Source organism: Achromobacter xylosoxidans, from assembly GCF_002192695.1.
Lineage (GTDB): Bacteria > Pseudomonadota > Gammaproteobacteria > Burkholderiales > Burkholderiaceae_B > Achromobacter > Achromobacter xylosoxidans_C.
Window position 1 is genome coordinate 57672 of the sequence record NZ_MTLG01000081.1, and the last position, 54055, is coordinate 111726.

The 54055-nt window shown below is 65.7% G+C and carries 57 protein-coding genes and 1 pseudogene (2 of these 58 only partly in view); 24 read left to right on the plus strand and 34 right to left on the minus strand.

Translation table 11 applies throughout. The annotated features are described in order from the left end of the window. On the plus strand, positions 1 to 438 hold the 3' portion of the coding sequence (locus BRO63_RS17530) for a hypothetical protein (RefSeq protein WP_088141004.1). The gene continues 129 nt to the left of window position 1, outside the view; the window shows 438 of its 567 coding nt (coding positions 130–567); its start codon lies off the left edge, out of view; its stop codon occupies positions 436 to 438. 1 nt (position 439) lies between these two features. Here the strand turns inward: BRO63_RS17530 and BRO63_RS17535 are convergent, their stop codons facing one another. Further along, the gene (locus BRO63_RS17535; protein ID WP_088141005.1) at positions 440 to 1714 is read right to left on the minus strand and encodes a hypothetical protein; all 1275 of its coding nucleotides are present in this window, start codon (positions 1712 to 1714) and stop codon (positions 440 to 442) included. A gap of 107 nt (positions 1715 to 1821) precedes the next feature. Here BRO63_RS17535 and BRO63_RS17540 point away from each other — a divergent pair, with 107 nt between their 5' ends. Beyond that, complete coding sequence (locus BRO63_RS17540; protein ID WP_088141006.1) at positions 1822 to 2277, plus strand: GNAT family N-acetyltransferase; 456 nt, start codon at positions 1822 to 1824, stop codon at positions 2275 to 2277. Here BRO63_RS17540 and BRO63_RS17545 read toward each other — a convergent pair. Both BRO63_RS17545 and BRO63_RS17550 read right to left on the minus strand, forming a co-directional pair. Then, a complete protein-coding gene (locus BRO63_RS17545; RefSeq protein WP_088141007.1) occupies positions 2270 to 3883 on the minus strand; it encodes an ABC-F family ATP-binding cassette domain-containing protein in 1614 nt (537 codons plus the stop codon). The genes BRO63_RS17540 and BRO63_RS17545 overlap by 8 nt on opposite strands. Before the next feature lie 137 nt (positions 3884 to 4020). Continuing rightward, positions 4021 to 4911 carry a LysR family transcriptional regulator gene (locus BRO63_RS17550; protein ID WP_088141008.1) on the minus strand — a complete coding sequence of 297 codons (891 nt, stop codon included), beginning with the start codon at positions 4909 to 4911 and terminating at the stop codon, positions 4021 to 4023. 184 nt (positions 4912 to 5095) lie between these two features. On the opposite strand from BRO63_RS17550, the gene BRO63_RS17555 reads away from it, so the two are divergent. From BRO63_RS17555 to BRO63_RS17585, 7 genes are read left to right on the plus strand one after another with little or no spacing between them, the layout of a single operon-like run. Next, positions 5096 to 6040, plus strand: coding sequence for an ABC transporter permease (locus tag BRO63_RS17555; protein ID WP_088141009.1), 945 nt, complete (start codon positions 5096 to 5098; stop codon positions 6038 to 6040). Positions 6041 to 6046: 6 nt separating this feature from the next. Continuing rightward, positions 6047 to 6904, plus strand: coding sequence for an ABC transporter permease (locus BRO63_RS17560; RefSeq protein ID WP_088141010.1), 858 nt, complete (start codon positions 6047 to 6049; stop codon positions 6902 to 6904). 1 nt (position 6905) lies between these two features. Next, entirely contained in the window at positions 6906 to 8561 is a 1656-nt protein-coding gene (locus tag BRO63_RS17565) for an ABC transporter ATP-binding protein (RefSeq protein WP_088141011.1), read from the plus strand. Positions 8562 to 8592: 31 nt separating this feature from the next. Then, positions 8593 to 9723, plus strand: a complete 1131-nt coding sequence (locus BRO63_RS17570) for a C45 family autoproteolytic acyltransferase/hydolase (protein WP_088141012.1) — start codon at positions 8593 to 8595, stop codon at positions 9721 to 9723. A 40-nt stretch (positions 9724 to 9763) separates the two neighbouring features. Continuing rightward, positions 9764 to 11317: an ABC transporter substrate-binding protein gene (locus tag BRO63_RS17575; protein WP_088141013.1), complete on the plus strand. Its 1554-nt coding sequence runs from the start codon at positions 9764 to 9766 to the stop codon at positions 11315 to 11317. A gap of 10 nt (positions 11318 to 11327) precedes the next feature. Next, complete coding sequence (locus BRO63_RS17580) at positions 11328 to 12368, plus strand: CapA family protein (protein ID WP_088141014.1); 1041 nt, start codon at positions 11328 to 11330, stop codon at positions 12366 to 12368. A 20-nt stretch (positions 12369 to 12388) separates the two neighbouring features. Further along, positions 12389 to 13513: a C45 family autoproteolytic acyltransferase/hydolase gene (locus tag BRO63_RS17585; RefSeq protein WP_088141015.1), complete on the plus strand. Its 1125-nt coding sequence runs from the start codon at positions 12389 to 12391 to the stop codon at positions 13511 to 13513. On the opposite strand, the gene BRO63_RS17590 is transcribed toward BRO63_RS17585, so the two are convergent. Beyond that, positions 13498 to 14655, minus strand: coding sequence for an alpha-hydroxy acid oxidase (locus BRO63_RS17590; protein ID WP_088141016.1), 1158 nt, complete (start codon positions 14653 to 14655; stop codon positions 13498 to 13500). The genes BRO63_RS17585 and BRO63_RS17590 overlap by 16 nt on opposite strands. 7 nt (positions 14656 to 14662) lie before the next feature. Then, positions 14663 to 15634, minus strand: a complete 972-nt coding sequence (locus BRO63_RS17595) for a Bug family tripartite tricarboxylate transporter substrate binding protein (protein WP_088141017.1) — start codon at positions 15632 to 15634, stop codon at positions 14663 to 14665. 141 nt (positions 15635 to 15775) lie between these two features. On the opposite strand from BRO63_RS17595, the gene BRO63_RS17600 reads away from it, so the two are divergent. Then, positions 15776 to 16690, plus strand: coding sequence for a LysR family transcriptional regulator (locus BRO63_RS17600; RefSeq protein WP_179215136.1), 915 nt, complete (start codon positions 15776 to 15778; stop codon positions 16688 to 16690). Between the two features lie 9 nt (positions 16691 to 16699). Here BRO63_RS17600 and BRO63_RS17605 read toward each other — a convergent pair whose 3' ends face one another. The 6 genes from BRO63_RS17605 to BRO63_RS17630 all read right to left on the minus strand — a co-directional run bounded on the left by BRO63_RS17605 (position 16700) and on the right by BRO63_RS17630 (position 21429). Next, complete coding sequence (locus BRO63_RS17605) at positions 16700 to 17224, minus strand: helix-turn-helix transcriptional regulator (protein ID WP_088141019.1); 525 nt, start codon at positions 17222 to 17224, stop codon at positions 16700 to 16702. Positions 17225 to 17228: 4 nt separating this feature from the next. Next, complete coding sequence (locus tag BRO63_RS17610) at positions 17229 to 17504, minus strand: hypothetical protein (protein ID WP_088141111.1); 276 nt, start codon at positions 17502 to 17504, stop codon at positions 17229 to 17231. Positions 17505 to 17765: 261 nt separating this feature from the next. Further along, positions 17766 to 18179 (minus strand): PaaI family thioesterase, encoded by a 414-nt coding sequence (locus BRO63_RS17615; RefSeq protein WP_088141020.1) that lies wholly within the window; start codon positions 18177 to 18179, stop codon positions 17766 to 17768. A 42-nt stretch (positions 18180 to 18221) separates the two neighbouring features. After that, the gene (locus tag BRO63_RS17620; protein ID WP_088141021.1) at positions 18222 to 19439 is read right to left on the minus strand and encodes a multidrug effflux MFS transporter; all 1218 of its coding nucleotides are present in this window, start codon (positions 19437 to 19439) and stop codon (positions 18222 to 18224) included. A gap of 31 nt (positions 19440 to 19470) precedes the next feature. Continuing rightward, positions 19471 to 20604, minus strand: coding sequence for a thiolase family protein (locus BRO63_RS17625; RefSeq protein WP_088141022.1), 1134 nt, complete (start codon positions 20602 to 20604; stop codon positions 19471 to 19473). 24 nt (positions 20605 to 20628) lie between these two features. Then, positions 20629 to 21429, minus strand: a complete 801-nt coding sequence (locus BRO63_RS17630) for an SDR family NAD(P)-dependent oxidoreductase (protein ID WP_088141023.1) — start codon at positions 21427 to 21429, stop codon at positions 20629 to 20631. Between the two features lie 137 nt (positions 21430 to 21566). Here BRO63_RS17630 and BRO63_RS17635 point away from each other — a divergent pair, with 137 nt between their 5' ends. The 3 genes from BRO63_RS17635 to BRO63_RS17645 all read left to right on the plus strand — a co-directional run bounded on the left by BRO63_RS17635 (position 21567) and on the right by BRO63_RS17645 (position 25305). Then, positions 21567 to 22520 (plus strand): GlxA family transcriptional regulator, encoded by a 954-nt coding sequence (locus BRO63_RS17635; RefSeq protein WP_088141024.1) that lies wholly within the window; start codon positions 21567 to 21569, stop codon positions 22518 to 22520. Between the two features lie 90 nt (positions 22521 to 22610). Continuing rightward, positions 22611 to 24224 (plus strand): NAD(P)/FAD-dependent oxidoreductase, encoded by a 1614-nt coding sequence (locus BRO63_RS17640; RefSeq protein ID WP_088141025.1) that lies wholly within the window; start codon positions 22611 to 22613, stop codon positions 24222 to 24224. Positions 24225 to 24378: 154 nt separating this feature from the next. Beyond that, positions 24379 to 25305 carry a hypothetical protein gene (locus BRO63_RS17645; protein ID WP_088141026.1) on the plus strand — a complete coding sequence of 309 codons (927 nt, stop codon included), beginning with the start codon at positions 24379 to 24381 and terminating at the stop codon, positions 25303 to 25305. 65 nt (positions 25306 to 25370) lie between these two features. Here the strand turns inward: BRO63_RS17645 and BRO63_RS17650 are convergent, their stop codons facing one another. From BRO63_RS17650 to BRO63_RS17675, 6 genes are all read right to left on the minus strand, one after another. After that, the gene (locus BRO63_RS17650) at positions 25371 to 25607 is read right to left on the minus strand and encodes a tautomerase family protein (RefSeq protein WP_088141027.1); all 237 of its coding nucleotides are present in this window, start codon (positions 25605 to 25607) and stop codon (positions 25371 to 25373) included. A gap of 52 nt (positions 25608 to 25659) precedes the next feature. Beyond that, complete coding sequence (locus BRO63_RS17655) at positions 25660 to 26007, minus strand: hypothetical protein (protein ID WP_088141028.1); 348 nt, start codon at positions 26005 to 26007, stop codon at positions 25660 to 25662. A gap of 84 nt (positions 26008 to 26091) precedes the next feature. Continuing rightward, complete coding sequence (locus tag BRO63_RS17660; RefSeq protein ID WP_088141029.1) at positions 26092 to 26508, minus strand: VOC family protein; 417 nt, start codon at positions 26506 to 26508, stop codon at positions 26092 to 26094. A 91-nt stretch (positions 26509 to 26599) separates the two neighbouring features. Further along, positions 26600 to 27808, minus strand: coding sequence for a hypothetical protein (locus BRO63_RS17665; RefSeq protein ID WP_088141030.1), 1209 nt, complete (start codon positions 27806 to 27808; stop codon positions 26600 to 26602). Between the two features lie 49 nt (positions 27809 to 27857). Continuing rightward, complete coding sequence (locus BRO63_RS17670) at positions 27858 to 28874, minus strand: hypothetical protein (protein WP_088141031.1); 1017 nt, start codon at positions 28872 to 28874, stop codon at positions 27858 to 27860. A 23-nt stretch (positions 28875 to 28897) separates the two neighbouring features. Further along, a complete protein-coding gene (locus BRO63_RS17675) occupies positions 28898 to 29497 on the minus strand; it encodes a hypothetical protein (protein WP_088141032.1) in 600 nt (199 codons plus the stop codon). A 136-nt stretch (positions 29498 to 29633) separates the two neighbouring features. On the opposite strand from BRO63_RS17675, the gene BRO63_RS17680 reads away from it, so the two are divergent. Next, positions 29634 to 30431: an aminoglycoside adenylyltransferase family protein gene (locus BRO63_RS17680; protein ID WP_088141033.1), complete on the plus strand. Its 798-nt coding sequence runs from the start codon at positions 29634 to 29636 to the stop codon at positions 30429 to 30431. 61 nt (positions 30432 to 30492) lie between these two features. Here BRO63_RS17680 and BRO63_RS17685 read toward each other — a convergent pair whose 3' ends face one another. From BRO63_RS17685 to BRO63_RS17705, 5 genes are read right to left on the minus strand one after another with little or no spacing between them, the layout of a single operon-like run. After that, positions 30493 to 31212 carry a GntR family transcriptional regulator gene (locus tag BRO63_RS17685; protein ID WP_088141034.1) on the minus strand — a complete coding sequence of 240 codons (720 nt, stop codon included), beginning with the start codon at positions 31210 to 31212 and terminating at the stop codon, positions 30493 to 30495. Further along, complete coding sequence (locus tag BRO63_RS17690; RefSeq protein ID WP_088141035.1) at positions 31209 to 32876, minus strand: GMC family oxidoreductase; 1668 nt, start codon at positions 32874 to 32876, stop codon at positions 31209 to 31211. The genes BRO63_RS17685 and BRO63_RS17690 overlap by 4 nt, the downstream gene beginning before the upstream one ends. After that, positions 32873 to 33871: an ABC transporter substrate-binding protein gene (locus tag BRO63_RS17695; RefSeq protein ID WP_088141036.1), complete on the minus strand. Its 999-nt coding sequence runs from the start codon at positions 33869 to 33871 to the stop codon at positions 32873 to 32875. The genes BRO63_RS17690 and BRO63_RS17695 overlap by 4 nt, the downstream gene beginning before the upstream one ends. A gap of 34 nt (positions 33872 to 33905) precedes the next feature. Beyond that, entirely contained in the window at positions 33906 to 34763 is an 858-nt protein-coding gene (locus BRO63_RS17700; RefSeq protein WP_088141112.1) for an ABC transporter ATP-binding protein, read from the minus strand. 29 nt (positions 34764 to 34792) lie between these two features. Next, positions 34793 to 35560 carry an ABC transporter permease gene (locus tag BRO63_RS17705; RefSeq protein ID WP_088141037.1) on the minus strand — a complete coding sequence of 256 codons (768 nt, stop codon included), beginning with the start codon at positions 35558 to 35560 and terminating at the stop codon, positions 34793 to 34795. Positions 35561 to 35641: 81 nt separating this feature from the next. Between BRO63_RS17705 and BRO63_RS17710 the strand changes: the two genes are divergently transcribed. Next, positions 35642 to 36808 (plus strand): mandelate racemase/muconate lactonizing enzyme family protein, encoded by a 1167-nt coding sequence (locus BRO63_RS17710; RefSeq protein ID WP_088141038.1) that lies wholly within the window; start codon positions 35642 to 35644, stop codon positions 36806 to 36808. A gap of 51 nt (positions 36809 to 36859) precedes the next feature. Here the strand turns inward: BRO63_RS17710 and BRO63_RS17715 are convergent, their stop codons facing one another. Continuing rightward, positions 36860 to 38008: a serine hydrolase domain-containing protein gene (locus tag BRO63_RS17715; protein WP_088141039.1), complete on the minus strand. Its 1149-nt coding sequence runs from the start codon at positions 38006 to 38008 to the stop codon at positions 36860 to 36862. On the opposite strand from BRO63_RS17715, the gene BRO63_RS17720 reads away from it, so the two are divergent. The 3 genes from BRO63_RS17720 (at position 38007) to BRO63_RS17730 (ending at position 40708) form a co-directional block, all read left to right on the plus strand. Beyond that, positions 38007 to 38789, plus strand: coding sequence for a TetR/AcrR family transcriptional regulator (locus tag BRO63_RS17720; RefSeq protein ID WP_256943338.1), 783 nt, complete (start codon positions 38007 to 38009; stop codon positions 38787 to 38789). The genes BRO63_RS17715 and BRO63_RS17720 overlap by 2 nt on opposite strands. Continuing rightward, complete coding sequence (locus tag BRO63_RS17725; RefSeq protein ID WP_256943339.1) at positions 38786 to 39391, plus strand: Rid family hydrolase; 606 nt, start codon at positions 38786 to 38788, stop codon at positions 39389 to 39391. Before BRO63_RS17720 ends, BRO63_RS17725 begins: the two co-directional genes overlap by 4 nt. A 144-nt stretch (positions 39392 to 39535) precedes the next feature. After that, the gene (locus BRO63_RS17730) at positions 39536 to 40708 is read left to right on the plus strand and encodes an MFS transporter (RefSeq protein WP_088141042.1); all 1173 of its coding nucleotides are present in this window, start codon (positions 39536 to 39538) and stop codon (positions 40706 to 40708) included. 76 nt (positions 40709 to 40784) lie between these two features. Here the strand turns inward: BRO63_RS17730 and BRO63_RS17735 are convergent, their stop codons facing one another. The 5 genes and pseudogenes from BRO63_RS17735 to guaB all read right to left on the minus strand — a co-directional run bounded on the left by BRO63_RS17735 (position 40785) and on the right by guaB (position 46112). Next, positions 40785 to 41012, minus strand: a complete 228-nt coding sequence (locus BRO63_RS17735) for a hypothetical protein (RefSeq protein WP_256943340.1) — start codon at positions 41010 to 41012, stop codon at positions 40785 to 40787. Positions 41013 to 41168: 156 nt separating this feature from the next. Continuing rightward, a complete protein-coding gene (locus BRO63_RS17740; protein WP_143219483.1) occupies positions 41169 to 42464 on the minus strand; it encodes an ATP-binding protein in 1296 nt (431 codons plus the stop codon). A 77-nt stretch (positions 42465 to 42541) separates the two neighbouring features. Beyond that, a pseudogene (locus BRO63_RS17745) lies at positions 42542 to 42788 on the minus strand (DUF2274 domain-containing protein). Between the two features lie 152 nt (positions 42789 to 42940). Then, a complete protein-coding gene (gene guaA / locus BRO63_RS17750; RefSeq protein ID WP_088141045.1) occupies positions 42941 to 44533 on the minus strand; it encodes a glutamine-hydrolyzing GMP synthase in 1593 nt (530 codons plus the stop codon). Between the two features lie 118 nt (positions 44534 to 44651). Continuing rightward, positions 44652 to 46112 (minus strand): IMP dehydrogenase, encoded by a 1461-nt coding sequence (gene guaB / locus BRO63_RS17755; protein WP_013394369.1) that lies wholly within the window; start codon positions 46110 to 46112, stop codon positions 44652 to 44654. Positions 46113 to 46304: 192 nt separating this feature from the next. Here guaB and BRO63_RS17760 point away from each other — a divergent pair, with 192 nt between their 5' ends. Beyond that, positions 46305 to 46943 (plus strand): DUF2239 family protein, encoded by a 639-nt coding sequence (locus BRO63_RS17760; protein ID WP_088141046.1) that lies wholly within the window; start codon positions 46305 to 46307, stop codon positions 46941 to 46943. Positions 46944 to 46948: 5 nt separating this feature from the next. Here BRO63_RS17760 and BRO63_RS17765 read toward each other — a convergent pair whose 3' ends face one another. Continuing rightward, positions 46949 to 47542 (minus strand): LysE family translocator, encoded by a 594-nt coding sequence (locus BRO63_RS17765; protein WP_088141047.1) that lies wholly within the window; start codon positions 47540 to 47542, stop codon positions 46949 to 46951. A 118-nt stretch (positions 47543 to 47660) separates the two neighbouring features. Here BRO63_RS17765 and BRO63_RS17770 point away from each other — a divergent pair, with 118 nt between their 5' ends. Beyond that, positions 47661 to 48611 carry a GlxA family transcriptional regulator gene (locus BRO63_RS17770; protein WP_088141048.1) on the plus strand — a complete coding sequence of 317 codons (951 nt, stop codon included), beginning with the start codon at positions 47661 to 47663 and terminating at the stop codon, positions 48609 to 48611. Positions 48612 to 48731: 120 nt separating this feature from the next. Further along, complete coding sequence (locus tag BRO63_RS17775) at positions 48732 to 49112, plus strand: DCC1-like thiol-disulfide oxidoreductase family protein (protein ID WP_013394373.1); 381 nt, start codon at positions 48732 to 48734, stop codon at positions 49110 to 49112. 45 nt (positions 49113 to 49157) lie between these two features. On the opposite strand, the gene BRO63_RS17780 is transcribed toward BRO63_RS17775, so the two are convergent. Further along, complete coding sequence (locus BRO63_RS17780; RefSeq protein ID WP_088141049.1) at positions 49158 to 49421, minus strand: hypothetical protein; 264 nt, start codon at positions 49419 to 49421, stop codon at positions 49158 to 49160. Between the two features lie 122 nt (positions 49422 to 49543). Further along, positions 49544 to 50263 carry a carbonic anhydrase gene (locus BRO63_RS17785; protein ID WP_088141113.1) on the minus strand — a complete coding sequence of 240 codons (720 nt, stop codon included), beginning with the start codon at positions 50261 to 50263 and terminating at the stop codon, positions 49544 to 49546. A gap of 194 nt (positions 50264 to 50457) precedes the next feature. On the opposite strand from BRO63_RS17785, the gene BRO63_RS17790 reads away from it, so the two are divergent. The 3 genes from BRO63_RS17790 (at position 50458) to BRO63_RS17800 (ending at position 51901) form a co-directional block, all read left to right on the plus strand. Further along, on the plus strand, positions 50458 to 50643 hold the full coding sequence (locus tag BRO63_RS17790) for a hypothetical protein (RefSeq protein WP_088141050.1): 186 nt from the start codon (positions 50458 to 50460) through the stop codon (positions 50641 to 50643). Between the two features lie 155 nt (positions 50644 to 50798). Next, positions 50799 to 51299, plus strand: coding sequence for a hypothetical protein (locus BRO63_RS17795; protein ID WP_256943341.1), 501 nt, complete (start codon positions 50799 to 50801; stop codon positions 51297 to 51299). A gap of 2 nt (positions 51300 to 51301) precedes the next feature. Continuing rightward, positions 51302 to 51901 carry an OmpA family protein gene (locus BRO63_RS17800; RefSeq protein ID WP_088141051.1) on the plus strand — a complete coding sequence of 200 codons (600 nt, stop codon included), beginning with the start codon at positions 51302 to 51304 and terminating at the stop codon, positions 51899 to 51901. A 29-nt stretch (positions 51902 to 51930) separates the two neighbouring features. On the opposite strand, the gene BRO63_RS17805 is transcribed toward BRO63_RS17800, so the two are convergent. The 3 genes in view from BRO63_RS17805 to BRO63_RS17815 are tightly spaced (at most 25 nt apart) and all read right to left on the minus strand, a layout consistent with a single transcriptional unit that may run on beyond the window. Continuing rightward, a complete protein-coding gene (locus BRO63_RS17805; RefSeq protein ID WP_088141052.1) occupies positions 51931 to 52440 on the minus strand; it encodes a RidA family protein in 510 nt (169 codons plus the stop codon). Further along, positions 52440 to 53411: a Bug family tripartite tricarboxylate transporter substrate binding protein gene (locus BRO63_RS17810; RefSeq protein ID WP_179215137.1), complete on the minus strand. Its 972-nt coding sequence runs from the start codon at positions 53409 to 53411 to the stop codon at positions 52440 to 52442. Before BRO63_RS17810 ends, BRO63_RS17805 begins: the two co-directional genes overlap by 1 nt. A 25-nt stretch (positions 53412 to 53436) precedes the next feature. Continuing rightward, on the minus strand, positions 53437 to 54055 hold the 3' portion of the coding sequence (locus BRO63_RS17815; protein WP_088141054.1) for a membrane dipeptidase. The gene runs 389 nt beyond the window's last position; 619 of the gene's 1008 nt are visible here — the last part of the coding sequence; its start codon lies off the right edge, out of view; its stop codon occupies positions 53437 to 53439.

Consider the following 54055-nt stretch of genomic DNA (forward strand, 5'->3'; position numbering starts at 1 on the left):
TTGCAGCCGCGCGACATCGCGGCCGGCGCGCAGGCGCCGCTGGGCGGCGCGCAATGGCAGCTGCGGCAATTCGCGGTGCTGGAGCCGCCGGCCGGCAGGGGCTGGCAGCCCGGCTCGCGCGCCGCGCTGGCCGCCTTCTCCGTGCAGGTGCAATCCGCCGATCTGCCCACGCGCTGGCGCGGCTGCCGCATTGCGCTGCACGACGCGCAGGGGCGCACCTGGCTGCCCGCCATCGCCCCGGCGCTGCGCCTGCCGCGCGGCACGGCGCGCGGTTGCGTGGCTGCGGCCCACAGCGGCGCCGCCCCCGGCGCCAGCGTCGAAATCATGGAAGCCTTCATGGTGCCTGCCGATGCAGCCGCGCCCTGGTCGATCACCGTGTCCATCGATGCCGAACGGCCCGCCTACCTGCGCTTCGCGCCGCCGGAGCCTGCCGGCTGACTCATGCCGCTGGCGCGGGCGCCGCACTGCGCATCTTCCAGGGTGCGTAGGCGCATTCCAGCACGGCAGCCAGAAAGCAGATGCGCACGGGTTCGATCAGCAGGCCCGTGGAAGAATCGCGGAAAGGACTGCCAAAGAGCAGCGAAACGCCATGCGCCAGCACCTGCCAGGTATCCAGGTCGTGCGGGCCGATCAGGCGCGCCGCGCCGTACCACAGCCACGCCGCGCCCCAGTCGATCAGGCGGTAGCCCACGATGAGCGTGACCAGCAGCAAGGCGCTGCTGTGAAAGGCCAGGCGCACGCCGCTGGCCAGCGGCAGATAGCGTTTGCGGTAGCCGGCCACGAAATGTTCGACGAAATCGCGCAGAAAGCGCGGCACGGCGCGGTAGCGGTCGCCCAGCCTTTGCAGCCGTTCATAGCGCCTGAGTTCGGCGTCGTCGCGCACGTCGTAGCCATAGACCAGCGCCGCCATCACCAGCCATATCACCGGCAGCAAGGCATAGAAGAACAGGCTGAGCAGCGCCGCGCCCAGACTGGGCCCTTGCGCCTCCACGGGCGTCATGCCCGCCGCCCAGGCATTCGAAACGGGCGTCAGCATGTTCATGAGCGACTGCAGCAGCGCCTCCAAGCCGCGCCGGTCGGCCAGCCACTGCCACGCCTGGTCCTTCCAACGGCTGATGACGTACAGGCCGATCAACACCCAGTTGGTTTCGCACAGCACCACCAGCCATTGCCAGCGGCCCTTGCCCGTGCGGTCGCGCGCCGTCACCGCCGCCTTGCGCACCAGCCAGGAGATCGCCACCGAGACCAGCAGCCAGCGGGAATCCAGCGCATCCAGCACATTGCCGTGCTCGCCCAGCGGATCCAGCCCATAGGCCAGGCGCGAGTACTGCCGCACGATGTCGCCCAGAAAGCCCCAGGCCGCGTAGTAGGCAAAGAACGGCAGCAAGGCCACCGTCAACGCCTGCCCCAGCCGCCCTCTGCTTCCGCCAGTCTCGGCCTGCCCGGCGCGCGCCGCTTCCTGCGCGCCGCACAGGGCTGGCAGGCCCGGCAACAGCACGAGGAACATCGCGACGGTAGTGACCAGCTGCGCCAGCGCCACCAGCGTAAGCACGGCCAGGCCGGCCAGATGGTTGGCGAAGCCGGTCTGCGCCGCCACCCACAGCAGCACATCGCGGGCCAGCGTGCCTGCCAGCACCAGCGCCATCAATTGCGGCCAGAACCGCAGCCACAGCCGGCCGGTGAGCGCCCATGGCGCGAGTACGGACTCGAGCATGCCTACACCCTGCAGTGCGCGGATTGAAGCGGACGATGTTAATGCCGCCGGGACGCACGGAGTGTTACCGCTCGCCACGATTGCGCACAGGGTGTCAATATACGGCCATGAACACACTGACATACCGCCCCGCCACCGCCGACGACGTTCCTGCCTGCCTGACGATCCGGGGCCAGACGAGAGAGAACGCATTTTCCGTGGAGGCATTGCGCGCGCTGGGCATCACCGCGGACAGCTGGGCCGCCGGCGTGCGCGCGGGCGACCTGCCCGGCTTTGTCGCCTGCGCGCATGGCCGGGTGACGGGCTACTGCTTCGGCGACCGCGATAGCGGTGAAATCGTGGTGCTGGCCCTGCTGCCCGAGAGCGAGAACCAGGGCGCGGGCAGGACGCTGCTGCAACTGATGGTCCGGCATCTGGCAAGCCTGGGACACAAGCGCCTGTTCCTGGCCTGCGCCAGCGATCCCGCCGTGCGTTCCCATGGCTTCTACCGCCACTTGGGGTGGACGCCCACCGGCGAACGCGATGAGGCCGGCGACGACATCCTGGAACTGTCGATCAGATAGTTTCCAGGCGCCAGCCTGCGCAGCCCGCAACCAGCCGGTGCGTCAGCGCCAGGCTGTCCATGAACGCATCGTCATGGGACACGACGACCAAGGCGCCCCGGTAGGCGCGCAGCATGGTCTCCAATGCCTGCATCGAGGGCAGGTCCAGGTGATTGCTGGGCTCATCCAGCAACAGCAATTGCGCGGGCGGGTCCGCGTACAAGGCGCAGGCCAGCGCGGCCTTCAGGCGCTCTCCTCCGCTGAGTTCGCCGCTGGGCGCCGCGATCTTGCGCGCGTCCAGGCCCAGTTGAGCCAGGCGTGTGCGCAAGTCGGCTTGCGTCGCGCTGCGATTGGCCGCCTGCAACTGCGCCAGCACCGGCTGCTCCGGCCCCAGCATGGCCAGCCCCTGATCCAGATACACGGCCCTTGCCGCGACCCGGCAGGTTCCGCCCGATGCCTGCAACTGTCCCGCCAGCACCTTGAGCAAGGTCGACTTGCCGCAGCCGTTCGGACCGACCACGCCGACGCGCTGCCGCCCGCCCAACGTCAGGTCGATGCGGCGCGTGACGGCCGGGACAAACGGCAGCTCCACCGCGTCCAGCTCGGCGATGCGCCGCTGCGCAGGTGTAGCGGCTGGCGGCGCATGCAGCACGATGGCGTCCTGGTCATCGACCTGTTCGGCCGCCTCGCGCACGCGCAAGGCAAGCTGCTCGCTGGCCGCCTCATGCTGGCGCCGCAGCTTGCCCGCGGACGTTTCGCTGCGCGCCTTCTGCCGGCCCAGCAGGATCTTGGCCTGATTGGCGTCGCGCGCCTGGCGGTTGCCGCGCGCCTGACGGCGTTCCTGGCGTTCGCGCTGTACGCGCAGGGCCTGTTCCTCACGCTGGCGCTCATGCTTGCGCTGCTCCAGCAGCGACAGCGCGTTGCACCGCTCCTCTTCCTTGCACTGCGCATAAAAACTGTAGGCGCCCCCATACGCGCGCAGCCCAAGCGGCGACAATTCCACGATGCGCTGCATCGCCCCCAGCAGTTGCCGGTCGTGGCTGATCACCAGCAAACCGCGCGGCCAACGCCGCAGCTGCTCGGCCAAGGCCAGCCGGTTCGGCCTGTCCAGATGGTTGGTAGGTTCGTCCAGGATCAGGAAGTCCGCTTCCGACAGCAAGGCGCCGATCAAGGCGACACGCATGGCCTCGCCGCCGCTGAGCGCGGCGGCCGGCGTCGCGGCGTCCAGATGGCCCAGGCCGCAGCGCTCCAGCTCCTGCTGCAACGCGAGGCGCGCATCCCAGCGCTCGCCCACGAGGTCGAAGTCCTCGGCGGCGGCGCTGCCCGCTTCGATGCGCCCAAGCGCAGCCAGCGTGGCCTGCATGCCGGCCAGGCCGGCCACGGTCTCGGCCACGCGCGGCGCGGCCTGCTGTGCCAGGTAATGCACGCTGCCCGAGCGCAGGCAACGGCCGCTGGCGGGCGGCAGCAGGCCGGCAAGAATGCGGGCCAGCACGCTCTTGCCCACGCCATTGCGGCCCACCAGCCCGGTAGGCCGCAGGTCGAACTGTTCGTCGAGACCGGAGAATAGCGTTCTGCCGTCCGGCAGAACATAGGACACGCCTTCCAGCGCGATGTAGGGATTCGTCATGTGCGATTCCAAGGATGCCAAGAACTCCCCCTGCTCTTTGGGGGTGGGTGGAGACTGGCCGTCGCGAAGACGGCGGCATCAGTGGCGCATGGCGAATGACTCCTGGTGATGTGAGGGATGCAGCATTGTAATGGGGATCACCGCCTGACCTGGGCATCCTGCTCGATCGTGGCCAGCAGAACGCGCCTGAGCGCGCTGGTCAGATGGCTGCGCGCCTCGTTCTCGAACAGTCCGACGGTCCGCTGCGCGGATGGATCATCGAAGTAGGCGACGCGCAGCCGCGGATCTTCCTCCCAGTGCGCCGCGCGCGTGAGCGGCACGATGGTCACGCCGACATCCTGATGGACCAGTTCGACCATGGTCCGCAGTGAATTGATTTCCAGGTACTCGCCGAACTTCAGATGGTTCCTGCGTATGAAGGCGTCGATCAGCGCCCCCGTATGCGTGTCGCGCGAAGGCCTCAGAAAGAGCCGCCGCGCCATCAGGCTGGCCACGTCCGCCTTGCCCGCCGCCTGGCGGTTCGCAATGAACACGAACGGTTCGGTGTAAAGCGGCGTCCATTGCGTGCCGGAAGGCAGTTTGTGGGCGTTCTTGACCGCCAGCGCCGCGTCCAGTTCCCCGGCCCGCACGCGCAGCGACAGGTCGCCGGAAAAACTGATCACCGGCTGCACGTTCAGCTTGGGATGCGAGTCCCGCAGGGTCAGTACGGCGCGCGCCAGGAACGCCATCGACGTGCCCACCGACCCCACGTCGATGGAACCCACCAGTTCGTCGCCGGCGGGGCCGTCGCGCAGGTCGTCGTACACCGCCAGCAGCTGTTCGGCCCGCGGCAGCAGCCGGTGTCCGCCTTCGCTCAGGGACACGATCTTGCCGCTGCGGTCGAACAGGGTGACGCCCAGGTCGTCTTCCAGCGCGCGCATCTGCAGGCTGACCGCGGCCGGCGTCAGCGACACCCGCTCCGACGCCGCGGCGAACGACCCGCTGCGCGCCACGGCGACGAAGGTACGGAAGAAGCGGATCGAGCTCATCGGGTGGGTGCCATATCGGTAAGAATAACTTTATATATCACAAAGTAATTTTAGTTTTACTTCTTTATGACAGGACGTCAAAGTTACGTCGTCCCGCAGCCGAGCCGGCATAGCGGCCCCGTCAACCGTATCGTCACCATCGCGCTGCCGCGGCAGGCGCCGGGACGTGAGCTACGAGCCCCCTATGCTTCGCTTCGCACTCTCGCGCATCGGAATGGCCATACCGACACTGCTGATCGTGTCCGTCGCCGTTTTCGTGCTGATCCGCATGATCCCGGGCGATCCGGCCCAACTGCTGCTGGGTGACCTTGCCGACCCCGCCAGCCTGGAAGAACTGCGCCAGCGCATGGGCCTGGACCAGTCCTGGCCCGCGCAATTCGCCCTGTGGTTCAGCGATCTGCTGCAGGGCGACTTGGGGAAATCCATTACCACCGGCCAGGCGGTGCTGTCCCTGGTCTGGGACCGCTTCCTGGTCAGCGCCCCCATCGTGCTGGCGGCGGTGGCAGCCGCCGCCCTGGTCGCGGTGCCGGCCGGCATCATCGCCGCCTGGCGTCAGAATCGCGCCACCGATATCGCGCTGGTCGGCATGGCCACGCTGCTGGTGTCCATCCCCACTTTCTGGCTGGGCCTGCTGCTGTTGCTGCTGCTGGGGCTGAAGCTGGAATGGCTGCCGGTCGTCGGCTACGTGTCGGTGTCGGAGGACGCGGTCGCAGGCCTGCTGTACCTGGCCATGCCCATCCTGACGCTGTTCCTGCACGAGATCGGCGTGCTGATGCGCATGGCGCGCGCCAGCGCCCTGGAGGTCTTGCGCCTGGACTACGTGACCCATGCCCGCGCCAAGGGCCTGAGCGAGCGCGCGGTGCTGGCCCATCACGTATTCAAGAATTCCTTCGGCCCCACCTGGACCCTGATCGGGCTGGTGCTCGGCAACCTGCTGGGCGGCATCGCGGTGGTCGAGACCGTGTTCACCATACCCGGCCTGGGCCGCCTGCTGGTCGATTCCATCTTCGCCCGCGACTACCCGGTGATCCAGGGTTGCCTGCTGTTCGTCGCGGTCATCTACGTGCTGGTCAACCTGTTTGTCGACCTGCTCTATCCCGCCTTCGATCCCCGCGTTGGAGCGGAGTAAACCGCCATGCAACTGACTACAGCCATCAATCCCGTAAAGCCCCGGCGCCGCCGCCTGCCCGCCAACGCGGCCATCGGCGGGGTCATCATCGCGATCGTCGTGGGCGCCGCCCTCATCGGCGCCGTCTGGACCCCGCGCGACCCGCTGGGCATCAGCTTCGCGTCCCGGCTCAAGCCGCCCAGCGCCCAGTTCTGGCTGGGCACCGATGAATTCGGCCGCGACGTGCTCAGCCGCCTGATGGTGGGCGCCTCGACCAGCGTCTGGATCAGCCTCTTGACCGTCTCGTTCTCCATCCTGCTGGGCACCGCCATCGGCGTGCTGACCGGCTTCGTGCGGGGCTGGACCGACCGCATCATCATGGCCTTCAACAACGCGCTGCTGGCCTTTCCCGGCCTGCTGCTGGCGCTGGGCCTGCTGGCAGTAGTAGGCGCCAACAAATACGGCATCATCCTGGCGCTGGGCCTGGCCTACACGCCGTCGGTGACGCGCATCGTGCGCGGCACGGTGCTGTCGCTGCGCGAGAAGGAGTTCATCGAATCCTCGCGCGTGCTGGGCAATTCCGAGCTCTACACCATGTTCCGCCACGTGCTGCCCAATTGCGTGGCGCCGCTGACGGTGCTGGCGACGTCCATGTTCGGCTGGGTGATCCTGGCGGAAAGCGCGCTGTCCTTCCTGGGCCTGGGCGTGCCGCCGCCCGCGCCCACCTGGGGCAACATGCTGGCCTCGGCCCGTCCGTTCATGGCGCAGGCGACGTATCTGAGCATCTTCCCCGGCATCTGCATTTCGCTCACGCTGCTGGGCATCAACCTGCTGGGCGACGCCGTGCGCGACCGCCTGGATCCGCGCATGCGTACGGGTGAATGACATGACGACCAAGCATATGGACGCCGGCGCAACGCTGGCAGAGGTGAACGGCCTGACGCTGACGGTGGGCGCGGGCGGCCGGGAAATCGTCAAGCGGGTCAGCTTCTCCATCAAGCCCGGGGAGCTGGTCGGCATCGTCGGCGAATCGGGCAGCGGCAAGACCCAGGCGGCGCGCGCGCTGCTGGGCCTGACGCCGCCGCCGCTGGTGCGCGCCGCGGGCTCGATCACCTTCGAGGGGAAATCGCTGACCGACGCCAGCCCCGCCGCCTTGCGCAAGCTGCGCGGGGCGCGCATCGGCATGGTGTTCCAGGAGCCGATGACCTCGCTAAACCCTTCCATGAAGATCGGCCGCCAGCTCGATGAAGGCCTGGCGCTGCACCGCAAGGACCTGTCGGCAGCCGCCCGCAAGCAGTTGATACTGGCCATGCTGGCGCGCGTCGGCCTGCGCGACCCCGCGGCCGCGCTGGATGCGTGGCCCCATGAATTCTCCGGCGGCATGCGACAGCGCATGATGCTGGCCGCCGTGATGCTGCTGGAACCCGCCCTGCTGGTGGCCGACGAGCCCACCACGGCGCTGGATGCCGTGGTGCAGCGCGACGTGCTGGAACTGATGCTGGAGCTGACCCGCGCCCGCAACACGGCCGTGCTGATGATCAGCCACGACCTGCCCATGGTGGCCAAGTACACCGAACGCATGATCGTGATGCGCCACGGGGAAATCGTGGAAACCGGCACCACCCAGCAGATCCTGGACCGTCCCGCGCATCCGTACACGCGGCAATTGCTGGCGGCCATGCCCATGCGCGGCCCCGCCCGCCCCATTCCGCCCGAAGCGCCCATCGTCGACGTGCGCCAGCTGCTGGTGGACTACGCGGGCCGCCAGCGGCTGTTCGGCCGCACCCAGGCCAAACGCGCCCTGCACGGCATAGACCTGCAGATCCGGCCGCGCGAGGTGGTGGCGGTGGTCGGCGGATCGGGTTCCGGCAAGACCACCCTGGGCCGGGCCATCGCCGGCTTGCTGGCTCCCACGGACGGCGGCATCTACTTCCGCGGCAAGCCGATAGCGCAGACGGGCGCCGCCTGGAACGACTACCGCCTGAACTGCCAGATGGTGTTCCAGGACCCCTATTCCTCCCTGAATCCGCGCATGACGGTCGGTGAACTCACGGCCGAGGGCTTGCGCCAGGTGGACGGCATGACGGCGGCGCAGAAGGCCGAACGCGTCCAGTCCGTGCTGGCCGAGGTCGGACTGGGCCCGGAGTACGCCAGGCGCTATCCGCATGAATTGTCCGGCGGCCAGCGCCAGCGCGTGGCGATCGCCCGCGCCATCGTGCGGCGCCCCGCCTTCGTGATCGCCGACGAGCCGGTTTCGGCCCTGGATGTCACGGTGCGCGCGCAGGTGCTCAAGCTGTTTGCCGAATTGCAGCAACGCCACGGCTTCTCCTGTCTGTTCATCAGCCATGACCTGGGCGTGGTCGAGCAGGTGGCGGACCGCGTGGTCGTGATGCAGGACGGCCAGATCGTCGAACAGGGTCCGCGCGACCAGATCTTCGACGCGCCCCAGCATCCCTACACGCGCAAGCTGCTGTCGGCCATTCCGGCCCTGGAGGCCAACGACACCGGCGGCGTGCGCCTGAAATGGCGGTTCGATCAATGACGCCCGCAGCCCCGCGCGCATAGGAACAGACATGGAAGCGCAAGCCTACTTTCCGCTGGTCGAGGTGGCCGGCACGCCTTACGAGCGCGGGCTGCGGCACGGACGCCTGGCGGCCGGGCGCGTGCGACGCAGCGCCGAGATCTACGCCCGTGCGCTGCAGCAGCTACGGTACTCGCCTGCGGACCTGCGGCGGCTCATCGCGAATTTCTCGCGCGCCGTCGAGGATTTCGAACCCGCCTACCTGGACGAGATGCGCGGCATCGCCGAGGGCGCCAGCGTTTCCTTCGAAGACGTGCTGATGATCAACGCCCGCACCGAAATCGTCGCCCAAGCCCGGCGCGCGCAGCTTGCCGGCTCTGCCGCGCCGGCAAGCGACGAATGCACCGGCGCCGCCATCCTGCCCGCGCGCAGCGCCAACGGCAATTTCCTGCAAGGCCAGAACTGGGACAACCGCCAGGACTGCGCCGACACCATCATCATCCTGCGCGTGCTGCGCGACGACGGCCCCGACGTGCTGACCTTCGTCGAAGCCGGCGGCCTGGCGCGCTATGGCATGAACTCGGCCGGGCTGACCCTGAACGGCAACGGCATGTCCTCCAGCCGCGACTACCAGCAGGACGGCGTGCCCCTGCCGCTGGTGCGCCGCAAGGCGCTGGAGCAGGAGCATTACGCCCTGGCCCTCCAGATCGTCACCGGCACGCCCAAGGCGTGTTCGTGCAACCTGATCCTGGGCACGCGGCTGGGCCTGGCGCTGAGCCTGGAATGCGCGCCTGACGAGACCTTCCTGGTCTATCCCGAGGATGGCCTGCTGGTCCACGCCAACCATTGGACCAGTCCCGTGGCGCTGGGCAAGCTGAAGGAGACGGGCATCGCCAGCTCGCCGGAAAGCCTCTATCGCGATCAGCGCGTGCGCCAGCGCCTGTCGGCCGCGGGCGGCAAGCTCGGCGTGCAGGATCTCAAGGCCGCCTTCGCCGATACCCATGCCACTCCCTTTTCCGTCTGCCGGCCGGGGCGCGTCAGCGCCCAGGGCTATGCATCCTGCACCACCGCGACGCTGATCATGGAACCCGCGGCCGGCGTGCTGGAGGTCGCGCGCATGCCCTGGCAGGGCGCGGCCTACGCCCGCTATACGGTGGAACGCGGATCGTCCCCTTCCTTCTGAACGTTTTCCAGCTGCAAACCGCTCACAACAAGGACCCATCATGAAACGACCTATGTATGCGTACACCGCCCTGGCCGCCCTCCTGACGGCCGCCGCGCCTGCCCTGGGCGCCACCGTGCTGCGCGCCCACCAGGACGCGGACATCCGCAGCAGCGATCCGGGCGTCAACCGCGACGCCAATACCGATGGCGTGATCCTGCACGTCGTCGAAGGCCTGGTCGGCTACAACGCGAAGGGCCAGCCCGCCCCCTTGCTGGCGGAGAAGATCGACGTATCCGAAGACGGCAAGACCTATACGTTCCATCTGCGCCAGGGCGTGACCTTCCACAACGGCGCGCCCCTGACCGCCGACGACGTGGTCTGGAGCTGGAACCGCTACATGGATCCCAAGACCGGCTGGCGCTGCCTGACCGACTTCGATGGCCGCATCGGCCTGAAGGTGGAAGGCGCGGCCGCCACCGATCCCGCCACCGTCGTGTTCAAGCTGGACCGCGCCGCGCCGCTGTTCCTTGATTCGCTGGCGCGCAGCGATTGCGGCATGACGGCCATCACCCATCGCGACTCGGTCAAGCCCGACGGCACCTGGGACAAGCCCATCGGCACCGGCCCCTTCCGCTTCGCGGAGTGGCGCCGTCGCGAATACGTGAGCCTGACGCGCTTCGAGAACTACGCCAACCGGCCGGGCAAACCCGACGGCTATGTGGGTTCCAAGCGTCCGCTGGTCGACGAGGTGCGCTTCGTCGTAATCTCCGACCCGGCGACGGCCAAGACCGCCCTGGCCAGCGGCGCCATCGACGTGATGTCCAAGGTGCCGTACTCCGAAGTCGCCGAATTGGCGCAGAACAAGGCCATCAGCACCAATGTCTCGCCCCAGCTGGCGCCCTCCACGCTGACGATCCAGACGCGCGACAAGCTGCTGTCCAATCCCTATCTGCGCCAGGCCATCGCCGCGGCGCTGAACTACAAGGAACTGGTGGCAGGCGTGACCTACGGCCTGACCGAGCCCAACAACTCGCTCGTCCCCGTGGCCTCGCCCTACTACGGCGAAGCCGAAAAGCAGGGTTACGTCTACGACCTGGCGCGCGCCAAGGCGCTGCTCGCCAAGGCCGGCTACAAGGGCGAGAAAATCGTCATTTCGACCAACAAGCGCAACCTGCCGAACTACGACGCGGCCGTTATCACCCAGGCCATGCTGCAGCAGGCCGGCATCAACGCCGACATCGAGGTGCTGGAATGGGGCGCCCAGCAGGACAAGTGGCAGAAAGGCAACTACCAGATGATGTCGTTCTCGTACTCCAGCCGCATGGACCCCGCCCTGAACTTCGAGGCCGTGACCGGCGACAAGAGTTCCCAGCCGCGCAAGCTGTGGGACGATCCCGCTGCCCGCGCGCTGCTGGAAAAGGCCACCAACGCCACGGCGCCCGCCGAACGGCAGGCCTTGCTGGATCAACTGCACCGGCTGATGCTGGAGCAGGTCCCCATCATCCCCTTGTTCAATACCTTGAGCACGGGCGCATACCGCAAGAACGTCCAGGGTTTCGAATCGTCGATCTTCGGCGCGCCGCTGCTCTGGGAAGTCTCGAAGGCCGACTAGGAACGCCACCATGAATCAAACCCTGTATCTGCTGGGCGACATCAACCTCAAGGGCGTGGATGACGCCCGCGGCCTGTTCGACCACGTCAGCCCGCCGCTGCGGCAGGCGGACCTGGTATTCGCCAACCTGGAATGCTGCCTGTACGACCTGCCCGAGCAGGCCCAGGAGCGGCGCGGCTTCTATACCTCGCCCCGGCATGCGCAGGTCCTGCGCGACGCCGGCCTGCAGGCGGTGGGCAACGCCAACAACGTCAACATCGGCCATGTAGCGGTGCTGTCCTCGCTGGCCGCCTTGCGGGACGCGTCCCTGTCGAGCGTGGGCGCCGGCGCGAACGCCAACGCGGCCCGCGCCCCGCTGATCGAAGTGCGCGACGGCGTGCGCTACGGCTTCCTGCAGCGCACCGCCGTGTACTGGCCGGACAACCATGAAGCCACCGCGCATCATGCCGGCGTCGCCATCATCCGCGGCCATACCGCTTATCGGCCGCGGCTGGAAATGCAGGCGGCGCGCACGCGCCCCGGCGTGCCGCCCGAGGTGCTGACCTGGGCCGATCCGGAGTCGCTGGCGCAATTCCGGGCCGACGTGGCGGCGCTGCGGGAACAGGCGGACGTCGTGATCGCCTCGCTGCACTGGGGCTACCGGCGCGACGTGCTGCAGTACCAGCGCGAGTACGCGCATGCGGCCGTCGAGGCTGGCGCCGACATCGTGCTGGGGCATGGCCCCCACATGATCCTGCCCGTCGAATTGCATCAGGGCAGGCCCATTCTTTACGGCAGCGGCAATTTCTCCTTCCAGGTCGCCCACCAGGCGGACGCGCATACGGAGTGGACCGGCATGACGGTCCGCGTCGACATCCGCGACAAGCGCCCCGCCGCCATGCAATTCCGTTTCGTGCAGCGCAACGACGCCAACCAGACCGTGTTCGTGGCCGCATCCGAAGCGGCGCAAGAGCGCGACCTGCTGATCCGCGGGTCCGCCGCGCTGGGCGCCGACCTGCACATCAGCGGCGACGCCCTGCAACTGGACCTGGCAAGCCGCTCCGCACCCTGACCCCCCTATTTGATGCTCCCATGAAATACGCCCCGTTTCCCCTAGTCTCGATCTCCGGTTCCCCTTTTGAACGCGGCGTGCAGTACGGCCGCGCCGTGCCCGAACGCATTGCCCACAGCGCGCGGCACTATCGCGGCGAACTCGACAAGATCGGCACTCCCGCGGCCACCCAGGCCGCCCTGATCAAGGAGTTCGCCGACCAGATCCAGAAGTTCGACCCCGCACATACCGAAGAAATGCGGGGCATCGCGCAAGGCGCAGGCTGCGCCTTCGACGACGTAGCGCTGATCAACGCCCGCACCGAAGTCATCGCCAAGGCGCGGCTGCTGGCCAAGATGGGCAACCTGGACCCCGCCGAAGGCGAATGCACCGCCGCCCTGGTCATGCCCGGGCGCAGCGCGACAGGCACGCTGATCCATGCCCACAACTGGGACTGGGAGCCTGACGCCTGCGACAGCACCATCGTGCTGCGCGCCACCCTGGAAAGCGGCGTCACCTTCCTCACGCTGGTGGAGGCCGGCGGCCTGGCGCGGCACGGCTTCAACTCGGCCGGCATCGGCCTGACCGGCAACTATCTCAGCAGCGACCGCGATTACACGCAGTCCGGCGTACCGCTGAGCAGCGTGCGCCGCGCGGTGCTCAGCCAGCAGCACGTCGCCATCGCCATGCAGCTGATTGCCGCCACGCCCAAGGCCTGCTCCAGCAACATGATCGTCAGCCAGAACGGCTGGGTGATCGACTTCGAATGCGCGCCCGACGAGAGCTTCACCTTGCTGCCGCAGGACGGCCTCTTGACCCATTCCAACCATTTCATGAGCGAAGTGGCGCTGGGCAAGCTGCGCGAAGCGGGCCTGAAGAATGCCGTGGACACCTACTACCGGGCCTGGCGCGTGCGCCAGCTGCTGGACGCCTGCGGCCCCCGGATCACGGTGGCGGATGTGCGGCGCGCCCTGGCCGACGACTGGGCCACGCCCTACTCCGTCTGCCGTCCCCCGCGCGGCACTCTGACGGGCGGACGCTCGGCCACGGTGGCCACCATCGTGCTGGACACGGCCGGGCTCACCATGGACATTGCCGCCATGCCGTCGTTCGGGCAGTTCTTTACTCGCTATGGCCTGGAGGGCGAGGCCTATCCGATCGACTGAACGGACTGGCCCGCCGGCTCCCGGGACACGCGGGCTTGGCGGGCGCTCGCCGATCCGGACAGGATCAGGGTCCGCTCGTAGTCTTCCGCCAGCAAACGCATCACGTCGGCCACTCCTTGCGCGCCGCCGCAAGCCAGGCCGTACAGCGCGGGACGGCCGATGAAAACGGCGCGCGCCCCCAGAGCCTGGGCACGCGCGATGTCCGCGCCGCTGCGCACGCCGCTGTCCAGGAACACCGGGATGCGGTCGGCGACCGCGTCGACGATCCCGGGCAGCACGCTGATCGACGAGGGTGCGGCATCCAGCTGGCGACCGCCGTGATTGGAGACGATGAGGCCGTCCACGCCATGCCTCACCGCCAGGGCGGCATCCTCGCGATGCAGCACGCCTTTCAGCAGCAAGGGGCCGCCCCACAGGCTGCGCAGCCAGCGCAGGCTATCCCAGGTCAATGAACGGTCCATGCTGCGGGCAAGCAGGGACGCCTGCACCTCCAGCGACAGGGACTCGCCGGGCTGCTCGGCCAGATTCACGAAGCGCGGCGGCCCGCCGCGCAGCATGCGCAGCGCCCACCCGGGCCGACGCGCCACGTCCCACGCGATCCGGGACGTAAGCCGGAAAGGCATGGAAAAGCCATTGCGCACGTCGCGCCAGCGCCTGCCGCCCACCGGCACGTCGGCCGTCAGCACCAGCGCGCGATAGCCCGCCGCGCGCGCCCGGCGCACAAGCTGTTCGGCCAGCCGGCGGTCCTGCATCACATATAGCTGCAGCCATTGCTCGCCGCCGCCGGCGATGGCGCGCACGTCCTCGGCACGCTGGTTCGAGGCGGTGGACAGGACAAACGGCACGCCCATTTCCGCCGCCGCCCGCGCCAGCATGCCGTCGCCGCCGGGGCGGACCACGCCATTCAGGCCGGTGGGCGCCAGCGCAAACGGTTGCCGCCAGACCGATCCGTACACCTCAACCGACGTGTCGACTTCACGGGTATCCCTGAGCACCCGCGGCGTCAGCCGGATCCGCTCGAAGTCGTCACGGTTGGCCTGCAGGCAGGTTTCGTGCTCCGCGCCGCCATCCACGAACTCGAACACGAAACGGGGCAGGACCTTCCTCGCCCGGCTCCGGTAATCTTCCATCGTCAACAGCATGCGGCGCCTATTGCAAGCTGATGCCGCGTTCGCGGATGATCTTGCCCCAGCGGCTGTTCTCGCCCGCGACGAAGCTGGACATCTCTTCCGGCGAACTGAACCAGGGTTCGACCGCGATGTTGGCGTAGAACTCGATGACCGCCTGTGTCTTCAGCGCGGCCGCCAGCCCCTGGTTCAACGCCTCCACGGTTGCGCGGGGAGTACCCGCGGGAACCAGCATGCCCTGCCAGGCGAACGCCTCAAAGTCCTTCAGGCCCTGTTCGTGCAGCGTGGGGATGTCCGGAAAATTCTTCATGCGCTGGGGACTGGCCACGCCCAGCACCTTGAGCCTGCCCGTCTTCATCTGCGGCACCACGGTGGAAGCGTCCATCAAGGCGAAGGACACCGCGCCTGCCATCAGGTCCGTCACCGCCGGCGCGCCGCCCCGGTAGGCGACGTGCGTCATGGTCAGGCCGGTCCGCTCGCGGAACAGTTCGGCGGCCAGGTGCTGAGGAGAGCCCACGCCGGAACTGGCGAAATTGGCGCTGTCGGGATGGGCGCGCGCCCATTGCAAGAATTCGTCCAGGTTGCTGGCCGGCACCTTGCTGGAGACCACCAGCAGTATCGGATAGCGGGCATACAGGCCGGCCGAAACGAAGTCCCTGGCGCTGTCATAAGGCAGGTTGGTGAACAGATGCGGATTGGCCGCCAGGGTGGCGAAGTCGCCCGTGAAGACGATGTTGCCATTGGCCCGGGCGTTGGCCACATAGGCCGCCGCGATGTTCGTGGCCCCGCCCGGCTTGTTGCTGACGAAGAAGCTGCGCCCCATCTGCGCGCCCACGCTTTCCGCCAGCTTGCGCGCGATGGCGTCCGAGCCCCCGCCCACCGGATAGGGATGGACCCATTCAATGGGCTTGTCGCTGGCCTGGGCCCAACAGGCCGCCGCGCCCGAGCCGGCCGCCAATGCAAACAGCGCTTTCAGGAATAGACGTTTCCGCATGTCGCTACTCTCCATGTGTGTATGGCCGCAAGCCCTGGCCTTTGCCAGATGGCAGGGCGAGCCGTATCGGATGGCGAGAGTGTGAGGCCGCAACTCATTCCTGAGAATTGTTTATTAGCGCCAAAGTCATTACAGTTTGGCATGACCTACAACCTCAACGAACTGCGCGCATTCCTTGCCGTGCTCGACGAAGGTTCGCTGGGCAAGGCGGCGGACAGGATGAGCCTGACGCAGCCCGCCCTGAGCCGCATCATCAAGCGCCTAGAAGCCGCTGTCGGCGAACCGCTGTTCGAGCGGCATTCCGGCGGCATGCGCTTGACGGCTTACGGCAAGGCCCTGGCGCCGCATGCGCAACTGCTATGCCGTGAGGAAAAGATCGCTCGCGATGAAATGAACCGCATGCGCGGCCTGGCTACCGGCGCCCTGCGCCTGGGTGTCACGGCGGGCGCGTCTGCCCTGTTCATCCCCAAGGCGCTGGAGGCATTCCTGGAAAAATGGCCTGGCATCGCCATCGATGTGGTCGAAGGCATCTGGGACGAACTGGCCACGGCCCTGGACAACTACCAGGTCGACCTGGTGATCGCCCCCGAGGCGCCCGAGACGGCCAGCATTGTTTCCGCCAGGAACTGCGCATGGCAGGAAAGCATGAATGTGGTTGTCGGCGCCGGCCACCCGCCATGCGGCATCGCCTCGGCGACCATGGAGGCGCTGCTGGCGGAACGCTGGTGCTTCGTGCCGCCACGCACCGAGCCGCATAACCGGCTCATGTCGCTGTTCAAGGCCCGAGGCCTGCCCGCGCCGGTCATCGCGGTTTCCAGCACGTCGATTCCCCTGATCAAGAGCCTGGTCGCACACTCCGGCTTCGTCAGCTGGCTGACCCGGCCCATGTACGGCGCCGAACTCAAGGCCGGACTGATCCGCGAACTGCGGGTGGACGGCCTGGACCATGAACGCAGGTTTTCGGCTTACCACCGGCGCGAAGGAATACTGCCGGGGCCCGCCGTGCGATTCCTGGACGAAATCAGGACGCTGGCGCGGGCCAGCGCGCGCCGCTAGGCGGGACCGTCATCCCACCAGCGCTTCTAGCTCCTTGGAAGCGGAACGCGACACGCGCTGCCCTTCCTTCGCCGCGTTGACCTGCAAGGCCACGCGCGCCACGTCCATGACACGTTCCGCCTGCGGATAGCCGCCCTTGGCCTGCAGCCACGCCAGCACGTCCGCCAGGTGCCAGATCGACGTGCTGCCCTCGTGGACCGGGAGCGGAAAGCTGTCTGGATAAGCCAGCATCAGCTTGCGCATGTTCTGGCGAGAGACGCCCACGATTTCGGCCACGTCAGTGAGGCCCACCAGGTCAGGCGCGGCCTCGATCAGTTTCGCGGATGGCGCCGCGCGCCTGACGTCTTCAAGCGCCGAGCGGACGGCGGCTTCCGCGCTTTCGGCCTCGCGGGTGAACTCCAGCGCGATACGTCCCGGCAGCCCGGTGCCGACCAGGGCATCGTCGCAACCAGCCGCGCCCAGGCGCTCGACCAGCGCATCCATGTCGTGATGGCCTTCTGCAAGCTGGTACTTCAAGGTAAAGGTGTATTCCATCGCGCTACTCCCAGATGTCGCCGTCTGCCTCGGGCAGGTCGCGGTGCGCAGTACAGTTGTTCACGACGCGCCGCAAGGCGCGCGCATGGTTGCCAGGGTTCTTCGGCGTGCTCCAGACGCTGGTGATGCAGAATTCGCCGCAACGGCATTCCGCAACATTGCTCGGGCAATAGATCCGGCCCCAGGCGTGGCTGCCGCCAAATTCCACGCGCCAACCGCATTCTCCGGCGTGGCGCAGTGCTGCCTCTACCTCTTTCTTGGGATGGGACGGACGAGCCATCATTGGTATCCAGTATGAAGACATTCAAATAGGTTGTCAATAGACAACCGGACCACAGCTTCAGGGGATGCCAACGGTGCTAGGCGCAATCGATGAGGCGAATGGCGTCCATCGCGGCCATGGCCGCCGGCCCTGAAAGCCGACGTTGCAGCTTATCCAGGGCACTCGCGCGAACCAAGGCGGAATCCGTCTGAGAAACGGACGAAAGGACTGGTATGGCCTGCGGCTTCTACCATTGCGGCCCATCTCCGGGCCGCGCGCTCACCAGAGGATGATCTGCGAACAGCGGAACAGCGACAGCTTGCGGCCGCTTGCGTCGACCACGGTCGCCGACCAGATCTGGGTCGTACGCCCCATGTGTTCCGCCACCGCCTCGACGGTCAGCACGCCTTCCTTGGCGGTGCCCAGGAAATTCGACTTCAGCTCCAGCGTGGTGAAGCCTTTTGCCCCCTCGGGCAAATGCGCCAGGGTGGCGTAGCCGGCGCAGGTATCGGCCAGCATCACCTGCGAGGCTGCGTGCAGATAGCCGTTGGGCGCCATCATCCACGGCGCCACGGTCATTTCCATCGACATGCGGCCCTCGCCGATGGACAGCGGCCTCACGCCGAAGGTGTCGGGCAGCGTGCCGCGCTGGCGTTCGAAGAGACTTTCTATGGTTTCGGGGGAGCGCAGCATTGCGTGTGTCCTCTGTACAAGTTGTCGAGAATCAGGAAAGTACTACTGCGGACGCTTGACCGCCATCAGCGCGGCGCATGCAAGCGCCGAAGCGCCAGCCAACACCCCGCCCAGCGTCAGCGCGGGGCTGCCGCCCGCCAGGCTGGCCAGCGCCGTCATGGCGCCTGCGCAAGCCATCTGCAGGCCGCCCAATAGCGCCGACGCCAGCCCCGCCTGCCGGCTGAAGGGCCCCAGCGCCATTGCGGTTCCCAGCGGGTTGACCAGCCCCATGCCAAACAGATACAGCGCCACGGCGACCGTGTACTGCGGCAGGCCGCTGTCCTCGCCGCCCGCCAGCAAGGTCAGTGCGCCGGCCATCGCTACCGCGCAGCCGGATCGCGCCACCCCGGCCGCGCCGTAGCGATGGGCCAGGCGCGGCGCCAGCATGCCGGCGGCGAATACCACGAACACCGTGCAAGCGAAGAACAAGCCCAACTGCAGCGCGCTCAGGCCGAGGCGCCCCATGAGCATGGCCGGCGTGGCAGCGAAGATGGCATACAGGCCGCCGATGACCACGCTCACGGCCGACGCCGGACCGATGAACCGGACGTCCCGCGCCAAGTCCGCATAACCGCGCAGCACGGCGGCCGGCGTCGCCGCCGCGCGCCGGTCGGCTGGGTGCGTCTCCCCCACCGTCGCCACGTAGGCCAGCGCCAGAACCAGTCCCAGCACGGCGACCAACGCAAAGCTGGCGCGCCAGCCCGGCCCGTACTCCATCGCGCTGCCCAGCAGCGGCGAAAAGCCCGGCGCGGCGGCCATGGCCACCATGGTCAAGGCCAGGGTGCGCGACAACGCTTCGCCTTCGAACAGATCACGCGCGATGGCGCGTGACAGCACCGAGGCCGCGCATACGCCCAAGGCCTGGATTACTCGGCCCGCCACCAGCAGCGGCAGGGTCGGCGCCCAGGCGCACACCAGGCAGCCGACGATGAACAAGGCCAACCCGCCCAGCACCGGCGCACGCCGCCCCCAGCGATCCGATACCGGGCCGGCGAACAATTGCCCGGCGGCGAAGGCCAGGAAGAAGCTCGACAGCACCAGGCCCATATCGCGGATGTCCACGGCGAGCTCGGACGCCATGCGCGGAAAGGCCGGCAGGATGATGTTGGTGGACAGCGGCCCCAGGGCGGCCAGCCCGGCAAGCACGGCCAGCAGGCTGCCGCTCAACCTGACGGCAGGGGCAGCGTCGCGGCCAGGAGAAATGGAGGTCTGCGTATTCATGGTTCGATGAGGTCCGGTTGTCGATCGGAGTTCAGGGCCGTTCCAGCACCGTGGCGATGCCCTGGCCGCCGCCTATGCATTGCGTCGCCAGCGCATAGCGCCCTTGGCTGCGCGCCAGCAACGCCGCGGCCTTGCCGGTGATGCGCGCGCCCGTGGCGCCCAGGGGATGGCCGATGGCCAGGCCGCCGCCGTCGATGTTGACGCCGGCCATGTCCAGGCCCAGTTCACGGATGCAGGCCAGGGCCTGCGACGAAAACGCTTCATTGATCTCCACCACGTCCAGGTCGGCCGCCGCAAGCCCTGCGCGCGCCAGCGCCTTGCGCGTGGCAGGTATCGGGCCGATGCCCATGACGGCCGGGTCCACGCCCACGGTCGCGAAGCTGCGGATGCGCGCCAGCGCCTCCAGGCCATGACGCGCCGCGAAGTCGTCGCTGGCCACCAGCACCGCCGCCGCGCCGTCGGTCAGCGGCGACGAGGTGCCTGCCGTGACCACGCCATCGGCGCGGAACGCGGGCTTGAGTCCCGCCAACGCGTCCAGCGTGGTGCCCGGGCGGATGCAGCCGTCCGCATCCAGCATCTCGCCGTCCGGCAAGCGGATGGGCACGATCTCGGCGGCCAGCAAGCCCTGCTCGCGCGCCGCGGCGGCCTTGCGATGGGATTGCAACGCCAGCAGTTCCTGGTCGGCGCGGCTGACGTTCCAACGCTGCGCCACGTTCTCCGCCGTCTCGCCCATGGAGAGGTAGGCGTCGCTGGTCGCCTGCAGTTCGGGGTTGGGCGAAAAGTTGAAGCCGCCCTGCGGCACCATCGTCATCGACTCCACGCCCACGCAGAGAAAGGCCTCGCCCATGCCCGCCTCGATCTGCGCCGCCGCGATGTGCACAGCCTGCATCGACGAGCCGCAGAAGCGGTTCACGGTCATGCCGCCCACCTCCTGCGGCAGGCCCGCCAGCAGGCCGACGATGCGCGCCAGATTGTTGCCTTGGGCGGCCTCCGGATAGGCGCAGCCCAGAATCACGTCCTCCAGCAGCGCCGGATCCAGATCCGTGCGCCGCAGCAGGCCCTGTACCACTTGCGCGGCCAATGTGTCGGGCCGCAAGCCGGCCAGCCGGCCCTTGCGGGCAAAGTGGAAAGGCGAGCGCGCATAGGCGGCAATGACAGCTTTCATGGTTTCAGCTTCCCAGGATCAGGGTCAGACCGCGGCCGCGTAGCGTTGCGCAACGGTACTGTTGGACAGGTGCCCCGCCATGGCCAGGCGCGCGGCTTCGTAGGCGTCCCATTCCTCGCCAGCGTGCAGCGAGGGGATGGTGACCTTCTCGCCGCGCGCGAAGCCCAGCAAGGCGGCATCGACCAGGTCTTCAGCGCGCATCACGATGCGCTGGTCCAGCGTTTCCACGGGCCGGCCGCCGATGGCCCAGAAGTCCGTGGCCGTGGCGCCGGGCAGTACCGCCTGCACCTGCACGCCGCTCCCGGCCAGCTCGTGTTGCAGCGACTGGCTGAACGCCAGCACGAAAGCCTTGCTGCCGCCATAGACGCCGTTCAGGACTTCGGGCGCAAGCGCCACGACGGAAGCGATATTGATGATGGCGCCCCGGCCTCGCGCCACGAAGCCCGGAACCGCCGCATAGGTCAGCCGCATCGGCGCGGTGACGTTCAGGTCGACCATGCGCGTCATCTGCTCCACGTCGCTTTGCAGCAGCGGCGTATGCGTGCCGATGCCGGCGTTGTTCACCAGCAAGGTAATGCTGGCGTCCTGGCGCAGCTGGTCTTCGACGCGGGCCAGCGAGGCGCGGTCGCCCAGGTCCGCCGCCAATACCTCCACCGCGCGGCCGCTGCGGGTGCTGATGCCGCTGGCCAGCGCATTCAGGCGCTCGCGGTTGCGGGCGACCAGGATCAGGTCGTAGCCCTGCTGCGCGAGCTTTTCCGCGTACAGCGCGCCGATGCCGCTGGATGCGCCCGTGACGAGGGCGGTGCCGGGTTGAGTTTGTGCCATGGTGGGACTCCCGAAGGGGTGATTGCGATGGGATCCATGTTGCGGCTTGCGGACCATGGCGTAAATGACGTATATAGTCATAAATAAGGACATTGACGCAGGACTCGCGCGGGGCCAGAACCCGCAAGGACGCTCCCATGCACCGCATCGGTTACATACTTCCCGAAGGTTTCCAGATCATCGGCCTGGGCACGCAGGCCGTGTTCGAACTCGCCAATGTGGTGGCGCGCGAGCCCTTCTACGCCGTGGACAGCTACGCCCTGGACGGCGCGGTGCGCGCCTCGGCGGGCCTGACGGTACAGGCCCGTCCGCTCACCGCCCGCAGCCAGGCCGACACCTGGCTGGTGGCCGGCGTGCTTTCGCCCGTTTCCAGGCCCGTTGCGCCCGAACTCCCCCGGCTGCTGGAGAAACTCGCGCCCCGCTCGCGCCGCGTCGCCGGCCTGTGCACCGGCGCATTCCTGCTGGCCGACGCCGGCCTGCTCGACGGACGGCGCGCCACCACGCACTGGTATTGGGCCGACGCCTTGCAGCAGCGCCATCCGCGCGCGCAGGTCGAGGCCGACCGCATCTACATCGCCGACGGGGCGATCTGGACGTCCGCCGGCATGACGGCGGAAATGGACTTGGCCTTGGCGCTGGTTGAAAAAGACTTGGGCGCGGACATCGCGCGCGCGGTGGCGCACCGGCTGGTCATGCACCAGCGCCGCTCGGGCGGGCAATCGCAGCATTCCGAAATGCTCAGGCTCGCACCGAAATCCGACCGCATCCAGCAGGCGCTGGACCATGCCCGGCGCAACCTCGCCCAGCCGCTGAGCGTGGAGGATCTGGCCCAGGCCGCCAGCCTGAGCCCGCGCCAGTTCAGCCGCGTGTTCACGGCCGAGACCGGCCAATCGCCCGCCAAGGCCATCGAGGGACTGCGGCTCGAAGCCGCCCGGCTGATGATAGAAAGCAGCCGGCATCCGCTGGAAGTGGTGGCCAGGGAAACCGGCTTTCGCGACCGCCGCCATCTGCGCGAGGCCTTCCTGCGCGGCTTCGGCATGCCGCCCCAGGCGGTGCGGCGCGACGCGCGCACCAGCCCTCCCGGCCCCTGACCGGCGCCGGATACCCCGCGGCCCCGTGCCTGCAGTCCAGTACAATCCGCGCTTGGCGACGTTGTGCTCGCCCCCTTATCTGGACCAAAGATGTTGCGACTGTCTGAAATCAAGCTGCCGTTGAATCACACGCCCGAAGAATTGCCCGCCGCGATTCTCAAGAAACTGGGTGTAGCGGCCAGCGACCTGCGCGGCTACACCATCGCCTCCCGCAGCTACGACGCGCGCAAGAAGCACAACATCTTGCTGATCTACACGCTGGACGTCGACGTCGAAAACGAGGCGGCGCTGCTCCAGCGCTTTCACGACGACCGCAACGTCAAGCCCACGCCCGACACCGAGTACAAGTTTGTCGCCCAGGCGCCCGCCAACCTGGCCAAGCGCCCCATCGTCATCGGCACCGGCCCCTGTGGCCTGTTTGCCGGGCTGGTCCTGGCGCAGATGGGCTTCAAGCCCATCATCCTGGAACGCGGCAAAGCCGTGCGCGAACGGACCAAGGACACCTGGGGCCTGTGGCGCAAGCGCATCCTGAACCCCGATTCGAACGTCCAGTTCGGCGAAGGCGGCGCCGGCACCTTCTCCGACGGCAAGCTGTACAGCCAGATCAAGGATCCCAAGCACTACGGCGAAAAAGTGCTCAAGGAATTCGTCCTGGCCGGCGCGCCCGAAGAAATCCTGTACGTGAGCAAGCCGCACATCGGCACGTTCCGTCTGGTCGGCATGGTGGAAGTCATGCGCGACACCATCACCAAGCTGGGCGGCGAAGTCCGCTTCTCCAGCAGGGTCGAAACGCTGCATCGGGAAAACGGCCGCGTCACTGGCGTGACCCTGGCCGGCGGCGAGCACATCGAGGCCGACCACGTGGTGCTGGCCATCGGCCACAGCGCGCGCGACACCTTCCAGATGCTGCATGACCAGGGCGTGTTCATGGAAGCCAAGCCGTTCTCGATCGGCTTCCGGATCGAACACCCGCAATCGCTGATCGACCGCGCCCGCTTCGGCCCGAACGCCGGCCACCCCATCCTGGGCGCGGCGGACTACAAGCTGGTGCACCACGCCAGCAACGGACGCTCGGTCTACAGCTTCTGCATGTGCCCGGGCGGCACCGTGGTGGCTGCCACCTCCGAACCCGACCGTGTCGTCACCAACGGCATGAGCCAGTACTCGCGCAACGAGCGCAATGCCAACGCGGGCATCGTGGTCGGAATTTCGCCCGAGGTCGATTACCCCGAACATGTGCTGGCGGGCGTCGATTTCCAGCGCAAATGGGAATCCCAGGCGTTCGAGCTGGGCGGCCGCAACTACAGTGCGCCGGGGCAACTGGTCGGCGATTTCATCGCCGGCCGCGCCTCGACGGAATTCGGCTCCGTGCAGCCCTCATATACGCCGGGCGTGCACCTCACCGACCTGGCCGCCGCACTGCCCGATTTCGCCATCACCGCCATCCGCGAAGCGCTGCCCGTCTTCGACAAGACCATCAAGGGTTTCGGCATGCACGACGCGGTGCTGACCGGCGTCGAAACCCGCACCTCGTCGCCCATCCGCATCAAGCGCGACAACGAAACCCTGCAAAGTCTCAACACCCAGGGCCTGTTCCCGGCTGGCGAAGGCGCGGGCTATGCCGGCGGCATCCTGTCGGCGGGCGTGGACGGCATCAAGATCGCCGAGGCGGTGGCCTTGAGCATCATGGGCCGGCAGGGATAAGCCGGCCGGGCCCGGCACGGGCCCGCGAAATGCTCCCTCAGCCCCCTCCGCTTGACCTTCCCATCGTGTCAAGCTTGAAACTGACGCCATCGTATTCCCCCGGCTGCCTGGTGTAGCGCAGAGGGTTAGGCGCATTTTCGAGAAGGGTTCCGCCATGCAGCACGCAACGCTCACGCCACGCCAGGCACGCCTGTCGTATTTCTGCGCCTTCGCGTTCATCGCAGCCATGGTCGCGGCCGCCGCCTTCTGGAACGATCGCGAGATCGTGCTGCCGGAGATCGCCGCCATGGCCGTTGCCTTGTGGGTCTACCGCGAACCAGGCTGGATGCGCCATCCCGAGAAGATTTTTCTTTGGCCCACCGCAACGGCCTTGATGGGCTTCGGCATCAACCTGCTGGCCATACCCCATACCGCCAAACTGGCGCTCGTCCTGGCAGCGATGCTGCTGTTCTTCCTGCTGCTGCGCTACAGCTTGGCGCCTGCGCTGGCCACGGGCTTTTTGCCGGTGGTGACCAACGCCACCGAACCGTCATTCATTGCCGCCATTGTGGTCAGCACCCTGCTACTGATGCTGGGCGTGATGCTGGGAAGGCTGCGCGCCAGCACGGATCGCACCGCTTCCGTCCAGCCCCGGCTGATGGCTGCCTATGCCGCCATCATCCTGGCCGGAATCGGCCTCGCCGCGCTCGCCGGCAATACGCATCTGGCGGTACTGCCCCCGGTGGCCGTGGTGGTGTACGAGTCCCTGCACATGAAGATGTATTCATGGCGCATGCTGTTCAAGCAGACTGCGGTGCTGACCCTGTCGGCCGCTGTCGGCGTGGCGCTCTATCTGACGGTCGAGGATTGGATGACGGTGGTCCTGCTGGACCTGGCGCTGATGTGGCTGCTGCTGCGCCTGTTCGAGATGCGCATGCCCGCCGTGTACGCGTTTCCGCTCTTGGCCTATGTCTTCCCGCGGGACGCGCTACCGCAACTGCCCGCGGCGGCGCTGCTGGTTTCCTTGTTTTCCCTGAGCCTGGTCCTGGCCTATCGCAAGCTGCAAAAACCGGCCATGGCGCTGGAGCGTCAGCCCCAGTAGCGCCAAAGCCCTTGCGGCTCACAGGCCTGCGGCATGGCAAAGCCTGGCACGGCGGGTAGCCATCCCTAGCTGCCGCTTTGGGGTTTGGCGCCAGGCGTCGGCGCCCTGCCCGCCCGCATCTCCGTGGTCGTCACTCCCCCGAAGCCCCAATTGTCCGTATCGATTTCCTCGATCACGACGTGCGTCCACTCCGGCGGCTTGTGCAGCACGCGTTCGAGCGTCTCGGTGACTTCGCGGATGACCTGCGCCTTTTGCTCGGCGGTAACGCCATCGCGGGTAATGCGGATACTGACGAACGGCATGACTTTCTCCTGGTTGAAGTGCCTGTGCCCGTCGCCACGCCGGAGGTCGTTCTCAATCCAGCTTGGGATCAGGAAACGGCAGCTTATCCTGGGAAACGCTGGGCTGCACTTTCCACTTGCCGTCCTGCTTGTAGAAATCCATCTGGTTCTCGCTGACCGCAGCCCCCAAGGTCACCGCGACCGTGCAGGCGACCTGGCCCGGATACGTGGCATCGACCGCCGGGATGCAGGTTCCCAGCTTGACCTTGGACGGCCGGGGCATGCCCGTGTCCGCCAGCATGTCGACGATCGCGTCCGTGGCTTCGGGAATGGAAGGCAGGATCAGGTCCTGGGCCCGGACCATGGCGCCCGCCCCCAGCAATGCAACCATCGACGCCACGGAAATCAAGGGCTTGAACATGCGCCAACTCCATCACAATTGAGACCGGCGCAGCTTAAAGGAAGCGGCCTCGCACCACCGTAACAGAGCGATACGCAACTATTCCTAAGGCAGCATCTGAGGGTTGTAGACCACTTCCCACAAATGTCCGTCCGGATCCATGAAGTAGCCCGCGTAGCCGCCGTAGAAGGTGTCGCCCGCGGTTTTGACCACGCTGGCGCCCGCGCCGCTGGCCTGCAGCATCACTGCGTCCACCTCGCCCTTGGAACGCACATTGTGTCCCAAGGTGAATTCCAGAGAGCCGCCGGGCCGCAGCGCAATGCCCGTGTCGGCAGCCATGCTCGCGCGCGGCCACACGGCAAGTTTCACGCCATTCTGCAGGTCGAAGAACGCGACCGCGCCGTGTTCGAACTCCTTGCCGATGATGCCCTCCGTCGACAGCCCCAGCCCATCGCGATAGAAAGCCACCGATCTTTCCAGATCATCGACGCCCAGCGTGATGACCGTGATTCTTGGTTCCATGAGATGCTCCGAAAGTGAGTCCGACTGCCAGAATAGCCTGTGCGAAGCAATCCACGCCCGCCGGCCGCAGCGCGGGGCGGGAAGCAAAGCCTCAGTAATCCCTCGCCTCGTCGAACCAGCGCTGCGTCTGCGCTTCGCTTATGCCGAGCTGTTCGAACCGCGCAAGCTGGCTGAATTGCCATACGGCCTCGCCGATGTCCTCGCGCTCCTCGGTCTCGATGCCCTTCATGCCGTTGAAGTGGCTGGAAAATGCGGAGATTGCGGCTTGTACCTCGGCGGCATTGCTTGCGCTTTCCAGCGCCGACTTGGCCGTGTCGTAGGCCGTATTCGCCGACTTCGCCATGCGGCTGTTCCAGCCCGAGAAAGGCCGGCCGTATTCGCTTTGCCACCACTCCCGCTTGCGCAGCTGGGAGACGGAGTTGTAACCGCCCCATGCGCGGACCTTCTCCCGCGCCTTCATCTGCGCCTTCAAGCGCTTGCCCGCGGCTTCGTCGATGTTGTAGGCGATGAACCTATCCAGCGCGGGCCAACTGGCCAGTTCCGGCAAGCCGTCCAGATCGGGCGTGAACCGGATCTCCAGACTTGTCAGGCGCGGCAGCCCGGCAAGCGCCTCCCAGCCGCTGAAGCCGCCCCAGAGCGACAGGCTCTCCAACGCCGGAAAGCGATCGATTCCCTGCAGCGAAATGGGCTGCCCCAGCGGCGCGCCGTGCAGCGCCAGCGCGCGCACTTCCTGCAGCGGGCCGAGGTCGGGCAAGGCGTAAGGCGCCGCGCCAGTCCGGCGCCCCAGCGCCGGCCGCAGCAACAACATATCGGGCAGTTCGCCCGCGATGGCAATGCGCGTCAGGTCGCCAAACAGCTCCAGGTCACGGATCTGAGGCAGCTTGGCTTCAATATGCCCCGACACCTGGTCCAGCCGGATGCGCAGCGTCTGGATTCTTGCCGCGCCTGCGTCGATGGCGCGCCTGCCTGAGTAGGCCGGCGCCCAGCTGAACTGCTCGATCTTCCGGCCTTGCGACCAACCGAAGAAGCCGCTGTCGTTGCCGTAATAGTCGAAGTGGCGCGGCCATGCCGAGCCGGCAGGCGTGGAGAACGGCTCGAACACCCCCCAGTTGATGGCGTCTTCGCAAGCCACATGCAGATCGGCCTTCTTGCCCATGCTGGCCGGACCGATGATCAGGTTGCCGCGGCCGGCCTCCCGTTCGAAGACATGGCTGCCCGGCGCGGTCAGGCTCACTTGATAGCGCCCTGCTTCGCTCACCGAGCCCGCTGGTTCACCGGACACATCTATGGATACGGACACACCTTTCTCCTTTTGTTTGCCGGGACCCGCTGCCCGCGGCCCCGTCCGTTTATTGCCCCGTGGCAGGTTCGCCGTCCACGCGGAAGAACAGGCCAGTCTGCCCCTTCACGCCAGAGTCCAGGAACTCGAACTCGACGCGCCTGCCCGGCTCGACCACATCCCCCAGATAATCGACCCGGTACATCACACCGCCGATACGGTAGTTGTGAACCAGCGAAACGATCGAGGAATTGGGGCTGCGCAGCCGGTAAACCAAGGCCTCTTCGACCACGCCCCGCACGCCATGCTTGTAGAGCCCACGCTGCAGTTTGCGGCTGCGCATGCCGAACAGCATCGCCAGGATCGCGAAGATCGCCGCCACGAACAGCAGCGGCGGCAGAAACAGCCCTCCCACCAGCGGCACGAGGGCAAATATCAGCATGAACTTGCGCGCGTCCAGCTCTTCCCGACGCACGGCAGCACGGTCTGCATCGCTGATCTCCTCGACGGCGACCAGGGACTCCGCGCTCACGGGATACTCCGCCCGCAACAGCACTGGAGGCGAGTCTGGCTGCAGGGTCAACAGGTGCAGGCGCACGGGCAGATCGGTCAAACCCACGGCCGTCGCCGGCCCATGCCCGCTGCGGGTGTCGCTGGCGATCTCGTTCCAGAACGGCAAGGCGGCCTCCACGCGCTGCTCGCCGAATCCGTAGCACACGCCCGGCGTCGAGGAGCCCGGACCAAATGACGTCAGCCGGCCTGAAACGATCTGCTTGGCCAGCCGCCCCTTCAGCGCCCGGTCGAGGCTGCGCCAGCCTCGCGGAATGCGCAGCAGCTTGCGTCCGAAAAACACCGCCAGCGCTCCCATCACCGCAATGCCCGCCAACAGTACCGCCCCCCCGCCGAGGTCCAGCGCGCGCCACTCGGACAGACCGAGCACGGCAAAGGTCAGCACGCAAAGCGCCAGCAGCAGCACCACGAAGACGCCGAACACGGCCATCAACAGTCTGCCGCGGGAGCATCTGCGCAGCAGCAGGATATCGTCCTCGGTGAGCGGGGTATCCTCGATTTGCAGGGTCTGGCTCATGCGGTGATCGTCGCCTCCCGGGCTCAATAGGTTCCGATGGGGACCTCGATCTTCAGCGGCGCGCCGCCTTTGGCCGGGCGCAGGCTATACGTGTACAGACCGCCATCGTCATCAGCAAGCGTGGAATCCTTGCGCTCCACCGCATAGCGCTGTCCATCAATCTCCAGCGTGCGGGCGGCGACGGCGGCGGCATGGTCGGGGACCAGCAGACCGCCCACACCGTCGCCAGCATTGGCGAACTCGTAGCCGCGCAACTCTCCATCGATGCGCAGCAACTGCACGCGCGGCCGGTAAGGCGCAGCGTCCAGGTTCCAGCCATTGGTCAGATCGGTGATCCAGGGGCCCGGAATGTCGTAGGCGCTACCCAGTTGCTCTTCCGACACCTCCGGCCCTTCCACGACCAGGCAGCACGCCACCTTCCCTGCGCGGAAGTCGTACACCGCCCAGTTGCTGCCGATGGCCGCTACGCCGGGCAGCATCGAGAAATGGAATTGCCGGTTGAACTGGCTGTCCGACACCTGGCGCCAGCCTCCAATATTGGGCGCAGGCGATTGCGCCTGGCTGGCCATTGCCATCAGCACGCCTGCGGCCAGGGCGCCTGCTCGGAACAATAAACGGATCATCTCGGTGCCTGTCGTGGGCTTGTGGGGATCATCGGACTTGGGCGTTGCGCCGGCATAGTACCAGTGCCGGTCTCACGGCCATGGCCCGCGCGCCGCCGGCCTGCCGGCTGCGCGCAAACTTCGCTACTATCGATGCATGGCTCATCTCGTTCCACCTTCAATCGCCCCCCAGGTCGCAGCGGCCGGCAGCGTCATCGAACGGCATCTGGGCGCTAGCCTCGTCGCCATCCACCTGTTCGGTTCCGCCGTGGACGGCGGGCTGCAGCCCCATAGCGATATCGATCTGCTGGTCACCGTGACCCAGCCGCCGGACGAAGCCGTGCTGCGCGCGCTGGCCACGGCGCTATTGGCGATCTCCGCCCCGCCCGGTTCATCACCCGACTTGCGCGCGCTCGAAGTCACCGTGCTGGCGCTGGAACACGTCGTGCCTTGGCGCCACCCGGCCAGGCGCGAACTCCAGTTCGGCGAATGGCTGCGAACCGACCTGATGGCGGGCGTCGTGGAACCGCCCATGCTGGACCACGATCTGGCCATACTGCTCACCAAGGTCCGTGGCCACAACATTCCTGTCGTCGGCCCAGAGGCCGATCAGTTGCTCCAGGCCGTACCCCGCGAAGACCTGAGGCGGGCACTGCTGGATACCGTCGCGCAGTGGAACGCGCCCGAGGACTGGGCCGGCGATGAAAAGCACATCATCCTCGCGCTGGCGCGCATCTGGTACACGGCCGTCTCCGGGGGCATCGCCTCCAAGGATCAGGCAGCGGCTTGGCTGCTGGAGAGGCTGGAAGCGCCCTACCGTCCCGTCCTCAGCAAGGCGCGCGCGATCTATCTGGGGCAAGAGGAAGACAATCTGGCGCAACGGCACGATGCCGAAACTGCGGCGTTCATTGCCCACGCCCGCACCGCCATTGAAGGACTGGCCGGCATCCGATAGCCCTGGAACACATGGACGGCCTTGCCTGCCCGCGCGGATGCGGCGGGCAGCCTTTCAGCCATCAAGGCTTCAGGTCGATTTCCATGCGCACGAAGTCGCCGCGATACGTCACTTCGCCCAGATAGATGACACGGCGCTCCGGTCCGGTGAACACGCGCCGGACTTCCGCCACGGGCGCGTTCACATTGATGCCCAAATGCCGCGCCACCTCGACATCGGCGGTCGAAATGGTCAGCACCTGGCGGGCGGAGACGATATCCACCGAAGACATGCCCATCAGGATGGGAATGACGGTCTCTTTGCGAAAGCGCGCAGGGTGCTTGGCAAAGATGACAGCGTCCAGGTAGATGTTGATGACGCAGTACGGCTGCCCATTGCGGGCATGGATACGCCGCATGAAGACATACTTTTCCGCGGCAACGCCGTCCGATTCGTTCAGCAACGGCGCGCGCGTGGACTCGTCGATATTGAGTATGGTCGGGTGCGTATCCCGATAGACGCTGGACAGGTTCTCGAGCGTGGTCTCGACACGGAACCAACGGTTGTCCTGGGGCGCTCCCGTCACGAAGGTGCCGCGCCCCCGCTGTGGCGAAAGCAGTCCGTCGCGGGTAAGCCTTTCGATCGCCTGGCGCACCGTGACCTTGGCCACGTGGAACTCTTCGGCCAGCGCGTCGAGCGAGGGCAATTTCTCGCCGTTCTTCCACACGCCCTTCAGGATCCGCTGCCGGAACAGATCCGAAAGTTGTACGTAGAGAGGGGCTTGGGCGGTGTCGAGAATCATGGCGTCAAAGTGTCCGCGACTATATCACGCGCTTGCGGCCGGACTGCGCCACGCGCGTCTTCCAGGATCAGCGCGGCGCCCTTCTCACCGATCATGATCGCGGCGGCATTCGTATTCGTCGACACCATGCGAGGCATGACCGAAGCGTCGACGACCCGCAAGCGCTCGACCCCGCGCACGCGCAAGCGCGCGTCGACCACGGACCCAGCGTCGCCGCCCATGCGGCAGGTGCCGGCAGGATGGAACACCGTGCCGCCCTTGTTGCGCGCGAATTGTTCCAGCGCGGCGGCTGTCGTGACATCGTTTCCCGGCAGGTATTCCACACCGGTCACCAGATCGCGGAACGACGGCTGGGCATAGATGTCGCGCAACATGCGCAAACCCGCGACCAGAACCTTCGCATCGCGCGGCTCGGTCAGATAGTTCGAGACGATGCGCGGCGATGCCAACGGATCCGTACCCACGATCTCCACGGCGCCGCGCGAATCGGGCCGGCATTGTGTCGCCGACGCGGAGAAACCTGAGAATCGATGCAACGGATCGCCGGGCTTGTCGACCGACAGCGGCATGACATTGAAGAGTATGTCCGCCCGGCCGCCGACCGCGTGCTCGGTCGCCGCCAGCCCGCCTACCTGGCCGGCGCCCACCGTGAGCGGTCCCCTGCCCTGGAACAACCATTGCGCTCCCATGCCCGCGAGGCTGAGCGGATTGCGTACCGCGTCGTTGAGCGACATGCGCCGCTTCAGCTTGACGATCACGCGCGCCTGGTAATGATCCTGCAGGTTGCGGCCGACTTCCGGCGAGTGCGCCGCAACCGCGATGCCGTGCCTGGCAAGCAGCGCCGCATCGCCCACGCCCGAAAGCTGCAGCACCTGAGGCGATTGCAGCGCGCCCGCTGCAAGCACCACCTCGGCATCCGCCATCGCACGCTTCAATTGACCCTCTTGCACCCACTCCACGCCCAGCGCCCTGCCTCCTTCGATCAGGATGCGCGTGACATGGGCGCCAGTCTCGATCACCAGGTTCGGACGCGACCTGACCGGGTACAGAAACGCGGTCGCGGCATCGCAGCGCCAACGGTTGCCGAGCGTCAGCTGGTAAGGTCCCACCCCTTCCGATTCGGCGCCGTTGAAATCGTCATTTCGCCGGCACCCGGCCTCGACTGCCGCTTCCACCCACGCAGCCGTGTAGGGATGGTCATTGCGCAGATTGGAGACGCGGAGTTCGCCACTAGCCCCGTGATACTCGGACTCGCCTGCTTCGTAGCGCTCGGATTTCTTGAAGTACGGCAGCACGTCCCGATAGCCCCAGCCGGTCGCGCCGAGACTGGCCCAATCATCGTAGTCCTCGTGTTGTCCGCGGATGTACAACAAGCCGTTGATCACGCTAGACCCGCCCAGCGCCTTGCCCCGCGGCCACAGAATGGTGCGATTGCCAGTCTCGGCCTGGGCTTCGATCGGGAACAGCCGGGAGAACCTCGGATCGTAGATGGTCTTGAAGTAACCCACCGGCAGCTTGAGCCAGAAATTATGCGCAGCCGCGCCCGCCTCCAGCAGCAGCACGCGCACCGCCGGATCGCGGCTGAGCCGATTGGCCAGCACGCATCCGGCGGAGCCGCCGCCGATGACGATGTAATCAAAGCCCGCGCCAGCCGGAATGCTCATGCCTTGATCGCCTCCAGATAGGCCGAAGGATCGAAGTAGCGCGAGGCGGGCACGGGATTCGGAATGTTCCCGGCCTGCGCGAAGAAGTCGGTCACCTGTTGCAGCCAGCGGGTCACTGAACCATCCTCGTACTTGGTGCGCCACTCGGCCGTGGAGAAATACTTGGCCTGCTTGAACTGCGCCTTGAACTCGGCCAGCGGCACGTCCTTGTACTGCGTCTTCTGCAGCGTCTCCACCGCGGCGTCCGGGGTCTTCACGATGGCGTCGTTGGCCTCGCCCCAGGCGGCGATGAGGCTGCGGATGGCCGGCTTCTGGGCCTCGTAGAAATCATTCCTGGCCGCCCATCCGCCCATGATCGCCGCCTCCGGATAGAACGCGGAAGCGTCGATCAGCATGCGCGCATTGGACACCTTGGACCGGACGATCGTATCGAACGGCACCCAGAGCGCCACCGCGCTGACCGCGCCTGATACGAACGAGGTCACTGCGTCGGCCATGCGCTGGTTGACGATCTGCACGTCCTTGCCCGGGTCGAGCTTGGCCGCGCGCAAGGCCCGGTCCAGGAACACATGGGCGGTCGTGCCCGTCGTCGTGGAGATCTGCTTGCCCTTCAGGTCGGCCACGGTCTTGATCGACTCGTCGCGGACCCAGAGCTGGGCGGTGCCGTACTCGATGTCGTTGACAAGAAAGACCTTGCCCTGGCCGCGGGCTGGAAAGTTCGACACGACCGCGCCGGTGGCCAGCACATCGAGGCTGCCGCCTATCATCGCCTGGAAGATTTCCAGGCCCGTGGTGAAGACGATGGGCTCCAGTTCCAAACCATGCTTGGCGTAGCTGCCCATCTGCAGGCCCAGCCACAAGTGGCCGTCGACGGCGGGCGTATGCAAGTAGCCGACGCGCAGTTTCTTGCGCGCCTGGCCTATGGCGGGCGCCGCGATTGCTGTGATGGACGCGGCTACGCCCGCCTTGAGTAGGGTTCTGCGGTCGAGCTTCATGGAGTCTCCTTGTGGTGGGGCTGCTGACGCAGGCTCAATCGGTCGGCCGGACGGATTGGCGGGCCTGGGCTTGGTACTCGAACATGACCAGCTCCCGGATCTCCCGGCTCAACTCAACGAAGCGAGGGTCCTCGTGGACCCGCTCCGAACGCGGGTAGCCGAAAGGCACCTCTATCACCTTGCGCACCTTGGAAGGCCGGGCGGTGACCACGACGATCTTTGACGACAGATAGATGGCCTCTTCCACCGAGTGGGTGATCAGCATCACCGTCTTGCCTTCGGTCTGCAGCACTTCGAGCAGCAGATCCTGCATGGCGGTCCGGGTCTGCGCATCCAGCGCGCCAAAGGGCTCGTCCATCAACAGGAACTGGGGCTTGACGGCGTAGGCGCGCGCAATCGCCAGCCGCTGCCGCATGCCGCCGGAAAGGTGCTTCGGAAAGTGATCCGCGAAGTCGCTCAGGCCCATCAGCTTCATGTAGCGCTGGCAGATCTCGGCGCGTTCCTGCGGGCTCGCTTTGTTGGCCGCGAGCTTCATGCCGAACTCGATGTTTCCGCGCACCGTCAGCCACGGGAACACGCCGTATTCCTGGAAGATCACGCCGCGGTCGGGCCCGGGCGCCGTGACAGGCCGCCCATCCAGCGTCACGGCGCCGGCGGTCGGCTGCACGAATCCGCCGACGATGTTCATCAAGGTCGTCTTGCCGCAGCCCGAGGGGCCGATGATGGACACGAACTCGCCATCCCGGATGTCCAGGGTCACGCCGTCCACCACCCTCATCGGCCCGCTGGCGGTGGGAAAGTCCACGGTGACGTTATCGAACCTGATCCTGACTTTCGGTTCCTGGGAAGGCTTCGGCGTAGCGGTATCCACGCTGCGCAGTTGGGTGCTCATGGTCATGGTCTTGGATGTCCGGGACGTTCTCAGGCGATGCGGTCTTGCCACGCGACCAGGCGGCGGCTTGCGGCCCTCAGGGCCAGGTCCATCAGCATGGCGATGAGGCCGATGCAGATGATCCCGACGTAGATCACGTCCAGCTGGAAGAACGAGGACGCATTCTGGATCAGCGCTCCCAGCCCCTGCTGGGCCGCAATCAGCTCGGACGCCACCAGCGTGGCCCAGGCCACGCCCAGCGCCACCCGAATGGCGGTCAGGATGTGCGGCACGGTCAACGGGACGATGACCTTGATGAAGATCTCCACATCATTGGCACCCAGCGTCCGCGCCACGCGCACGAAGATCGGGCTGATCTGGGCGATGCCCTCGTACATCACGATGACGCCGGCAAAGAACGAGGCATAGAACAGGATGACGGTCTTGGCCGATTCGCCGATCCCGAAGTAGACGATCACCAGCGGAATCAGCGCGATCGGCGGGAGCGCGCGGAAGAAGTTGATGACGGGATCGATGAAGATCCGCAGCCCCCGATACCAGCCCAGGCAAAAGCCCACGGGCACCGCGACCAGGATGCCTAGCGCAACGCCCGTGAAGACGCGGCGGGCCGACATCCAGATGTCCAGCCACAGCCGGTCCTTGGAAAGCTCGATGAACTTTTCGATGACCGCGGCGGGCGAAGGAACGAGCGCGGGGCTGACCAGCCCGCTGGCGCGCACCGCCAGCCACAGCGCCAGGATGCATAGCCATGGGGCCGCGATCAGCAGCGGGCGCGAGATGAAGGACGGAAGGCGCATGGTGTGTATAGAGGGTTAGACCTGAGTTGCAATCCGTAAGTGCTAAACATACTATAGACCAGTACTTAATATCTTAAAGCCATGACAAACCCTAATGCCAAGCAATCCCTGACCGCCGGGCCGTTCACGCTGGCGCGCATCGACGCCTACGTGCTGCGCTGGCCGGTCAAGCGCCCGGTACAGACCTCGTTCGGCACCATGCATGACCGCCCCGCCCTGCTCGTGCGGGTGGAAGATGCGGATGGCGCGGTCGGCTGGGGAGAGGTCTGGTGCAACTTTCCCGGCTGCGGCGCGGAACACCGCGCCCGCCTGCTTGAAACCGTAGTCGCGCCGCTGGTTGTCGGCCAGTCCTACGCCTCTGCCGAAGCCGCGTTTGCGCACATGAGCGCGCGCACCGCGGTGCTTGCCATCCAATCCGGCGAGCCGGGACCCATCGCGCAAGTAATCGCCGGCATCGACCTGGCCTTGTGGGACATGCTGTCCCGCCGGACGGGCTTGCCGCTATGGGAATTCCTGGGCGGCACCTCGGACGTGATCCGCGTCTACGCAAGCGGCATCAACCCAGAACGCCCCGAAGATACGGTTCTCGCCAAACACGCTGAGGGCTATCGCGCCTTCAAGCTCAAGGTGGGCTTTGGCGAAGAACGGGATCTCGCCAACGTCAGAACGATCCATGCCTGGCTGCCCCCAGGCAATGAACTCATGCTGGACGCCAATCAGGCCTGGGACCTGGGAGGCGCGCTGCACATGGCCGGCCGCTTCAGCGAGTTCACGCCGGGCTGGCTGGAGGAGCCGCTGCGCGCGAACCGGCCCCTATCGGAATGGGCGCAACTGGCTGAGCAAATGGAAATCCCTCTCGCGGCCGGCGAAAACCTCATCGGTTCAGATGCCTTCGAGGCGGCGATCAACAGCAGGACTTTGAAGATCGTGCAGCCCGATCTGGCCAAATGGGGCGGCATTTCCGGCTGCCTGCCCGTCATCGACAGGATTCACGAGGCGGGCCTGCGCTATTGCCCGCACTTCCTAGGGGCGGGCGTCGGCCAGCTCGCCTCCGCGCACATCCTCGCCGCCCGCGGACGAACTGGCGGCATGCTCGAAATCGATTCCAACGAGAATCCTCTGCGCGCAGTTCTGAGCCCGGCATTGGGTGTCATCGTCGAAGGAGAAGCCAAACTCGGAAACGAGGCGGGTCTGGGCGTGGAACCAGACATCGCGCAGTTGCGCGACATCTGCGGCTTGCGTCCATAGACGCCCCTTCCTTGCCTTGTCGTCGGGACCGGCAGGAACGTGGAGCGGGCACTAACGAAGCGCAGCCTGCTGAAGCGCCTGATGATCCGCATGGACCGCGGGCTCATCGAGCGCCCTTGAGCACATGACCACTACCGCTCGATTGCTGGAGAGGTCGCTAAGCCATGAGCTTCCCAGTCCTCCTGACCAGCCCGCGGTCCCTCGCAAGGCCTCGGTGAAAGACCGACCCGCGTCAACGGAAACACCGTAACCCCAGCCACGGCCATCAAGAAAGCCGGCGGCATCGGCGCGCTGTTCGGCCGTCAGATGGTCGGTCAGCATACGCCTGATCCAAGCCTTGCCCAGCAGCCGCCCTGTGGGCGTTTCGCCCCCGGCATGCAGCATGCGCACGAAGGCCATGTAGTCGCCAGCCGTTGAGACCAAACCGCCTTCCCCGCCCTCGAATGCGGGGGGATTTGCCCAAGCGCTCTCCTCTTTCGGACTATCTGCGAGCCGGCGATCGCTGTAATAAGCAGGTGTGAGGCGGGACAACTGCCCGGGGGCAACATAAAAGCCGGTGTCCTTCATCTCCAACGGCTCGAACACCTGCGTAGCCAGGAACTCGGACAATGCCATGCCGGAGAGCCGGGCGATCAGCACGCCTTGCACATTGGACGCGACCGAATAGAACCACCGGTCTCCCGGATGCGCCAACAGCGGCAACGCGCCGAGCCTTCGAAGCCACTCCTCCGGCCCCATAGCCGCGGCAGGCCGGGGAGCATCAAAACCCACGAGCTGTTGGCGCGCGACCTCCCGCTGGAACGGCGTGCTGCCGGGAGCGGCGGGCACGATACCCGTGCCCAGCCGGGATGTCAGGATGTCCTCGACAGTGATCTCGCGCTTCGCGGCAACCGTTAGATCCAGTTCGCCGTGCAGATCGACCAGCACCTTCGGCTTGCCAAGCTCCGGCAGCCACTTGGCCACGGGCTCGGTCAGCTCGATATGGAGTCTCTCGATCAACATCATGAGGGCGACCGCCGTGATCGGCTTGGTCATTGACGAGATACGGAAAATCGCGTCAGGCGCCAGAACGGCTGAGTGCTCCATATCAACGTGTCCGGCCGCAATAATGCGGCTTGGTGATTTTCCGCTGAAGTGCGCCACGACGGCGCCAGGACTAAGCGTGCCCGCAGCCGCCAATGCCTCATCGATATCGCCCATGGTTTCTCCACTGTCATTGGATCCATGCCTTTTACCCGGCGCGGCGCTCTCCGCCTTGAACGAAATTGCAGACGGCCGACTATGGCCATGTACTCTCGCAATCCGCCGCTCGCCGTGGGAATGGCGTCGAAAAATATTGTTTACCAGTCAGTACATTATTACCTATACTTCAACGCCTGAACTGCGAAGGACAGCAACCATGAGTGGAAGGCCCAAAGAGTACGACGACACTGCCGTCATAGACGCCGCGATGGACGTTTTCTGGACCAACGGCTACGAAGCCAGCTCAACGCAAGAGCTGTGCGAACGCACAGGCTTGGGGCGTGGCAGCCTCTACCATGCCTTTGGCAGCAAGCAGAACCTCTACGAGCAAGCCTTGCGCCGCTATCAAGAACTGGGGCTGCAGGCGCAGTCCGACATTCTCAACGGCCCAGGCACGGCCAAGGAACGGTTGCGCGCGTTACTGCAATGGGGCGTCGACGGCGACCTGGATCCGGCCAGGCGCCGCAGTTGCATGGCTCTTTTTTCGGTCATGGAGCGCAGCAGCAAAGATCCCGTCATCGACCGGATCAACCGCAGCTATGTCAACAAGCTGGAAGCGACAATCTGCCACGTCATCGCCGTAGACCAGCGCAATGGCGAGCTTGCAAGCGGCCGGCCGGCGCTGGAAGTGACGCGCGCGTTCCTGGCAAGCTACTACGGGCTGCGCATCCTTGGACAATCCATGCCAGACCGGGCGTTTCTTCAAGATGTGCTGGAGGGCACCCTGGCTAGTCTATGAGCCATGAAGCCCGCGTTGGAATCACGATAACCGTCGCAGGCCCCGGCCTATTTTTTTCAACAATTGTTTATCGATCAGTACACTATCACCCAAAAAGAGCCTATATGAATCATCCTTCAAACACTGATGTACGCCGCGTGGCAACCAGAACGGGCGCAGTCGCAATTCCAGCCTCTCTGGAGTCCGATGTTGCGCAGTACCACTATGCGCCGGCGCGCCGCGCAGGCGACTTTGTGTACCTCTCGGGCATCGTGGCTTGCAACCCAACCAGCGAGCCGATGAGCGAAGCCGCGTTCTGCGATGAATTGCGCATTGTGTTCAAACAGATTGAGCGCCTGCTTTCCGCCTGCGACGCGCAGATGGAGGATGTCATCGAGTTGCAGATGTTCCATGTATTCGGCAGTGACCGCCTGGACCTGGACAAGGCCGGCCAGTTGGCCGCCATAGGCCGGGTTCGGGATGAATTCTTCTTCGCTCCCTACCCTGCCGCGGTGGAACTGGAAGTTGCCGACTTGAACCCCGAAGGCGGCCTGGTGGAGATCAAGGCGGTGGCGTTTGCACCGCTCACCCGCACAACCGCCAACGAGACCGCCACCCCATGAGAACGCGCGCACGCCGGAACATATTCTCATCATCCCGGTGGTGAAGCCAACGAGAAGTCTGCTACCCCAACAACGATCACCGGCCTAGCGGCCGGTTCTTTTGGGGCAATTTTGTACTGATCAATAAACTTTAAGGATTCTCCCATGCCATTAGCCGTTTATATCCTGGGATTGACGATCTTCTCATTGACCACGTCCGAGTTCATGGTGGCGGGCATGATGGCATCGTTGACGCAAGCCTTCGGCGTTTCGGTAACGCAGATCGGCTACCTGATCTCGCTGTATGCCATCGGCATGGTCGTCGGCGGCCCCCTGCTCACGGTAGGCCTGATCAAGCTGCGCGTACCCAACAAGAAGGCGCTGCTCTGGCTGCTGGGCTTCTACGCCATCGCGCAGTCCGTTGCCGCGTCCGCGACCAGCTACGAAGTCATGGCGGCCGCCCGGGTCGCGACGGGGGTGGCCGGCTCCGCGTGCTTTGGCGTGTCGCTGGCGATTTGCGCGCAGATTGTGGCCACCCAGTCGCGCGGACGGGCGGCGTCCATCGTGATCGGAGGATTGATGCTGGCGACGGTGCTGGGTGTTCCCATCGCCACGGTCATCGACCAGCATCTGGGCTGGCGCGCCAGCTTTTGGCTGGTGGTCGTGCTTGCCGTGCTGTGCGCGGCAATCATCGCCATCCTGGTGCCACGCTCCCAGGCCTCTGCAACGGTCAGCCTCGCCGCGGAAATCGCAGAGTTCAAAAATCGGCACCTGTGGGCGGCTTTCGCCACCAGCGGACTGATCATCGGCGCGACGTTTGCCGCCTTCAGCTACTTCGCTCCGATCCTGACCGACGTGACCGGTTTCGCCGCATCGTCCATTCCCTGGTTGCTGGGCATCTACGGAGCGGCCAACGTCGTGGGAAACATGGTCGTGGGGAGATATGCGGACAAGTACGCCATGCCTATCATGGCGGGTGGCTTAATCATCTTGGCCGCAACCCTGGCGCTGTTCGCGGTGTTCGCCCAAAGCCAGGTTCTCAGCGTGAGCGCGCTGATCGTGATCGGCCTGGTCGGCGTGCCCATGAATCCCGCGATGATCGCCCGCGTCATGCAGACCGCGCATCCGGGTGCGCTGGTGAATACCGTCCATACGTCGGTGATCAACATCGGGCTGGGCGCGGGGGCTTGGATCGGCGGGCTGGGCATCGCGGCTGGCCATGGCGTGCGTTCGCCGCTGTGGGTGGGTGCTGCGTTGGCCGTGCTTGGGTTGGTCAGTTTGTTGCCTTATCTGGGGCGAAGGACGCGCGAGGGGCGTGCGTTGGCAACGGGGCGGTAACGCTTCTTGAGCTCGCCCCCTACGACAAGGCGGCGCGCTCGGACCCGAGGTAGCTCAGCCGACAGCAAGCCCCCACCTACAACTTCTCCGCGAGGGCCCGAAGCCTCTTGCTCGCCTTCTCCACCTTTACCTGCGCTCGCCCCTCTTTGCTTACCCGGATAGAGGTGACGTACTGAGCGATCGCGTCATATGACTCCTTGTTCTTGGCTTCATACCAGCCGGCCTTGTAGGTCAGCAATCCTCTAGCAACCATACCCTCTAGATCGGGGTAGTTGTCTACTCGATCTTTGATCATCTTCTTCATGTCAGAGATATCTTTGTCTGTGAGTGACATAATCAATGCTCCCAGTCGATGGTCGCTTCCGCTTCACCAGCAAAAGCGCCCCCCCAGGGGAGGGCCAACTTTAAAAAATCTATAGCACATGCCGCCCAGATCTGTGAGTAGTTTATCCAATATGCATCACAAATCTGGATCAACGCCAAGTCGACTGATCAACTCTTGTTGAAGTTCTAGTGCGGATAACTTCCTCTTGCCAGCGTCGGTCTTGACGTAGACCTCTTGCCCACCGGTTGAGAAAAGCAAAGTACGTCGAACAGATGGAACACGTACTTCAACGACGTACAAGTCGTTAATTAGGACAGCCCCGTCGCTAACTGGATGAAGCTCAATCCGATACGCCGTTGGGGCGATCGGAGGGGCAATCTGGTGAAGCCGCTCTGTAACGACACGTAGTAGCTCATCGCACTCTTTTTGTCGCAGTTGAACGCCAACGATAGTCCGATCCTCATCTCGGATCCCCCAGAAGATCGCGCCCTCCTGCGAAACGCCCGCGTTCAAGAAGGCAACTGCATATTGATCAACGACTCCCTTTATAGCCCCGAGGGGATTTCCACCCTTGACCTCCTTGAACTCGCAGGCACGACTCTCTTGCTTGGGGAACTGCGCTCCTCTGATCCACTTTGCTTGTGGTGAGCGTCTCAGATTGGGACGGTGTGTCCCGTACAGTGGGTTGTAGCCCACAAGCGAAATATGCCCGCGAGGTGCCGAGATGACTTGCGTTGTGCCACACGCCATATCCATGTCAGGTGGAGTCAGCACAATCACCTGCGATTCCCTCGCTATCATTTCTAGTAATCGGCACACGAAAGGAAGTAGGTCTTGTGGCCAGTGCCAAGCCCAATCGTCAAGTATCAATGGCAGCTTGAACTGCGCACTCTGGAAGACGGTGAACTGCCAGAGCAACTCCAAGAGAGAACGCTGCCCTCTTGAACCTACGTTTCCCTCTAACGCACCACTTTTCCGAAGTTCCACCCATGCTGGGTCAGCCTTCAGAATGTCTGGGAGTGTTTTTTCAATATCCCTAAGGCGAGATGAATCATCACTAAACCCACGCTCAGGGCCAACAAGCAAGCGCTGACCACTGGAATCAGACATCGCCGCAAGTACTTGAAGAGCCAATGGCCCGGTCGTTTTCGACACCTCCAGCTTGCTGTACGAACTTTCGGCAATCACCAACTTGGCCAATTCGGTTGTACCGCTCTCTTCCATCGTGAGCTCGACCTCAGAGGGTCCGACACCGCCTGCCCGTATCGAAACGGCAGCTCGTCCGACTATGGCAGCGATGATGGCCCCTGCCAGTTGTGTTTTGCCCGCGTCGTTGTGGCCAGAAATCCAATTGATCGCATGAGGTTCGAAACGAAACTCCGCATCGGAGAATGGACCGAAATTTCTGAGTCTGACGTTGCTGAAGTACACGAGCCCCCCCCTCCTGACGAGAAGAGCAATAATAGCTGCACAGCAATCGGATGCCGATGGCGGCTCCACCGGCGTCGTTAGCTTGAGTTCGCCCGTGCGAATTTGCTTGTTGATCCTGTCTTGAAGCCTCGATCCCCCGCCATGAACGCCTCCAACATGAACGGGATCAGCGTCCGCACATCCACCGCCTCGCCATACACCTGCGCGTCCTGCTCGGCGTAGCGCTCAAGGTCAGCTTTTAGCCCAGCCAGACAGGGGGGAGGTCAGCTTCACGCTCTCCGTCTTCGGCAGCGGCCCCAAGCGCAGCTTCCTGGTCGTGCGTATCGCGAGCCTCCTCGATTGAAAAACAGCGGCTGATACGACAGCAACACCGCACCATGGGCGTCAGCTCAGTCTACATTTCCTCGCCCCCTTCTCTACCAAAAAGAAAAAGGCGCCGAAGCGCCTTTCTCATTCACCGCAGAGCAACTGCGGGATCACTCCCACTCAATCGTCGCAGGCGGCTTGCTCGACACGTCATACACCACGCGATTGATCCCACGCACCTCATTGATGATGCGCGAAGAAACCCGAGCCAGCAACGGATGCGGCAGCGGCGCCCAATCGGCGGTCATGAAGTCGAACGTCTGCACCGCGCGCAGCGCCACCACGTACTCATAAGTACGCCCATCACCCATCACGCCCACCGACTTCACCGGCAGGAACACGGCAAACGCCTGCGAGGTCAGCTCGTACCAGGTCAGGCCGCTGGCCTCGTCCTTGGTGTTGCGCAGTTCTTCGATGAAGATCGCGTCGGCGCGGCGCAGCAGTTCGGCATATTCATGCTTGACTTCGCCCAGGATGCGCACGCCCAGGCCGGGGCCGGGGAACGGGTGGCGGTAGACCATCTGCGGCGGCAGGCCCAGGGCCACGCCGAGTTCGCGGACTTCGTCCTTGAACAGTTCGCGCAGCGGCTCCAGCAGTTGCAGGTTCAGCGTGTCCGGCAGGCCGCCCACGTTGTGGTGCGACTTGATGGAGGTGGCCTTGCCGGTCTTGGCGCCCGCGGATTCGATGACGTCGGGGTAGATCGTGCCCTGGGCCAGCCACTTGGCGCTTTGCTGCTTGCCGGCCTGCTCCTGGAACACTTCGACGAATTCGCGGCCGATGATCTTGCGCTTGGCTTCGGGGTCCGCCACGCCGGCCAGCTTGCCCATGAACTGGGCGGTGGCGTCAACATGGATGATCTTCACGCCCATGTTTTCGGCGAAGGTCTGCATGACCTGCTTGCCTTCGTCCAGGCGCAGCAGGCCGTGGTCGACGAACACGCAGGTGAGCTGGTCGCCGATGGCCTTGTGGATCAGCGCTGCGGCCACCGAGGAGTCCACGCCGCCGGACAGGCCCAGGATGACTTCGTCCGTGCCGACCTGCTCGCGGATGCGGGCGACGGCTTCGGCCACGTAGTCGGGCATGTTCCAGTCGCCTTCGCAGCCGCAGATCTCGTTGACGAAGCGGGCCAGCATGGCCTTGCCCTGGACGGTGTGCGTGACTTCGGGGTGGAACTGGACCGCGTAGAACTTGCGGTCTTCGTCGGCCATGCCGGCGATGGGGCAGGACGGGGTAGACGCCATCACCTTGAAGCCCGGGGGCAGCTCGGTGACCTTGTCGCCGTGGCTCATCCAGACCTTGAGCATGCCGTGGCCTTCGGCGGTGGCAAAGTCTTCCAGGCCTTCCAGCAGCTTGGTGTGGCCGTGGGCGCGGACTTCGGCGTAGCCGAATTCGCGGTGGTCGGAGTAGCTGACCACGCCGCCCAGCTGCTGCGCCATGGACTGCATGCCGTAGCAGATGCCCAGGACGGGCACGCCCAGTTCGAACACCGCATGCGGCACGCGCATGGAGCCTTCTTCGTAGGCGGAAGCGTGGCTGCCGGACAGGATGACGCCCTTCAGGCCTTGCGCCATCTGGTCGCGCACGAAGGCGTCGTCGACGTCGCCGGGGTGCACTTCGGAGTAGACGCCGGCTTCGCGGACGCGGCGGGCGATCAGCTGGGTGACTTGCGAACCGTAGTCGAGAATGAGGATGCGCTGGTGCATGGAGACTCTACCGGTAAAGAATAAAACCGCAGTAAATAAAACCGCACCGGCAGAACCGCTGATTCATGTTGCGGTTCTGCCGGTGCGCGATGCATGACATTGTAGTTGACTGTACGGATCAGTCGGCGCGGTAGTTGGGCGCTTCCTTGGTGATCTGTACGTCGTGCACGTGGGACTCGCGCACGCCCGCGGAGGTGATCTCCACGAATTCGGTCTTGGTGCGCATGTCGTCGATGGTGGCGCAGCCGCAGTAGCCCATCGAGGCGCGGATGCCGCCGACCAGTTGGTAAATGATGGCCAGCACGCTGCCCTTGTAGGGGACGCGGCCTTCGATGCCTTCGGGAACCAGCTTGTCGGCGTTGTTGGACGGATCCTGGAAGTAACGGTCGGCGGAGCCGTCCGTCATGGCGCCCAGGCTGCCCATGCCGCGGTAGGACTTGTACGAACGGCCCTGGAACAGCACGACTTCGCCGGGCGCTTCTTCGGTGCCGGCGAACATGCCGCCCATCATGCAGGCGAAAGCGCCGGCCGCCAGGGCCTTGGCGACGTCGCCCGAGTAGCGGATGCCGCCGTCGGCGATCAGGGGAACGCCCGTGCCTTCCAGCGCCTTGGCGACTTCGGAGATGGCATGGATTTGCGGCACACCCACGCCCGCGACGATGCGGGTAGTGCAGATGGAGCCGGGGCCGATGCCGACCTTGACGCCGTCGGCGCCGTACTCGACCAGCGCCCGCGCGGCGGCGGCGGTGGCGATGTTGCCGCCAATGACTTCAACCTTGGGGTAGTTCTGCTTGACCCAGCGCACGCCTTCCAGCACGCCCTTGGAATGGCCGTGGGCGGTGTCGACGATCAGGACGTCGACGCCTGCCGCAACCAGCTTTTCCACGCGTTCTTCGGTGCCGGCGCCCACGCCCACGGCCGCGCCCACGCGCAGCTGGCCCTGGGCGTCCTTGCTGGCCATCGGGTGTTCGGTGTTCTTGACGATGTCCTTGACGGTGGCCAGGCCACGCAGTTCAAAGCCGTCGTTGACGATCAGCACGCGCTCCAGGCGGTGCTTGTGCATCAGGGACTGCGCCTCTTCCAGCGTGGCGCCTTCCTTCATGGTGACCAGGCGTTCCTGCGGCGTCATGATGTTGCGCAGGGGCTGGTCCAGGTTTTCTTCGAAACGCAGGTCGCGGTTGGTGACGATGCCGACCAGCTTGCGCCCTTCGACCACCGGCAGGCCCGAGATGCCATGCTGGCGCTGCAACGCGATGGCGTCGCGCACCTTCATCTGGGGGGTGACGGTGACCGGATCGATCACGATGCCGAACTCGTGGCGCTTGACGCGGGCAACTTCACGCGCCTGGGCGTCCGCAGACAGATTCTTGTGGATGATCCCGATGCCGCCCTCTTGCGCCATGGCGATGGCCAGACGCGATTCGGTGACGGTGTCCATGGCGGCGGACACGAGCGGGATGTTCAGGCTGATGTTGCGAGTGAGGCGCGTAGCCAGGGAAGTGTCGCGAGGCAGGACCTCGGAATACGCAGGCACCAGCAACACATCGTCGAAGGTGAGCGCTTTTTGTACGAGACGCATGGGTAACTCCGGGCGCAAAGCAAGATTATACGCCGCTTGGGTGTTTTGCCTAGGTGTTGACCCTAGGTTCTGGGGGATATTTCTGCGCTGCGTAGCGGCCTGTCGCCATCGCTCAATATTTTTACCCGGATGTATTGACGAATATTTTTACCCGGATCATAATCCGCATGTAATTTTCACCCGGACAAAAAAATGAATCAACCCTCTGCACCCCACCCTACCGACCCGCACACCGCCTTCGCCGGCCACCGCCTGCTTGCGGCCGGCGCCCTGGCCGACGTGGCGCTCGCCGTCAAACGGGCCTTGGACGCCGGCGGCGACGCCGCCATCCTGGTGTTCGACGATCAGACCGGCAAGCAGGTCGACCTGGACCTGAGAGGCGACGAGGCCGCCGTTGCGCAACGCCATGGCGCCCGGGGCGAACTCCTGGCAGCCGACATCCCCGCCGAAGCGGCAGCCGACGAGGCCCAGCCGCGCGGCCGGGGCCGTCCCAAGCTGGGCGTGGTGGCGCGCGAAGTGACCCTGCTGCCCCGCCACTGGGACTGGCTGGGCGCCCAGCCCGGCGGCGCTTCGGTCGCCTTGCGCAAGCTGGTGGAACAGGCGCGCCGCGACAACGAGGCGCAGGACCGCCGGCGCGAACGCCAGGAAGCGGCTTACCGCTACATGTCCAGCATGGCCGGCAACCTGCCTGGTTTCGAGGAAGCGACGCGGGCGCTATATGCCGATGACCGTGAACGTTTCGCGCGGCAGATCGCGGCCTGGCCTGTGGATGTGCGCGGCTACGCCATGCAATTGGCGTGGCACGGATCCGGCGAGGCCGCCGCGAGCTGACGCCATCAACGCAGCATCGGCCACAGCGTCAGCGCCAGCAACACGCCCATGCCGATGTTGAACCACTTCAGGCGTCCGGGCTGCGCGAGGAATCCGCGCAGCGCCACGCCGAAACCGGCCCACAGCGACACGCTGGGCAAGTTCACCAGCGCGAACACCAGGCACATCCAGCCCAGCGACACCCAGGGCGTCGCGGCGTCGACGTAGACCGCCACCGAGGCCAGCGCCACGATCCAGGCCTTGGGGTTGATCCACTGGAACAAGGCCGATTCCATGAAGGTCAACGGCCTGGCCGATGCCTGCCCCGCGCCGATCGAGCGCGACAGCGCGATGCGCCATGCCAGGTACAGCAGATAGGCCGCGCCGCCGATCTTCAGCGCCACGGACAACGGCGGCCACGCCTGGAACAGCGCCCCCAGGCCCAGCCCTACCCCCAGTAGCAGCGAGGTGAAGCCGACGGTGATCCCCAGCACCTGGGGCAGCGTCCGGCCAAAGCCGAAGTTCGCGCCCGAGGTCATCAGCATGACGTTGCTGGGGCCCGGCGAAACGGAAGTCACAAAGGCGAACACCGCCAGGGCAAGCAGATTTTCAATGGACAAGGCACCACTCCGGTAATGCGCGGCGCACGGTTGCGCCAGCGGTCAGACAGCGGCATTGTCGGTCCGGGCCGGCCTTATTAATATTGGCGGTTTTGACATCTTTGATAGCGTTCTTGCCATGAAAATCCAGATCCTGGCCCTGGAGGGCGTGTTCGATACCGGCCTGTCCGCCGTCCTGGACGTGTTCACCACGGCCAACGAGCTGTCGCCTCTGTTGCCGGAACCGGTACAGCCGTTCGAGACGCGCGTGGTCGGCATGCGCCGCAAGGTGCGCACCTCGCAGGGATTCGGCGTGCCAATTTCAGGCAGCCCGGACCCGTCGGACCCGGGCTGGCTCGTCATCCCGGCCATCGGCTGCAAGATGCCCGAAACGCTGTTGCCCGCGCTGGCCCGCGCCGATGTGCGCGACGCCGGCCGGATGCTAAGGGCGCGCGCTCCCGGCGCGAACACCGCCGCGGCCTGCATCGGCACCTTCGTGCTGGCGGAATCGGGCCTGCTGGACGGCCACAAGGCCACCACCACCTGGTGGCTGGCGCCGCTGTTCAGGCAGCGCTATCCGGAGGTGGACCTGGAGGACGGCCGCATGCTGGTGCGCTCGTCGTCGCTGCTGACGGCAGGCGCGGCGCTCAGCCACATGGACATGGCGTTGTGGCTGGTGCGCCAGACCAGCCCGGAACTGGCCGCGCTCGTGGCCCGCTATCTGATCGTGGACCAGCGGCCGGCGCAATCCGCCTATGCCATCACCGACCACCTGACCCACGCCGAGCCGCTGGTGCAGGCCTTTGAACGCTGGGCGCGCGCGCATCTGGCGCAGGGATTTTCGCTGGAAGCCGCGGCGCAGGCGCTGGGCGCCAGCAAGCGCACGCTGGCACGCCGCACGCAGGAAGTGCTGGGCAAGAGTCCGCTGTCGTATTTCCAGGACTTGCGCGTGGAGCGCGCCGCCCATTTGCTGAAGACCACCAGCCTGTCGCTGGAGCAGATCGCGGCACAGGTCGGCTACGCCGACGGCGTCACGCTGCGCAACCTGCTGCGCCGGCGCCTGGGCCAAGGCGTGCGCCAGATGCGCTGAAGTCCCGCACGCCCTGCGCGTCCGCAATGCGGGCGGTGGGCGCGTCCAGCGATATGCGTTTTAATGGGAAGTAAGCGGCAGGCGCGTTTTCCGCGCCGGCGCATTTCCACACGGTGCATCATGGCCATCGCCAAGAACTTCCTGCTCTACGACGGAGACTGCCCTTTCTGCTCGAACTACGTGCGGATGCTGCAATTGCAGAAGGCCGTCGGCCCCATCGATCTGCTGAACATGCGCGACCATCCCGACCTGGCGGTGGCCTACAAGGCGCAGGGCTACGACCTGAACCAGGGCATGCTGCTGCACCTGGATGGCCAGGACTACTGGGGCGCGGACTGCATCAACCGGTTGGCGCTCATCAGCACCGGCAACGATCTGTTCAACAGCGTCAACGCGGCCGTGTTCCGCAACCCCTGCCTGTCGACCGCGCTCTACCCCTTCATGCGCACGGGGCGCAGCCTGGCGCTGACGCTGCTGGGCAAGAAGAAGATGCAGATGTAGACGCGCCGGGCGCCTGCAGAATGGCGCCCGCGTCGGAACCGTTTGCTAGGCGACGCGCACCGCTCTTGCAACCTCGGCGACGGCCTCCAACGGCGCATCCGCGCCGCAGCGCCGCCACCCCGACGTCGGGTCGCGCTTGTCGTAGAGATAATCCCAATCGGTGCCACACGTCGCACAGGTGTACGCCTCGTGTTGCACGCCACGCTGCTGGCCGGTCGACCGCACCACGCCCAGGCTGATCAGGTTCTCATGCCCGGGCGCATCGCGCCGGTTCGCGACGATAGCCTCGCATTTTTCGCACGCCGCCATGGCCCTTCCCCTTTCAGTATCCTTTCATCGGATATTACGAAGGGAAAAACGCTTAAAGCTCAGCAATTCTCACCATGCCGGGGCCGGCCGGCGCTGGCGTTCTGGCGGCCCCGGCGCTGGCGTCAGACCAAGGTCACCTTGCCCGTGGCCAGGCTGTACACGCCGCCGACCACTCCCAGCTTCTTCTGCTGCACCATCTCCTGCAACAGCGGCTGCGCGGTTTTCAGGCGTTCGACCGCCAGACGCACATTCGCCTGCACGGCAGCCGACATCAGATCCCTTGCTCCCGACTTGCTCGCGATTTCGACTGCGGGCTTGATCGCGTTCACCAGCGAGGGCAGATGGCCAGGGAATTCCGTCTTGTCCTGCCACGCCTTCACCGTCGCATCCACGGCGCCGCAGTTGTCGTGGCCCAGCACCAGGATGAGCGGCGCGCGCAGGACCAGCGTGCCGTACTCCAGGCTGGCCAGGCCGTCTTCGTTCACGAAGTTACCGGCCACCCGCACGATGAACAGGTCGCCCGGCCCCTGATCGAAAGCCAGTTCCGGCGCCACCCGCGAGTCCGAACAGCCCAGGATGGCGGCGATGGGTTTTTGCTTCACGGCGCGGGCGGCACGTCCCGCGGAATAGTCCCGCATGTTCGGCTTGTTGGCGGCGTAGCGGGCGTTGCCGGCCATCAGGCGCTTCAAGGCCTCGTCGGGCCCGATATCGTTGCTTGGCACGGCGGCACGCGCGTCGCCCGACCAGCCCGAGGCGCCGGACGCGGCGATCGCGGCGGCGCCGAACAGCAATCGGCGGCGGTTGAAATGGGGGGGATTGGCGAAAGAGGAACAGTCGCACATGAAGCTCTCCTGAAAGAAGAACATCTAGGAAACCAGCGCAGGATCATTGTGCTGCCGCAGTGCCTGCAACGGCTCAAACATTGCGCTGCGGCAATCAAAAAAAGGCGCCGTCGCCGCCGCTTGAGAAACGTGGATGAGGGGCGTAATGTGGAAAAGCGGCATATGCCGCGTCACCTGTTTGATAGGTACGCACCATGACGCCCAACACTCCCCACCCGAATCCCGCCCACCCCGCGCCGGAAGCGCATGCCGACAAGGAACGCGCCCGCTCCGACCATCAGCACGAGGAAGCCCGGCGCAAGGCCCTGGTCGGCTCGCAGCACAAGGAAAACGTCCGCAGCGTCGCCGCGCCGCGCTACCACGGGCACCGCGGCGGATGAAGCTCCCGCCGGCTAGATTCCGTAACGTCTTGGAAAAACATCGAACTGAAATAAGCGCCTGAAAGTTGGACCATCTTGCGTTGGACTTTGGACGGGACCGAAAGGATGAGTCCCGGTCCGCACGCCCTGCCCTGAATGGTTTTCAACGACAAAGGATGCTTATCGTGATTCCGATCAGAAAGACAGCCGCCGCCTGTGCCCTGGGTTGGGGCATGCTGGCGGCGGTAGCCGGCCAGACCGTTTTTGCCCAAGCCCAGGCCGATGCTCCCGCGCCACTGGCCACCGGCCTGACCGATTCCGGCAGCGCCGAAGGCCAGGTGATAGAAGCGGTGCGCAACGGCGACATCCTGTCCATCAAGGTACGGTTCAAGCCCGTCGTCATGGGCAAGACGGAGATGCTCTATCCGCAGATCAGCAAGAGCGACTATGAAAACAGCTTCTACGTGGTCGCCGGCAACAAGAAGCATCTGCTGCTGAGAGACAGCAACGACAAGCCGCTGACCAATCCCAAACTGATGATCCGGACCGAGAAGGACGCCCCGATCGCCGGCTCCTGGCAGGGGAAGTTTCCCGCCCCGCCCAAAGAGATCAAAGAGGTCTCGCTGACGATACCTGGCGTCGAGACCTTCGACGCCATCAAGATCACCGACCGCTAGCCATGGCCGGCCACCCGGGCACGTCCACTCTGCTGGCCGCGGCGTTGCTCGCCGCCGCCAGCGGCTCCATGGCGCAGGAGCCCCCCTACAAGGCCGAGATCCTGGATCTGCAGGCCACCATCCTGGACCTGAAGGGATTGCCTTCCGATGCCAGCGGCGGCATATCGGACCTGAACGCGCAGATCGACGGACTGGCCGCGCGCCACGACGGCCTGTCGGTGCGGCAGGACAAGCATGCCGTGACCGTCGCCATGCTGGGCGATGTGCTGTTCGATTTCGACAAGACCGCGATACGCCCGGCCGCCGAGCCTACGTTGCGGGACATCGCCAGCCTGATCAAATCCAGTTCGGCCGGCACCGTCGGCATCGAAGGCCACACTGACTCCAAGGGCTCGGCCTCGTACAACAAGGATCTGTCATTGCGCCGCGCGCAGGCGGTGGCGCAATGGCTGGCGAGTCATGGCGTGGACAAGTCGCGGCTGACCGTCAAGGGGTACGGCGATACCCAGCCGATCCAGTCGAACCGGCTGGCCAATGGTGCGGACAATCCGCAAGGACGGGCGCAGAACCGGCGGGTGGAGTTCGTGCTGCCCAAGCGCTGAGCAAGCCCTGCGCGGGGCCGGCAGCGGCGTCAGCTGGCCGGCATACGCGAGGAGTCCGCAGCCGCCAGGGCCACGTCCATGCTGACCAGCACCGGCGCATTGCGCGGCAGCTCGTGCACGCCGATGACCGAACGCGGATGCTCGCCCTGGCGGCCGAAGATCGCGACCAGCAGTTCCGATCCGGTATCGGCAATGGCAGAAAGCCGCGTGCTGGCGCGCTCGCCCACCTGGAAGAAGTAGTTGACGCGCAATACCTGCTCCACCGCATCCAGGCTGCCCTGCGCGTGGTGGGCCACCCACGACAGCGCATGCAACACGCACAGGCGCACGGCCTCGCGCGCCTGTGCTTCGCCGACCTGCTCGCCAACCGTGCCTTGCACCAGCAACTGGTCCGCGCTGAGCTTCGGAATCTGCCCCGCGACGTACACCGTGCTGCCGTGGCGCAGCGCCGGCAGATAGGCATAGTGCGTCGGCGTAGGCTGGGGCAAGGCCAGGCCCAGGGCCTGCAAACGCCCATCGGCTCCGGTCAGGATGCTCATCACAAACTGCCGGGCAGGAAGTTGACTTGCTTGGCCAGCGTCGCCCAGCGCTTGTTCTCGGCCGCGACGAAATCGGTAAAGACCTGGGCCAAACCGCCCTTGGTGCTTACCCCCTGCTCCTTCAGGCGCGAGGCCACTTCGGGCGACTGCAAGGCCCGGTTGAAATCCTCGTTGAGTTTCTTGACGACGGCCTCGGGCGTACCGGCCGGGGCGACGATGCCCTGCCACGAAGTGATGTCCATATCCACCAGGCCGACTTCCTTGTAGCTGGGAATGTCCGGCGCTGAATCTATCCGTTCGGACGACGTCACCGCCAGAGCCCGCAGCTTGCCAGCCTGGACGTGGGGCAGCAAGGTGATCACCGGATCCAGGATCAGGCTGATATGTCCGCCCAGCAGATCGTTGATGGCGGGCGCGCTGCCCTTGTAGGGGATGTGGGCCATGCGGATGCCCGCGCGCTGCTTGAACAGTTCGCCGGCCAGAAAGGTCGAGCTGGACGCCGAACCGAAGGTCAGCGTGTCCGGCTTGTCCTTGGCATAGGCGATGAACTCCTTCATCGTCTTGGCTGGCACGGCGTTGCCGGTGGCGATGATATAGGGCTGGTCGGCCAGCAGGATCACAGGAGCGAAATCCCGCGTGGCGGAATACGGCAGGCTGCTGTACTGCAGTTCATTGATCGACATGATGGGCAGGTTGGCCAACAGCAGCGTGTAGCCGTCGGCCGGCGCGCGGGCCACGAACTCGGCCCCGATGATGCCGCTGGCGCCGGGCTTGTTCACCACCAGCACGGGCTGCTTGACGTCCTGGCCCAGCTTTTGCGCGACAGTGCGCACGACCAGATCGGCCACGCCGCCCGGCGGGAACGGCACGACGATCTGTATGCTTTTGTTGGGAAAGTCCTGCGCGCTGGCGTTGCAGACGGCGCCCAGCGCCAGCGTGGCGCACGCAAGGATGCGAATGGCGTTCTTCATGTATGTGCTCCGAGGTTGCGACCGTTCAGGGCTTGCGGGTAGTAGTGGCTTGCGGGCCGAAGCTTGCATCGAAGAAGCGCATCCAGTTGCCGCCCATCAATAGCGCCACCTCGTCCGCTGAAAACCCCGTGGCGCGCAAGCCCTGTTCGATGTTCTTGAAATCCCGGCTGTCCTGGAACCAGCCGGGCTGCGGCGGAAACCCCGGCTGCGCGGCCGAGCCTTCGCCGTAGTCGATGTTCTTGGTATAGCGGCCCGTGCGCATCCACTGGACCACCGAGTCCGGCTGGTCCTGGCACAGGTCCGAACCCAGGCCCAGGTGCTCCACCCCCACCAGATCCGCGGTGCGCGCCACCATGGCGCAGAAGTCGTCCAAGGTACAGGCCGATTTGTTCTTGAGGTGATGCGGATACAGCGAAAAGCCGAACATGCCGCCCGCGCCAGCCAGCGCCTTGAGCACCGTGTCCGACTTGTTGCGCAGCGCCTGCGCCCATGAATGCGGATTGGCGTGACTGATGGTGATGGGCCGCTCGGACAGTTCTATCGCCTCCAGCGTGGAACGTTCGCCCGAATGGCTCATGTCGATGACCAGCCCGACCCGGTTCATTTCCTTGATCACTTCGCGCCCCATGCGGGTGACGCCGCTG

What these genes read in the sequence shown, in the direction of transcription:
- BRO63_RS17795 (WP_256943341.1), top strand. Translation starts at nt 50,799, where the DNA reads ATGCTTATCGTGATTCCGATCAGAAAGACAGCCGCCGCCTGTGCCCTG.
- BRO63_RS17545 (WP_088141007.1), bottom strand. Translation starts at nt 3,883, where the DNA reads ATGACGAATCCCTACATCGCGCTGGAAGGCGTGTCCTATGTTCTGCCG.
- BRO63_RS17735 (WP_256943340.1), bottom strand. Translation starts at nt 41,012, where the DNA reads ATGAAGAAGATGATCAAAGATCGAGTAGACAACTACCCCGATCTAGAG.
- BRO63_RS17715 (WP_088141039.1), bottom strand. Translation starts at nt 38,008, where the DNA reads ATGGGCGATATCGATGAGGCATTGGCGGCTGCGGGCACGCTTAGTCCT.
- BRO63_RS17615 (WP_088141020.1), bottom strand. Translation starts at nt 18,179, where the DNA reads ATGCTGCGCTCCCCCGAAACCATAGAAAGTCTCTTCGAACGCCAGCGC.
- BRO63_RS17670 (WP_088141031.1), bottom strand. Translation starts at nt 28,874, where the DNA reads ATGAGCCAGACCCTGCAAATCGAGGATACCCCGCTCACCGAGGACGAT.
- BRO63_RS17660 (WP_088141029.1), bottom strand. Translation starts at nt 26,508, where the DNA reads ATGGAACCAAGAATCACGGTCATCACGCTGGGCGTCGATGATCTGGAA.
- BRO63_RS17645 (WP_088141026.1), top strand. Translation starts at nt 24,379, where the DNA reads ATGCAGCACGCAACGCTCACGCCACGCCAGGCACGCCTGTCGTATTTC.
- BRO63_RS17610 (WP_088141111.1), bottom strand. Translation starts at nt 17,504, where the DNA reads ATGGCTCGTCCGTCCCATCCCAAGAAAGAGGTAGAGGCAGCACTGCGC.
- BRO63_RS17690 (WP_088141035.1), bottom strand. Translation starts at nt 32,876, where the DNA reads ATGAGCATTCCGGCTGGCGCGGGCTTTGATTACATCGTCATCGGCGGC.
- BRO63_RS17695 (WP_088141036.1), bottom strand. Translation starts at nt 33,871, where the DNA reads ATGAAGCTCGACCGCAGAACCCTACTCAAGGCGGGCGTAGCCGCGTCC.
- BRO63_RS17575 (WP_088141013.1), top strand. Translation starts at nt 9,764, where the DNA reads ATGAAACGACCTATGTATGCGTACACCGCCCTGGCCGCCCTCCTGACG.
- BRO63_RS17560 (WP_088141010.1), top strand. Translation starts at nt 6,047, where the DNA reads ATGCAACTGACTACAGCCATCAATCCCGTAAAGCCCCGGCGCCGCCGC.
- BRO63_RS17770 (WP_088141048.1), top strand. Translation starts at nt 47,661, where the DNA reads ATGAAAATCCAGATCCTGGCCCTGGAGGGCGTGTTCGATACCGGCCTG.
- guaA (WP_088141045.1), bottom strand. Translation starts at nt 44,533, where the DNA reads ATGCACCAGCGCATCCTCATTCTCGACTACGGTTCGCAAGTCACCCAG.
- BRO63_RS17655 (WP_088141028.1), bottom strand. Translation starts at nt 26,007, where the DNA reads ATGTTCAAGCCCTTGATTTCCGTGGCGTCGATGGTTGCATTGCTGGGG.
- BRO63_RS17700 (WP_088141112.1), bottom strand. Translation starts at nt 34,763, where the DNA reads ATGAGCACCCAACTGCGCAGCGTGGATACCGCTACGCCGAAGCCTTCC.
- BRO63_RS17540 (WP_088141006.1), top strand. Translation starts at nt 1,822, where the DNA reads ATGAACACACTGACATACCGCCCCGCCACCGCCGACGACGTTCCTGCC.
- BRO63_RS17600 (WP_179215136.1), top strand. Translation starts at nt 15,776, where the DNA reads ATGACCTACAACCTCAACGAACTGCGCGCATTCCTTGCCGTGCTCGAC.
- BRO63_RS17625 (WP_088141022.1), bottom strand. Translation starts at nt 20,604, where the DNA reads ATGAAAGCTGTCATTGCCGCCTATGCGCGCTCGCCTTTCCACTTTGCC.
- BRO63_RS17595 (WP_088141017.1), bottom strand. Translation starts at nt 15,634, where the DNA reads ATGCGGAAACGTCTATTCCTGAAAGCGCTGTTTGCATTGGCGGCCGGC.
- BRO63_RS17635 (WP_088141024.1), top strand. Translation starts at nt 21,567, where the DNA reads ATGCACCGCATCGGTTACATACTTCCCGAAGGTTTCCAGATCATCGGC.
- BRO63_RS17565 (WP_088141011.1), top strand. Translation starts at nt 6,906, where the DNA reads ATGACGACCAAGCATATGGACGCCGGCGCAACGCTGGCAGAGGTGAAC.
- BRO63_RS17570 (WP_088141012.1), top strand. Translation starts at nt 8,593, where the DNA reads ATGGAAGCGCAAGCCTACTTTCCGCTGGTCGAGGTGGCCGGCACGCCT.
- BRO63_RS17605 (WP_088141019.1), bottom strand. Translation starts at nt 17,224, where the DNA reads ATGGAATACACCTTTACCTTGAAGTACCAGCTTGCAGAAGGCCATCAC.
- BRO63_RS17710 (WP_088141038.1), top strand. Translation starts at nt 35,642, where the DNA reads ATGACAAACCCTAATGCCAAGCAATCCCTGACCGCCGGGCCGTTCACG.
- BRO63_RS17620 (WP_088141021.1), bottom strand. Translation starts at nt 19,439, where the DNA reads ATGAATACGCAGACCTCCATTTCTCCTGGCCGCGACGCTGCCCCTGCC.
- BRO63_RS17720 (WP_256943338.1), top strand. Translation starts at nt 38,007, where the DNA reads ATGGTTTCTCCACTGTCATTGGATCCATGCCTTTTACCCGGCGCGGCG.
- BRO63_RS17760 (WP_088141046.1), top strand. Translation starts at nt 46,305, where the DNA reads ATGAATCAACCCTCTGCACCCCACCCTACCGACCCGCACACCGCCTTC.
- BRO63_RS17790 (WP_088141050.1), top strand. Translation starts at nt 50,458, where the DNA reads ATGACGCCCAACACTCCCCACCCGAATCCCGCCCACCCCGCGCCGGAA.
- BRO63_RS17585 (WP_088141015.1), top strand. Translation starts at nt 12,389, where the DNA reads ATGAAATACGCCCCGTTTCCCCTAGTCTCGATCTCCGGTTCCCCTTTT.
- BRO63_RS17810 (WP_179215137.1), bottom strand. Translation starts at nt 53,411, where the DNA reads ATGAAGAACGCCATTCGCATCCTTGCGTGCGCCACGCTGGCGCTGGGC.
- BRO63_RS17780 (WP_088141049.1), bottom strand. Translation starts at nt 49,421, where the DNA reads ATGGCGGCGTGCGAAAAATGCGAGGCTATCGTCGCGAACCGGCGCGAT.
- BRO63_RS17730 (WP_088141042.1), top strand. Translation starts at nt 39,536, where the DNA reads ATGCCATTAGCCGTTTATATCCTGGGATTGACGATCTTCTCATTGACC.
- BRO63_RS17580 (WP_088141014.1), top strand. Translation starts at nt 11,328, where the DNA reads ATGAATCAAACCCTGTATCTGCTGGGCGACATCAACCTCAAGGGCGTG.
- BRO63_RS17590 (WP_088141016.1), bottom strand. Translation starts at nt 14,655, where the DNA reads ATGCTGTTGACGATGGAAGATTACCGGAGCCGGGCGAGGAAGGTCCTG.
- BRO63_RS17680 (WP_088141033.1), top strand. Translation starts at nt 29,634, where the DNA reads ATGGCTCATCTCGTTCCACCTTCAATCGCCCCCCAGGTCGCAGCGGCC.
- BRO63_RS17685 (WP_088141034.1), bottom strand. Translation starts at nt 31,212, where the DNA reads ATGATTCTCGACACCGCCCAAGCCCCTCTCTACGTACAACTTTCGGAT.
- BRO63_RS17630 (WP_088141023.1), bottom strand. Translation starts at nt 21,429, where the DNA reads ATGGCACAAACTCAACCCGGCACCGCCCTCGTCACGGGCGCATCCAGC.
- BRO63_RS17775 (WP_013394373.1), top strand. Translation starts at nt 48,732, where the DNA reads ATGGCCATCGCCAAGAACTTCCTGCTCTACGACGGAGACTGCCCTTTC.
- BRO63_RS17550 (WP_088141008.1), bottom strand. Translation starts at nt 4,911, where the DNA reads ATGAGCTCGATCCGCTTCTTCCGTACCTTCGTCGCCGTGGCGCGCAGC.
- BRO63_RS17675 (WP_088141032.1), bottom strand. Translation starts at nt 29,497, where the DNA reads ATGATCCGTTTATTGTTCCGAGCAGGCGCCCTGGCCGCAGGCGTGCTG.
- BRO63_RS17535 (WP_088141005.1), bottom strand. Translation starts at nt 1,714, where the DNA reads ATGCTCGAGTCCGTACTCGCGCCATGGGCGCTCACCGGCCGGCTGTGG.
- BRO63_RS17705 (WP_088141037.1), bottom strand. Translation starts at nt 35,560, where the DNA reads ATGCGCCTTCCGTCCTTCATCTCGCGCCCGCTGCTGATCGCGGCCCCA.
- BRO63_RS17805 (WP_088141052.1), bottom strand. Translation starts at nt 52,440, where the DNA reads ATGAGCATCCTGACCGGAGCCGATGGGCGTTTGCAGGCCCTGGGCCTG.
- guaB (WP_013394369.1), bottom strand. Translation starts at nt 46,112, where the DNA reads ATGCGTCTCGTACAAAAAGCGCTCACCTTCGACGATGTGTTGCTGGTG.
- BRO63_RS17555 (WP_088141009.1), top strand. Translation starts at nt 5,096, where the DNA reads ATGCTTCGCTTCGCACTCTCGCGCATCGGAATGGCCATACCGACACTG.
- BRO63_RS17640 (WP_088141025.1), top strand. Translation starts at nt 22,611, where the DNA reads ATGTTGCGACTGTCTGAAATCAAGCTGCCGTTGAATCACACGCCCGAA.
- BRO63_RS17785 (WP_088141113.1), bottom strand. Translation starts at nt 50,263, where the DNA reads ATGTGCGACTGTTCCTCTTTCGCCAATCCCCCCCATTTCAACCGCCGC.
- BRO63_RS17800 (WP_088141051.1), top strand. Translation starts at nt 51,302, where the DNA reads ATGGCCGGCCACCCGGGCACGTCCACTCTGCTGGCCGCGGCGTTGCTC.
- BRO63_RS17725 (WP_256943339.1), top strand. Translation starts at nt 38,786, where the DNA reads ATGAGCCATGAAGCCCGCGTTGGAATCACGATAACCGTCGCAGGCCCC.
- BRO63_RS17650 (WP_088141027.1), bottom strand. Translation starts at nt 25,607, where the DNA reads ATGCCGTTCGTCAGTATCCGCATTACCCGCGATGGCGTTACCGCCGAG.